The organism is Flavihumibacter stibioxidans (genome assembly GCF_014332695.1).
Lineage (GTDB): Bacteria > Bacteroidota > Bacteroidia > Chitinophagales > Chitinophagaceae > Flavihumibacter > Flavihumibacter stibioxidans.
In genome coordinates, this window is sequence record NZ_MBUA01000001.1 from 749,729 (window position 1) to 807,399 (window position 57,671).

A 57,671-nucleotide genomic window follows, 5' to 3' on the forward strand; every position below is an offset into this window, starting at 1 on the left:
CTGCATAATAATCAATCACAATCGTAAACCCTAGAATCAGAATATATACCGGCACGAAAGCCATGTAAAAATAACAACTGGCCGCCAGCAGCAGGAACCACCTGTATTTATGCTCCAACGCAAAATACAGAGAAGTTACTATTATAAAGAAAATTACGAATTCAATAGAATTAAACAGCATGGGGTTTCATTGTTTCACTTTACTTAAATCTTTTGGTAACCATGTGCATACTTTTTTCAATCGGTGCCAGTATTCTGCGTAAACCATCCACTAACACATACCCGTTTGAAAAATTAATGGTATGGATTCCAAAATCATATTTGGAGTCTTTTTTTGGTAAAACTTCCATGTAATCGGTTTCTGAATATTCCTGTTCATTTATACAGCCGATCTTTTTAATAACCATCGCACCACCATAATACCGGGAGCAATCCTGGGCAGGCCGGTATAAGTTACCATCCACTTCAAAAATATTTCCTGCCGGCCTTGAACCTTTTAAACCGGTGACAATCGGGTTGCCGGGATGTTCGGTATAAGGTCCTAGCAAATTATCCGCATAAAAAAGACATAACTGACTATTTGCATAGGGGGCGGCTTTTGTTGCGAACAACCAGTATTTTCCGTCTTTCCTGATAATGGTAGGATCAATATAAGGCTGCTCCAGCAGGTTTTGCACGAACCGTGTCTCCTGTCTCTCCATATCGAATAAGTAGCAGGGTACTGTTCCACCCGCACCAGATTCTGGAATCATATAGGTTTGCCCACCATCCTGTATCAAAAATGGATAGGAAAGATGGGTTCCTGTATCCAGGATAACCTTGATATCCGGATTCTTAAAATCCCGTTGAATCCTGATCTGCGACAACAATCCGTAATCAAATTCAGGCCTGAAATCTTCTGCGAGTATGGATATTGTTCCATCCTCACCAACAGCCGCAAAAAAAGGATCAGCCAGGAATCTCATTTCTTTTCCCAGGTCAAGCCATTGAATACCAAAATCGGATCTTTTTTCCCGGATAAATTCCTCCGGGGTAAGAGTTCCAATACCGATACTCCACTGCTTATAATAGAGCTTATCTAATAATTTCTCAATAAAATTCATAACCACATAAAAAATTACTCACTCGTTTCACTGGTTAACTTAAAAATGCGGGAAAGTTTTCTTAACAGCACATATCCATAACTGTAAAAATTATCGCAATCAACCACCTTGCCACCAAAACCAAGCTTAAAATCATTGATGCCCTTTAGTTCCGGATTGTCGCTATCCATTGCAATTCCGCCAAAATCATAAATTTCATAACCTTGACGCTTGAACTCCAGCATATCTTTATAATGCAGTAATTTATTTGCCTTGCCAACCCTGTTTCTCTCAACTGAATCCTCCAGTCTTCGGGTGGCTGAATGGAAAGCCCTGACGATTTTCAGATCATTATCTACAATATAACTATGAGCTGCCAGTACCACGCCATTATAAGATGCAAAGCTTAACCTGAGATGCCTTTTCATTTCTGTCAATCTCTCAGGGGTAACCGTATGTATTTTTTTGTTCCGGGCAAACTGGTTGAAAAATTCAGCAAAAAAGCCAATTTCATCATCTTTAAAATAGCAGGTTACACCTTCCTCTTCTGCCTGCCGAATCTGTTGTCGGTAGGATTTCAAAAAAGCAGCATGAAGAGTTTCCTCTGCTTGCGTCAAGTCAATTTCCAGTGTCCGCGAAATTTCTTTCTGACCGATGATTTGTTTTCCACCGGATTCCTTTACATGGTAATAAACATTTGGCAGTAGGTGGTCAATTGCCGACTGACTTGCTGAAAACCACGAAACCCCAACCGGGATTGCCATGTACTTCACTTTATAACTCGCCATAGATCTTTACTAATTTCTTATTTTGATGATTGGGTAAACTATTATAAATCTTATTCAATTCATTCTCTACTATGAAATAATTAAATCCCTGTTCAATACGATTCTTTCCCAATTTTGCCAGTTCCGTGCGTGCTGACTCATTCTCAAGCAGCCCGACGATAGCATCTGCCAATGGATCCACCTCACGTGCCGGAACAATAACACCTGCCGGTGGATTTCCAAGCAGGAATTCATTTCCACCAACCGAAGTGCAAATTACCGGAAGACCAGCCATCATACTTTCCAGTATGGAAATGGACTGCCCTTCTCCATAAGATGGTGACACCATAACTGTTGCTTCCCCCAGCAATTCAGTTTTTTCTTCCCCGCTGATCCACCCAAGGAATTGGAAATGGTCTTCCAGCCCCAATTGCCGGACCTCTGCCCGCATCAGATCTTCCTGGCCTGTTCCGGCTACCCAAACCATCACTCCCGGTATGGATTTCCTGACCAGCCCAATAGCCCTGACCAGTTCAAAAATCCCTTTTTCCCGGGTAATCCGGCCAATAAAAAGCAGCGTATTCTCTTTCCTTTTTGCCTGACCAACCGGCTTTGTGATAACAGGGTTCGGAAAAATACAACTCCGCTCCATCAAACCAAATTCAGTTACCAGTTCCATCATCGGAGCTGATAATACCAGAATTTTCGAAGCTTTCCTAAAAACATAACGTATAAATGCTTTAGAAAATATACCTGATCCAAAATAAAAACCAGGAAAAGAGGAACTGTGGAGGTGAATGATGACCGGAATCCGGAACAAAGCAGCCAAAACGATGAATACCGACTTTCGCCAGAAACTGGCCTGGGAACTCATATGAACATGGACCATTCTCCAGGATCGGATGTGGCGCAGGAAAAACATTAATGAAAGAAAAAACAGCCTGAATTTCCCCCATTTATTCCCGTCCTCCATGGATGCCAGGAAATGGATATTGGCCCGTGCAAAATAATCCATAGTGAAATATGTTTCAATTACACTGGCCACCCCCCCCTTACTTTTGAATGAGGGGCCGATCCACAAGCCTGTTCCTTTACTGATAGTTTTCATAACACTACGCCTCAATTTTCACGCTACATTATTTACCCAATCGGCCTTTCCCTGAAAAATAAATCCGGCAATTTTCTCACCAAGTACCAGGTTGTCAAAATTTTCTTTCCCGGTCAAATATGCTCTTTTACTGATCTCTTCAGTTAACTCCGGATGGTCGAAGGCCTCTTTCATCTTTTCGGCGAAGGCAGTGACCTCATACCTGTCTGCTATATATGCATTATATCCATTTTTAAAATATGACCTTACCTCACCAAAATCTGTCGTAACAATTGCCCTGGCAGCGGCACAATATTCGCCCAGTTTATGCGGAAATCTTGCTATATCCTGCTGGGTATTACGAAGTGGGATAAGCAATGCATAACTATTTCGGTACAGGTCAACAAGTTCCTGGTACGGTAAAGCAGAAAACAATTTGATCTGGCTGGAATTGGGAGAGTCCTTTATAATTTTCCTGAGTTTATTCATCTGTTGTTCAGGTCCATTGCAAACAAGGTAGAGTTCTGCCTGGTTTACTTGCGACTGTTCATATGACCTGATAACAAATTCAATTATTTCCAGGTAATTGGCACTGGCACAATAAAGGAAGTAGGGTGAACATGTCTTCAGCGGGCCTTCAAATTTGCTGAAATCAACAATAGCCGGAATTTTTAAAAGTTGCTTATGCAGATACCTTTTTCTCACCATGTCATGCAGGAAATCACTAATAACAATGACCCTGTTTGCCAACCCGGCAGAATACTTATCGTACAATCCTTCATCCAACTTTTTTAAGATTCCCTTTGGGATATCCATGGAAGCGTTGTACTCAACTGTATCTATTATGACAGGTAAACCAGCCAGGCTGCCCAAAATACGATACCAGAGCACCTCTGAAAACTTGAGGGTCGTAACCAATAAAGCATGGACATTAGCCTTTCTCTTTTGTCCGAAAATAAACCCTGCCTCCCGGAATAAGCCCAGCAGTTTTTCCCAGTTTCTTCGAAGGAATGAGTCAGGCCGGAAAGCAGAACCAGAAGTATAGACATAGTCAATATTTTCAAACTTCCCGGTCGCGGGCAGGTTTTGTTTTCCTGCCTCGTGAACACCCTTCCTGCAAATTACAGTTACATGGCAACCTGCATGAATCAGCCCGCGTGAAATCTGCTTCTGCCGTTCAACCTGGGCTAATCCGATTGGGAAGCCACTGTACCCGACGTAAAAAACACTGTTTCTGTTCATTTCCTTCAATATTAATTCAAGTTCACGCCAGCAAGGCAGGTGAAGGTGGTTCCTGTTCTGGTTCACTGTAATGTTTGTATGCAACCTGGAAAAGGAAAAAGCAAATAAAGAAAGCAAAGTTGAAAAACACTTCGCTGAATGATAAAATGATGAGACTAAAAAAGGCAACCCAGGAAAGGACCGGATTTATATTGTAAAACCCAGCCATTTTACCAAAGGATCGTTTTACCCCGAAAAAGAAAAACAGGAAAAAGGGTATACCCCACCTGGCTAACTGATCGGTAACCCCATTAATGCGAAAGACAGATTTATCCCAGGTAGCTACCCTGTTTTGGGAATGTGCCCCCCTTCCGAATAACAGGTAAAATGGTTTTTCGGGCAATTCCTTAATATCCAGGTAGGCACTGGACAACCTGGTATTACCAGACAGGAAAATTGCGTCAAATTCAACGTTCTTAACCTCCTTTTCAATTTTCTCGCCAAGAAAATCAAGTTCAGAATACCCATATAAAAACACGCCCATAAAAACTACCAGGGACATTACACGTAAAATGGGATCACGGTAAAGGAGAATATAATATGCGAATATGAAAAGGGAAGCAGCAAGATAAGTGGTGGTAGAAAAAGTGGTAACAATGGCCCCCAGATACAATAAGCCTCTTTTATTAAACACTGTTCCAGCCTGGAAAGAATTATGAATAAGGCCAATTAAAAGGAAAGCGCCATATACAGTGGGTTCCCAAAAGGGTCCGCTGTTTCTGCGCAATCCCTCAAAGGTGGAATTAAAGTTCATTACAATAATGTTCTGCGCTACCTGGTCAAAATCATATACCCTGTTTATCAATGTAAACTTTACAGGGGATACAGCCAATATAATATTCAGGAAAGAAGGAAAAAATAAAATCGGAACAAACAAAACCAGACTGATAATGGCAATCACTTTCAAAACCTTCTGATACACATGAAAAAAACCAGTAGACATTATGGCCACCGCCATGATAGCCTGGAAAAAGTTGAGGAATACATATACAGCGGTTCCCCCGTAATAGGAGCCGAAATATAAATATTGCATAACCAGAATGACCAGAAAGACTAAAGCATATTTAGAGAAATGCAGCAGGTTTATTTTAAGAAAACGGATTCCAAGTAATGCATAAAGGGTTAACCCGATAACAAATACAGAGGCATTGGCTATCAATAAAGGTGAGCCCGAAATTCCGATTAGCCAGATCATAAAAACAACCTGGTAAATCCGCTCAATAGGGGGTAATTTCTGAAATGCTATGGTTTCCGGGTGATTATTCATTTATTCCAGATGCCTGTGGCATTTTTATTAATAATTTTTTCAGTCTGAATATAAAACACGACCGACATCAGCAGATGGATCAGTATATTACTCATAACGACACCCTGAATGCCCCATATCCTGCCAAGAAAAATCGACAGTGGGATATTTACCACTATGCAAATGAGATACATAACCAATTGCAGCCTGATTTTTCCAACCCCATTCAGAAAATAACAATGCGACGCAACCCATGCGTTGCCCAGTACATTAAAAAAAACCACCATCGATAAACTAAATGGTATAGATACCGCATCACCAATCCATAGTTTGTACACAACCGGGGAGATCAGTAAAAGCATGGCTGCCCCCAAACTGACAATCATCCAGAACTTCCTTATTTTTTTAACTACACTTCTGATCCATACAAAATCATCTTTTGCGTAGGCATCGGTAAATGCACTCCAGAATGGGGTGATCGCAATAGTGAGCAAAATGGTTACAACTGAAAACAGTTTATACGCGATATTGAATGTTGTGACCTCTTCGGGTCCCATCAATTGTGTAATTATGATATTGCTGGTTTGGTACAATACAATAACACCCAGTTGAATAACGAAGAAAAAACCTCCCAGCCCGAGGAGTTGTCTGGCATTGGAAAGGTCAATATATTTAAAGGATGGCGCTATTGCCTTCAACCTGCCTGAATAGAGAAAGAAGCCTGCAATCAGAAGAACCAGAGGAGGGAGTCCTGTTAATACCAGGACAAGATAAAAGAGGGAACCTTCAGTGAACCTGGACAATAGAAAAATTGCCGTAGCAGAACCCATTTGTCCGAGAAATAAAATGAATGAAACGCTGGCAGATTCCTGCCGGGCGGTAAGTACCACATTGATTAACTGTACAATAAACTGAACACAGAACAGGTAAAACAGCCATTGAACAATAAAGCCAAGGTTCAGCCCAGGTTCATTCACATTCAAGACTTTATTCCAGTTAATATGGGGATTTATAAAACTAAAAATCAGCGCGGCAAGAACAGCAATTGCCATCACTAATACATACGTTGTGCTGACGTATTTTTTTGCGTTATCATAATCATCAAGGGCTATGGCAGTGGCGAGTTTATTTCTGAGCCCGTTCCCTAAACCAATATCCATAAAACTGAACCAACCGATTATTGAACTAAGCGTCAGCCACATGCCATATTGAACCTTATTGATATATCCGATGGTAATCGGAACGATTACAAATCCGACCAATACACTAAGTCCTTTGATAAGGAATGAGTAAAGTACATTTCTTTTTACGGTCAGTGAGCGCTCGCTGCCTTTGATAAAATAATTCCGTATGACCCCAGATAACTGCTTCATCATTTTGTGGTTTCAGTAATAACACATACGGCTACGCCGCCTCAGTCACATTTCAGGTACCAAGCACAATATCAAGTATGCGCACATGCACAACATATAGGGTGTACTTCAATACTAATCAGAATTAAGGTCATAGCCATATCCCAGACCGTCACCATACCCTTTCACCGCAAATCCACGTTTCCCGATGCCATTGAATACAATGGCAGGAGAATTCAGGCCATTCGCATCCTGCCGGTTCGCAAATGCGACCAGAGCTGTCTTAGGTGTAACACCATGACGGACTACCAACAGGCTCTTATCGCAATAAGTTGCAATTCTCCTGTCATTTGCGTTTCGGCTCAACGGCCCTGAACAGAAAATAACTCCATCAAAACTGTTCCTCAAATCAGCAAAAAGATTTTCTACAAACTGGTGATCAGGAAACAAATCAGAATTCTCAGATGATGTGCCAAATGGCATAATATATAGTTGTGCATTTTCAGCAGACCGGTAAACCGTATCCTGTACAGAAAGCCTGGAACTGATCAGGTCTGTATATCCCTTTTTTCCTTGCAGGGAAAAATGATTCGTAATAGTCTGTTTGTTGCTGTCAAGGTCAACGATGAGTACCTTTTTCCCCGCTAGCGCCATACTGCTTGCCAGGTTTAGCCCGACAAAGGCCTTACCTTCCTTTTTTACAAAGGAAGTGATAAATATAATTTTATCGTTTTGTGAGCCATTATTGTAAAACAACTGGTTTCGGATTGACCGGAACTGTTCAGCTACCTTGCCACTGGCACCTTTTTCAAACACCTGTAAATTTGATTTACGATTCTGGAAAACCTCACCAATAACGGGTATGCTTGTAATTGCTTCTATTTCCTTCCTGAAAAGCACATTCTTATTCATGCCTTCGCGATACTCTACGAAGAGCAAACCCAACAGAAAAGCCCCGATAAGGCTTCCCGCATAAATAAATAACTTTTTGGGGCTGACAGCCTTTACAGAAGCTTCAGCCAGGTCAATGATCCTTGAGTCGGGATTGGTTGTGGCATAAGACAATGCCGCTTCCTCACGTCTTTGAAGCAGGAAAGAATATATCTGGTTTTTGATGGATTGCTGGCGGCTGATTTCAATAAGCTGTTTTTCCTTGTGCGGAATAGTACTCAGCATAGACATGTAACGGTTGCCGGTACTTTCCAGTTTATTCCGGTTGATGGCCAAAGAAGTCCGCTGGTTCTGGATCATTTCGGAAATGGTAGGTCTGAGCGTGGCAATCTGTTCAGATAAGGAACTCAAAATAGGACTGTTTTCCCCGGTAGTTTTTTTCAGTTTGTCATACTGGAACTGGGCATCATTCAATCTGTCAAGCATCTGGCTAAGGCTTGGATCATCAACCCCCAATGCAGAAGGTATCATACCGCTTCCGATCTGCTTTGAACTGACATATTTTTCCACTTCATCCAGAACAGCCATTTTAATATTCACATCCTGGATCTGCCTGTCGTACTGGCCAACATTTTCAAGGTAGAGTTTACCCTGCGCACTGATATCGACTATACCTGCCGTTGACCGGTATCGCTCGATAGCATTTTCAACAGAATCCAGCTGACCAGATACATATTGAAGCCGGTTTTCAACAGATGCAAGAATATTCCCAGCAAGAAGGTTCTTCTCCTCGATTTCCGCCTGAACATATAACCTGATTAATTCATTTATGATCTGCTTTCCACGTTCCGGTTCGCTATCATTGAGACTTATTTCCACTACCGATGCAAGTCGGTTTACAGGATTTACATGGAGGCTTTTAGCCAATCCTTCTTCAACTTTCCTGATATCTATTAATGAAAAACTATAGGTATGTTGCCCGGGCTTGGAAACATAGCTGGTATTACTCAGAAAACTTAATTCACCCCAGGGTGTTTTTACAACCTGGTTCAACGGATAATTTTTACCCTGTATAGTCAATTGCCGGGTATTTTCATCAAACACGGCTGTAATATTATCCTGGTCAGTAATTTTTTCAGGCATTGCAGCCTGTATCCTGAAGGGTGCCGTTTGAAAAGCTGATACTTTCCTGGATTGCTCATGCCTGAAGATCGGCGCATACAGGTAAAGGTTCTTCACAACCTTTCTGATCAGCGTTCTGGATTGTATAACTTCAATTTCATTTTCCACAATAGTATTGGCCTTGAATACATCGAGGGCTTCTATCATTTTCGACTCATCAATCCCTTTCTGTTCATCCTTAATAAGGATCCTTGCTTTTACTTCATAGCTTTTTTCAGCCCATTGCCCATACATATAGGCCAATGCAAGACAAAGTGCACCAAGCAATATGAATACCGGCCAATACGGAGCGTATTTCTGGATAATAGCCTTCACAAATGCATCATCTTTGCGGGAATTGGGCATATTCTGTTTCTGATCTGTGACCATATAAATTGTTTTGTAATGGGGTAAATTATCGCAGGATCCTGTCCACAACTATTGCGGCGAAAGTCAGGCTGCTTATAAGAATAGGCAACAACTGGTCTCCCCTGCTGGTACTTTTAACCTTAGCCCGGTTTGATTCCACATATACCACATCATTTGATTTCAGATAATAAAACGGAGACCTGAAAATTTCATCGGAATTCAGATTGAGGTGCCTGATGATTTTTTTCCCTTCTTCTTCCCGTATCACCATTACGTTATCCCTTTTCGCATAAAGGGTAAGGTCACCAGCAAAGCCGACGGCTTCCAGAATAGAAATTTTTTCATTGGGCACAGTGACCACACCAGGCCTTCCGACTTCGCCCAAAACTGTAACCCTGAAATTCATAATTCGTGTAATTACGATGGGATCAACCAGTAATTTTTTTCGCAGTATTTCAGCCCGGATTGTATCAGTCACCTGTTTTTTGGTAAGTCCCAAAACATTAACATCACCAATAACCGGAAAGGTAATATTGCCCTCCTGGTTTACGAGATAACCGGATACCTGTTCAATACTGGCAACAATATTGGTACTGGGTACACTTGTAATGGGAGAATTGAAAATTGCACTGGCTTCGGGGTTCAGGCTGCTTACGGAAATACTCAGGACATCACCCTTTCTGATAACAGGATCAAAACTCATGGCCAGATTCCTGAACTCTGTGTCTGGCAATCCATTGAAATATCTTGCTTTTTCAGGGCTTGCACAGGATGCCAGCATAATACATGCATAAACACCACAGGTAAAAGCAATTAATTTTATTTTCATAATCAGTCATTGATGACCTTCGGGTGCCAGAATTCTGTAAAACGAATCAATAAGAATGGCAAAACAAAAGTGTACGAAAATTCAAATTTTCATAAGCACCTGATTGTCAAGGGTTAATGGTTTTTTTAATGAAGGGGCTGAAACAAAATCCCCAACGAACAAATATAATTATCAATTAATGAAATACGAAATCCCCGGTTAATTAAATAATCGTAAAGCTCCCAGCCCTACTCAGTTTTTTTACCAGGAAAAACAACATCAGAACGAAAGGATTCAAGAATTATTTTAATATGAAATGATAACCTGGTGAAGAATTTAAAAGTCCTATATATCAACTTGAACATTAATTACGTTTATGGATTGTTGAAAACCCTGTGGATTACCCTTGAAAACATTTTCCTGTTTTGGCATGGAACTTGTATGTTTTGATCCGTATTAAATCCAATGTTGTATGAACAAATCTGTACCCAACCCTGGGATAGGAATGTCAAATACTGTAAGAAGGCGATCTGCTATACAGTATATCAATTCCTCCCACTACCCTCCTCCTTCACGCATCCATTCGATGCATTTTCATTATCAGAATTTTGGTTTATCGGTCAGTAATGCTAACCGGAAATTATCAGGAGCCAGTAATGGCGGTAATGCCGTTTCAGCAAATAGCCTGGCGGGCAACAAACGCATGCATTGCGATATTATTATGCCCATAACCCCTTGATATATCAAATATTTCAAAAAATTCTGATATAAATAACCTAAAACTTCAGGCAGAAGCATGGTTTAATCCGAATCCGGTTACACCGGTTGATTTTTAACTGTTGAAGCAGGTCAATCCTGCAAAAATGAATTGAGGCGATTATTTAAAAATCCAAGCACCATGAAAACATTAGTAGCTGTATTAATGCTGATGCTCCCCTTTTTTGGAAACGCGCAGACCTGGCGGGCCTTTTCCATGAGCGACAGCAACCCGGAAACGGGATTCCAGGGCACCAAAGAATGTTGTTCCGTTAGTTTCCAGGCGGAAACATCAATCAAACGATTTGGCAAAACGGCTTTAAGGATTGAACTAAACAAAACAGACCCATCCCCCACAGACGGAAGCGGAAGCAAGCGAGCAGAAAAATATTATAATTACGGATCAACAAAAACAGCACAGAATGCTAATCTCAGGTGGTATGCATTCAGCATGTTCAGCCCAGCTGCCACCAATGCATCGGATCCGGCAGAAGAGATTCGCTTTCAATTACACAGCAATGTTGGCTCTCCCGTTTGTGCACTGGAATTAAAAAGCGGTACCTGGAGAATTGCCAGGAGGAATTCATCGGGAGTTACCTACACAAATATTGCACCCATCAACTATGATGTATGGGAAGATTGGGTTTTCTATTTTGATGAATCACAGGGAACAGACGGCTCCATCAAAGTATGGCGTAACGATGTTCTACTGTATACTTTTACCGGAACGACCAACTACAGTAATTCCACCGCCATCTATCCCTATCCCAATATTGGAATTTACAAGTGGCCATGGTCAGGCACCTGGAATCCTGCCAGTACTGCAACCAAAAGGGTATTTTATGTAGATTCTGTTTTTTACGGCACATCAGCGGCCACCTATGAAAATATGGATGTAACGCCCGCAGGTTCAACACCGCCCCCAACAGATGTCAACCAGGCACCCACATCAAATGCCGGAAGTGACCTGGTTATTACACTACCAACCAATTCAGCTACTCTTAATGGCAGTAAATCTGCTGACAGCGATGGAACCATCGCATCTTACAAATGGTCCCAGGTTTCAGGTCCTTCTGCTGCGGTTCTGACAAATGGCTCCAGTTCTACTGCCACGGCTTCAGGACTCCTGGCGGGGACTTATGTTTTCAGGCTGACTGTAACAGATAATAATGGCGCTACGGCCACTGATGATGTTTCCGTTACAGTTGTGCAAAACACTTCTGCGGGCAATCAGGCTCCAGTCGCCAATGCCGGTACCAACAAAACAGTAACGCTCCCAACCAACAGTACATCCCTAAGTGCATCAGGTTCAAATGACCCAGATGGCAGTATTACCGCATACCGCTGGACTCAAACTTCCGGGCCCAGCAGTTCGACATTGACAAATGCTTCCACGGTAAATCTGACAGTAGGTGGATTAATCCAGGGTACCTATACCTACCGGTTAACTGTAACCGATAATCTTGGTGCAACCGGTACAGCAACGGTTTCCGTTACCGTCAATGCTGCCACCACCACAAATCAGGCACCTTCGGCCGATGCAGGTAGTGCCAAAACTATTACACTTCCCACAAACAGTGTTTCATTAAGCGGAAGTGGCTCTACCGATTCGGATGGAACAATTGCATCCTACAGGTGGTCACAGGTATCCGGTCCCAATACGGCAACACTTACCAATGCCACTTCTGTAACGACTACCGCATCAAATCTTATTCAGGGAACCTATAGCTTTCGTCTTACGGTTACCGACAATAGCGGAGCCAGTTCATCAGCAACAGTTTCCGTGACTGTAAATGCCGACGCCACTGCTACCAACCAGGCACCTGTGGCCAATGCAGGCAGCGCAAAGACGATAACACTTCCATCGAACAGTGTCTCCTTGACAGGAAGTGCCTCAACCGATTCTGATGGAACAATTGCATCGTATAGGTGGACCCAGGTATCCGGTCCTAATACAGCAACACTTACCAATGCCACATATGCAACAGCTACAGCATCAAATCTCATCCAGGGAATCTACAGCTTTCGGCTCACTGTTACCGACAATGACGGCGCCAGTGGTTCTGCGACCGTTTCCATTACGGTAAATGCTGCCGCCACATCCACCACTAATAAAGCACCCGTTGCCAACGCGGGTTCAAATAAATCAATCAGGCTCCCAACTAGTTCAGTATCATTAAGCGGTGCTGCTTCTTTTGATCCTGATGGGAGCATCAAGTCCTATAAATGGACCCAAACCTGCGGCCCATCCACTGTTACTTTTTCCAGCACCATGTACCCCAACATAACAGTGTACAAGCTGAAGGAGGGAACGTACTGCTTTAAGCTCCAGGTTTGGGACAACAGCGGGGCAACTGCTTCAGCCACTGTATCTGTAATTGTTTATCCGGCACTGGCATCAGTTAAACAGGCTCCTATAGCCGTAACCAGTGGCAAACAAACGGTTGTTGAAGGCACCGCCGGTATCCTGACAGGAAAAGGATCATACGACCCTGATGGCGTGATTTCAACTTACAGCTGGATTCAGGAAAGCGGTCCGTCTGCTGCAACAATTGCTGATTCAACTGCTGATTCAACCACGGTATCCAACCTGAAACCAGGTACTTATAATTTCCAGTTGATAGTAACAGACAATGACGGATTAACTGGCACAGCCACTCATATCATTGAAGTAATTGCGGCTCCGGAACCACCGAACGCAGCGCCAATAATTGTTCTGCCCGACACCATCATGGTAGACGCGCAGTACGATACCGTGCGGCTTGATGCAAGTAACTCATATGATACAGATGGCCAGATCCTGAAATATCAGTGGAAACTGGTAAATGGTCCTGCCAACGCTGTCATAAGTAACCCCAATGCTGCTGCCACTACAGTTAGTAAACTGAAACCAGGCGCCGTTTATATTTACCAGGTAATTGCAGTTGACAATGATGGAGCAAGCAGTAAAAAACAATTGACGGTTACTGTTGCCTCCAGGAACAGTAATGATGCAGTTACAGTTATGAGCACCTATCCAAACCCGACCAGGTCCACCTTCACGCTAAGACTGGACGATAATGTTACTGGTCAGGGATCGGTGAATATTTATGATATGAGTGGTGTAGTGGTTTACCAGGACAAACTGGTGAAGAATTCCACCAGCCTGATAAAAAGTTATAACATTTCCGATTTAAAGGCAGGCACTTATATTGTATATGTGAAATTTGAAGACGCACCGATGGTTACCAGAAAGATTCAGAAACTCTGATCAACCGGATACTAATTATAAAAAAGAAAACGGCTGCCCCAAAAGGCAGCCGTTTTCTTTTTTATAAAAGCTCAGATTATTTTTTAATCACTTTGGACTGGTACACTTCATATCCTGTTTGAATTCTGACAAAATAGACACCGGGTTTTACATCAAGCAATTCTCCCGCAGAAAATGAATTAGCACCTTTTTGCAGTTGTAGTTTGCTTTGCGACACCACCCGTCCTGCAAGGTCAATAATCTGGATATTCGCCAAACCACCTTCTTTCAGGGTAACCTGCATATTGGCACTATTGGTAACAGGATTCGGGAAGATGTTCATTCCAGGCGTCTTACTTTGCCTGTTTAGAACCACAACGACATGGCTGGTAATTTCACGACTGTTATTGTCAATAGCCCTGATACGGTAAAAATTCTTTACCACATTCGGCTTGTTATCAATAAACTTATACGTAACTACTCCGGCATTCCCGTTTGAATAAATGGATTTAATATTCGAAAATGACCTGCCGTCATCACTGCGTTCTACTTCGAATTCATAAAATTCAGTGTTATTATCAACTTCAAAAGTGATTTCGTTTGCAGCACCGGTTTGGCGAACCCTTAACTTAAGCGGATCAACAGGTAAAGCGCCCAACCCGATTCCAACCTGGTCAAACAACATCATCCCAATGCCATTTCCATTTACAATTGCAGGGGATGCCGTAGAACCATAATGGTCATAATATGAAATGGAAGTTGGATTAGTTGTGGTACCAACAGCAGGAGTATAATCCAGAATAATTCTATTGTCAACGAGGGCCAGGTTGGTAATATTATAACCTCCACCGGATCCATGTAACTCAAAATTTGCCCTGTTTGCAGTTGAAGAACCAACCAGACTGTAAACATCCGTTGATTTGGAAAAATACAAAGTAACCTGATCGGCAAGTCCGGCTCCCGCACCACTGACCGCTATCCTTGTAAATTCAATATAATTTGGATCCGGTGCAGTAGTATTAGGCAGTTCAGGTTGCCCGTATAAATCCGTCCTGACAAGGTGGAAGGCTCTTTCTCCCAGCAGTTTATACCCATTATCATAACCAAAATGACAATAGCTGTATCCGGTACTACCAGGAGGTGGTGGGAATGAGAATTCCTCCAGCTGGGGCAAATTGGTTGTTGAAATCAGTCTTGCAAAACCGGGATTGGCTTTCACATATTCCAATTCTGCCTGCTCTATCATGGCGGCCATATATGGAGTGGCTGCACAACCGGAACGGATCTGGAACATGTAGAGATACTGAGCGGAAGGAAAGTCAGTTTTCCAGTCAGTCCACATTTTGTTTAGGTGTGAGAGGTATAATGATTTTGTCATACCAGGCTCAAATGCATCGTTTTCTCCCTGGTACCAGAATATTGCCTTAATCTGGTTGGTCAATCCTGCAGACTGAACCCTGTGCAATAATCTGCCGTAATTTGTATTCAGATTGGTCGGATTCTGGTCATCCCGCATGAAATAGGTGATATCCTCCGCATAATGCGAACCATTCAGTATACAAACAGGAACCCCATAAGTATCAACGATCTGGCCTGCCAGGCGCATGGCCCACTGGCCAACATTATACTGGATATTCCAGGCTGCATCGCCCTTTCCTTCTCCCCAGGAATAAACATAGCTTTCAGGAGTAGCCAGTTTATAGCGGTCGTAGGAGCGGATAAACTTTCTATTTTTTGCAGTATCAGAAGTACCGGGATTTTCAGGCCGCTTTTTGGCTTCGGCATTGGATTGCCCCTGGACGATAAAGATGTCCCCGGCCACTACATTTGTAATTGTTTTTAAATAATCAAATCCCTTTCTCAGAATAAATGCATAGCTGAATAATCCGGCATCGATGTTATAGGTAAAATCAAATGCTGAACCATTTGTAATTGGAGTCGTGTTAATTGCAATTGTTTCCAGTGTTTCCCCCGAATCATTATAATCACCATCGGCATTAAGGTCTTTGTAAACAATTAAACTTGGATTGCTAACAGTTGTGTTAAATGTCCCTTTGAATCTAACAGTGCCCTTGTTTGATGCATTTCTCGGATAGAGCTGGTTATTCATCGGCCATTGTTCCCAGGTTCCCCAGGTTTCAGTCACTTGTGCTGATGCAGCAGTAAATAGTAGGGATAGCCAACAGACCCATAGGCATCTCACTACATAGCGGTACGTAAAATTTGAATTCATTTCTCCCTTTCTTTTTGTGTTTCAATAGGCCAACCAGAGAGGAAATTCAGAAGGGATAATGGAGAATCAGGTGGAGGCTTTTAAGGGATAAAGGAAAAGGCTTAATATTTCACTGTGTATCTGAGTCAAAAATATATCTTTTCCTGAGAAATTAAAATACTGTGCATAAACAATTTTGTTTTCGCTAAAACCACCACAAAAAATATATTAAATACCTGCACAATTGCTTAGATATCAACATTATAAATAGTACATGATTCAGCGTTTTAACTTCGACTTTCCCACAAAGAAACGGCCTTCCCTGCTTTTGCAGAAAAGGCCGCTCTATATAATCCTCTTTTATATCAATATCCCATATCACCCATTCCGCCACCCGGCATAGCAGGCGCGTCTTCTTTCTTAGGCTTGTCGGCGATCACACATTCGGTGGTCAGCAACATTCCGGCAATAGAAGCTGCATGCTCAAGGGCAACACGACCTACTTTGGTAGGATCGATTACACCTGCCTTCAGGAGGTTCTCGAAATTCTCCGTGCGGGCATTGAAACCGAAGTCACCCTTGCCTTCGCGGATCCTGTTCACGATAACACTTCCTTCCAGTCCGGCATTCTCCACAATGGTGCGGATGGGGGCTTCCAACGCACGGCGTACAATCTGGGCACCCAGTTTCTCGTCTTCATTGCTGCTGCGGAAACCGTCCAGTGCACTGATCGCACGGATGAACGCAGTACCACCACCAGGAACGATACCTTCTTCTACTGCTGCACGTGTAGCATGCAGGGCATCGTCAACGCGGTCTTTCTTCTCCTTCATTTCCACTTCAGTAGCAGCACCAATATTGAGTACGGCCACACCACCACTCAATTTGGCCAAACGCTCCTGCAACTTCTCACGATCGTAATCGGAAGTAGTTGATTCAATCTGCGCTTTGATCTGGTTGATACGTGCAGTGATATCTTCTTTCTTACCCTTACCACCTACGATAACGGTATTGTCTTTGTCAATGGTGATGGAAGATGCCTGTCCGAGATAACTCAGGTCTGCATTCTCCAGTTTGAAACCCTGCTCTTCGGAGATCACCACACCCTTGGTCAGGATGGCAATGTCCTGCAGCATTTCCTTGCGACGGTCACCAAAGCCGGGAGCTTTTACAGCAGCCACTTTCAGCGTACCACGCAGTTTGTTTACCACCAGTGTTGCCAGTGCTTCTCCTTCGAGGTCTTCAGCAATGATTACCAGTGGACGGCCACCCTGGGCAACTTTCTCAAGGATATGCAGGATATCCTTCATGGCACTGATCTTCTTGTCGTAGATCAGGATAAACGGATTCTGCAGCTCAGCCTCCATTTTCTCGCTGTTGGTTACAAAGTAAGGAGAGATATAACCACGGTCAAACTGCATACCTTCTACCACTTCTACAGTTGTATCGGTACCTTTTGCCTCTTCCACAGTGATCACACCATCCTTGCCAACTTTCGCCATCGCTTCAGCGATCAACTTACCGATTGCCGGATCGTTGTTGGCAGAAATTGTAGCAACGGCCTCTATTTTCTTGGAATCGTTACCTACTGTCTGGCTCTGCTCTTTCAGTGCTGCGATTACTTTTTCAACAGCCTTGTCAATACCACGCTTCAGGTCCATCGGATTTGCACCTGCAGCTACGTTTTTCAGGCCTTCTGTGATAATGGCCTGGGCCAGAACGGTTGCAGTAGTGGTACCATCACCTGCTACGTCAGCAGTTTTGCTGGCAACTTCTTTTACCATCTGGGCACCCATGTTCTCAATGGGATCTTCCAGTTCAATCTCCTTAGCAACGGTCACACCGTCTTTGGTAACCTGGGGTGCACCGAATTTCTTTTCAATTACCACGTTACGACCCTTGGGTCCGAGGGTAACTTTCACCGCATTGGCGAGGGTATCAACACCCTTTTTCATCTTGTTTCTAGCATCAATATCGAAGAATATTTGCTTTGCCATGGTATAAGTCTTAATTGTTTTGATTAATTGTTAAACGATTGCCAGGATATCACTTTCGCGCATGATAAGGTAATCACCGCCTTCCACCTGCAATTCTGTACCTGCATATTTACCATACAGAACAGTATCGCCAACTTTTACTGTCATTGGCTCATCCTTTTTTCCGGTACCCGCGGCAACGATAGTGCCACGCTGGGGTTTTTCTTTGGCAGTGTCGGGGATAATGATCCCGCCTGCGGTCTTCTCTTCAGCAGGGGCTGGTTTAACAACCACCCTGTCATGCAAAGGAGTAATGTTCAACTTCTTAGCCATTTTATTTGGTTTTTATTAAGTGAGTAATGATTTTGGAGCAATCGCCCCCAAAGGCGAGCAAAACTAAACGAATTATATGCCAATTCAGCATTTGACCTGTTTTAAGGTCAATTTTGCAGTTTGCCGGCTGATTTCCTGCTCTACTGCAGAAAATTCCACTGACGATCCCGTCAATTCCGTGTCAATTTTTCAGCCCTATTGCATCTTCGGCAGTCGTTTTGTATGTTTGAGGCCTATCCGATCCATACCATGAAATACATACTTACGGCAATGACTGCCATTTTGCTGTTATCCTGCAGCAAATCAAATGAAGTTCCCCTCCAGGTTACGGAGGAAAAAACCGCCAGTATCCAGACATGGCGTTATGCCTGCGGCCCTGCATGCGACGCGGCTGCATGGGTTCTGGTGCTTACCGATGGCAGCAGCTTTGAAGCTGCAAACCTTCCTGAACCCTTTCATAGCCAAAACCAGGATGTACTGGTCAGGTTCAATAAAACAGGAAAGAGAAATACGGGCTATTCCGGAACAGGCCTGGAACTGGTTACCATCCTGGGCATCAGGAAAAAATAAACTCCCTGCCCCACACCTGCCAATACCTTCTTAATTATAACAGGCAGAGTTTGGTCACTGCCCCTAAATCCTGTAGATTTGCCGGCTCAACAAAGCTCTTGCAGGTATGATCAGCAGACGAATTATCCGGGTTAAAGTAATGCAAACCCTTTATGCTCTGGACGCATTGGAACAGTCCACCCCACCCGGAGAACCCGTAAAACTTTTACAGAAACAATTTGACCTTACCCGCCAGCTGCTGGTTTCTGTCATCCATTTCCTGACAGAAATTTTGCGATATGCTGAAACAGATTCCCGCAACCGTGCCAATAAACACCTGCCTTCAGCAGAAGACCTGGAAGTAAATACCAAGATTGCCGGCAACAACCTGCTCTGGAAAATCATGGAAGACCTTTCCCTCCAGAAAGCTATCAGGGAAGACAATATAGACAGGTACTCAGATAAGGAACTGGTCCGTAAAATATATCACCAACTGGTTGATACCAGCGAATACAAAACCTATATCACTGAACAAAGCAGGGATTCGAAAGCGGAGAAAGCTATCATTGACTTCATCTACTCCAACCTGATGATCACCAATGAGGCATTCACCAGTCACATGGAGGAAAACTTCAACAACTGGGACGATGATTGCGAAATGATCAACCTGCTGGTACAGAATTATCTGAACAAACCCGGCACCTACAATTTCCAGGAGATCCTGAGCCCCGAAAAATGGGAATTCGCCAAAGGCTTGCTGAAAACTGTTCTGGAGAAAAAAGAAATCACCCTTGACATGATCAAGCCCAAATTAAAGAACTGGGATCCGGACAGGATCGCAACCCTGGATATGATACTCATGCAAATGGGTGTTTGTGAATTCCTGTATTTTGAGACCATCCCGCCCAAGGTTACCATCAACGAATATATAGACCTGGCGAAGGAATACAGCACGCCACAAAGCGGACAGTTTGTAAATGGTATCCTCGATAATATTCATAAGGATCTTGCCCAGGGCAACCAATTGCATAAAATCAGTTTCAAAAAATAAAATCCGGAAAATGCGCAAATTATTTTTTCTTGTGCTGGCTGCAGCCATCGTATCCTGTCAAAATAGTGAGAATAAGGAAAACACCGGCGGCCAGGAAAGCACTGCTGTCCCGGGGCCTGTGCCCGACCAGTCTGACATGGTGGACAGCAGCCAGTTTACCAGTATTGAATGGCTGGATTCTGACAAAGATTACGGAAAGGTAAATGAAGGCCAGAAAGTTGAAGTTGCTTTCCGGTTCAGGAACAGTGGTGATAAACCCCTGGTCATTTTTTCGGTTACACCTACCTGTGGCTGCACTGCGGCCGAACCTCCCAAGGAACCCATACTGCCGGGCCAGGAAGGAGTGATTAAAGGTGCGTTCGACAGCAACGGCAGGATCGGCACAAACAACAAAACAATCCATGTAAGGGCCAACACTAAAAACAGCATGGACCATAACCTTAATTTTAAGGTAGAAGTGGAGAAGAAGAAGTAAACCAGTTTATCAATTATTTTAGCATATCAAATAACAAACAATGACCAATTTATTTTTCCTGCAGGCAGCCGGTGGTTCGGGTGCTACGTTTCAATTAGTTCTCCTGGGTGGTATGATCCTCGTATTCTGGTTGTTCATGATCCGTCCCCAGGCCAAAAAAGCCAAAATGGCCAAGCAGTTCCAGGAAAACATGCAAAAAGGAGATAAGATCGTTACCATCGCCGGTATCCATGGTATCGTAAACAAGGTTAATGAAGATGGTACCATCAACCTGGAAACCAGTCCGGGCAGCTACATGAAAATTGAAAAATCTGCTATCTCCCTCGAGTGGACACAGAACATCAACAAATCTGCAGCAGCTGTTGCTGACAAAAAATAAATGCTCAGAGTAGGCATTACAGGCGGTATCGGTAGTGGTAAATCTATTGTTGCCAGGGTTTTCGCAAACCTTGGCATCCCTGTTTATAACGCTGATACCGCCGCTAAACGACTGATGGAGTCCGACCCCGGACTCATTGATTCCATCAAAAAAACATTTGGCAATGAAGCCTACTCCGGGAATAAACTTAACCGGTCTTTTATTGCCGGTATTGTTTTCAGGGACAAACAGAAACTCCGGGAACTTAACGAGCTCGTCCATCCGGTTACCATCCTCGATGGCGAAACCTGGATGAAGCAACAATCCTCTCCTTACGCGTTAAAAGAAGCTGCCCTGATTTTTGAATCAGGAGCACAGGCACAACTTGATCTTGTAATCGGCGTTAGCGCTCCCCTGCACCTGCGTATTCACCGGGTGATGCAAAGGGACAATATCAGCAGGGAAGAAGTTTTGAAAAGAATGGATAACCAGATCAGTGATACGATCAAAATGCGGTTATGCGACTACGTTATTACCAATGATGATATCCAGCTGGTACTGCCGCAGGTGCTCAAAGTTCATGAAACGATCCTCGCCAAAGCGGAAGAAAAAATATGAAGATGTGAAGCATTTCTGCCCCACATCCCCACATCAGTAATTATTTCAGTTTTGCCAACGCTTCTTTGATCCTTTTCATCCCCTCTTCAATCTTAGGCAGACTGTTGGTATAGGCGATCCTGATGCATTTGTCTTCACCAAATGCCTTACCTGTAACTGTTGTGACATGGGCATTTTCCAGGATGTAAAAACAAAGCTCATCTGAATTATTCACCGTAGTTGTTCCGTCGGATTTTCCGAAATAGCAGGATACATCCGGAAATACGTAGAATGCACCGTCGGGCTCAATGCAGGTTACTCCGGGTAATTCCGCCAGTAATTTCATCATTACTTTTTTACGCTGCTCAAACTCCTTCACCATCGCCTTGCTGGGTGCCAGGTCGGTGGTCAGTGCAGTAATGGCAGCACGCTGTGTAACCGCATTCGCACCACTGGTTATCTGTCCCTGGATCTTTTCACAGGCCTTCACGATTTCAGGTGCTCCCGCGATATAACCCAAACGGTAACCCGTCATAGCAAAACCTTTGCTGAGACCGTTGATGATGATCACCCTGTCTTTGATATCCTCAAACTGGGCGATGCTTTCATGCTTACCGCTATAATTGATGTATTCATAGATTTCATCACTCATGATATACACCTGCGGATGCTTGCGGAAAACTTCAGCCAGTGCGGCCAATTCGTCCCTGCTGTATACCGCGCCTGTAGGATTACAGGGAGATGAAAACATGAACAGTTTTGTATTCGGCGTGATGGCAGCTTCCACTTCCGCGGCACTTACCTTGTAGCCGGCTTCAGCTTTGGTCCTGATCATTACGGGCACACCTTCAGACATCTTTACAATCTCGGAATAGGAAACCCAGTATGGAGTCGGAATGATTACCTCATCCCCATTATCAATAAGCGCCATGATGAGGTTGGCGATACTCTGCTTGGCACCGGTTGAAACCAGAATATTCTCCGGTTTATAATCCAGGTTATTATCTCTTTTTAATTTGGTACAAACTGCTTCCCTCAGTTCTGGATAACCGGCTACTGGTGCATAATGGCTCCAGTTTTCATCAACAGCAACTTTGGCAGCGACCTTGATGTGTTCCGGCGTATCGAAGTCGGGTTCTCCAAGGCTCAGGTCGATGACATCAAATCCTTTTGCACGCAGTTCACGGCCCATCTTGGCCATCCGGAGCGTTTCCGGTTCGCTGAAACGCTGTAATCGCGATGATAATGACATTTCGTGTTTAAAATTGGTTGGTTCTATAATCGAATGCTTGACAATCTGTAAAATTAACGAAATGAGGTTTTCCGGCCAGCATCAATTTTTATTTTACCTGGTGTGCCAGGAATAATATGCCAGGTGCCTTCACTCCCACTCCCCCGGTTTCCCCGGTGGCTATGAAGGAGTATAAGCCCCTGCCGGTTAAATCAAGATTCCCCTCCGCCAGCAAGCTGCCATTTGCGGAAAACATCTCATAGCGCCAGTTTCCCGGATTTACCTTCACGCCAAAAGATTCACTCGCCGAACCGGTTCTCCCAATGTAGGGCTGCCGCTGGGCCAGCTGAACGGTATCTTCAGGGTTAACCAGCCAGATACTGATTGAATCCATCCCTGCCACGCAATTGATGAACCGGGCTTTGGCAATGGTATCAACCGGTTCAGGCTTGTCTTCAACAATCATCCAGGGCGACTGGCCATTCAATGCTGTATCAAAATGTATCAGCGTATAATAGCCTCCGGCCTTCCAGTGTAAGAATTTTTGTTCAGCAGGTATTACTGAGCCGCTTTGCCAGGCAGTGGCCCTTACTCCAGGTCTGGCAGCCAGGTAAGCATCGGCTGGAGTACCGCCGGCAGCACCAAAAACGATTCCCTGTTCATTCAGTCCTTGCCCATCCAGCAAAAGCGTTAATGGTTCACTGTCCAGGGCCGCATTGATGATGGCGATTCCTGTCTTTGGGCCATCACCTGTTTCATCCTTTTGTTTCAGGCAGGACGAAAGCATAATTGCGCCAAGTAATAATGCCATCCCCCCGTTAAAATATTTCTTCATATCATATTATCATTTTTACCACTGGATACAGAATTCAGCTGGATTTGACTTCGGGTGCCGCCAGGGCCCGGTTCGAATTTATAAACTGCCCAGGCCATACCGGTCAGGAAATACCAGGCATTTCCAATTTTATTGATACTGGGGAAATTGTCGGGTGCAATTTCTGACTTTTTATCGCTGCCATAACAGATAAACTTCACATAATTATCCCAAAAAGCGGTGATTTTATGGTCCAATAATCTTTTACAGTGAGGTTAGGGGTGCTTGCCGGGCATTTTGGTTACCGGATATGTCCGCCTATGCCCTGGGCTCCCCTTTTTAGCCGCCCCGGGAATCATTGGCTGATTCTATTCCGATGGTGGCACTGCCGGTTCATTAAACTTATCCAGCCTGATTATGGCCATCGTCAGCCCGACTGTGGATGCCGGGAGAACAAAAAAGCTAATTACCATTAAAATCCGTTCAATTCCAGCATCCGGGATGGTTTTCCGGTCAATGTCAGCTAATTTTCGGCTGGTGCGCCTGCAGAAAACTCACACCCTGTCAATATATCAGCCGAAATCCTATATTTGCCACTCTTTAAAAAATAACATAAAACGAAACAAGTATTGCAATGAGAAGTCTGGTAAGCATTTTTGCTGCTATCCTAATTCTGATTTCCTTGTACCAGCTTTCCTTCACCTGGTTTGTGAACAAACACGAAAAGGGTATTGAAGAAAAGGCAATGCGGTATGTGAAAAACTACCCTACCCCTGAACAAAAGTATCCCGGTAGCAAAGACCTACAGGTTGCCTATCAGGATAGCCTGGACGAAATCAAGAAGAGCCGTGTAAGAAGACTGCAGGACAGCACACGTGATCAGAAGATCACCTGGTGGGGACATTCCTACCAGAAAGCAAAGGAGAGCGAGTTATTGCTCGGTCTCGATCTGCAGGGTGGTATCAACGTTACCATGGATGTGGCCCTGGATGGCCTGATCAAAGGATTGAGCAACAACCCCAATGATCCCAACCTGAAAAAAGCCATCGAAGAAGCCACTAAACGCAAGGTTAAATCTGATGCTGATTTTATTACCCTGTTTGCGCAGTCTTTCAAGGACCTGAATGCAGGAACCAAAATGGCTCCACTCTTTGCAAACAGTACCCGCAATAAACTGAAGGTGGATGCAAGCGATGAGTCGGTGGTGAATTATATCCGTGAGCAGGCCACTGCTGCCATGAAACAGACTTACGATGTATTGACCAAGCGTATTGATAAATTCGGTGTGGCACAACCGAATATCAGCCTTGATGAAAACAAGGGTATCATCACTGTTGAACTGGCAGGGGCCAGCGATCCTGAAAGGGTTCGTAAGTACCTGCAGTCTACTGCCAACCTGCAGTTTTATGAGGTGTACAATATTGCAGAACTCGACAGGAGCCTGGAAGCCGCTGACAAGGCGCTTGCTATTACCCTGAAAGGTGACTCTGCGCCGGTTACCCCCGCTGTGGATACTACTGCAAAAGCAGCCACAGCTGCCGCTGCAGACACTGCAAATAAATCATTGGCAGACGTACTGAAAGGTGGCGACACTTCCAAAGCGGCTGCACAGACACCATCGGCAGCTGCAAACGCCAACCCGCTGTTGAGTGTTATTCAGTTCAGTCTGCCCCAGGATGCCAATAAGGATGGCCGTCCGGAATATGCACCTTACCTCGGTTTTGTTGCCACAAAAGACACATCGCTGGTATCCAGCTATCTTGCCAATCCTGCCGTTGCAGGCAATATGCCGGGTGATGTGAAATTCCTGTATGGTATGGCAGAGAAAGACAAGGATGGAAAAATTCTTGATTTCGTTCCCATTTATGGCATCAAGACCGTACCTGGTTCTGAAAAAGCCAAACTGGAAGGTGAAAATATCACTGATGCATACCAGGACTTCAACCCCGTTACCAACCAGGTTACGGTGAATATGACCATGAGCAAGCAGGGTGAAAAAATCTGGGCAAAAATGACCGGTGACAACGTCGGCCGTGCCATTGCTATCGTTCTGGATGACATCGTTTATTCTGCACCGAATGTGAACGAAGCGATCACAGGCGGTAACTCCCAGATTTCAGGTTCCTTCACTGTTCAGGAAGGACAGGATCTTTCCAATATCCTGAAGAGCGGTAAACTGGATGCACCTGCTAAGATTGTTCAGGAGCAGGTTGTAGGACCAACACTGGGAAAGGAAGCCATCAAGGGTGGTACCATGTCATTCGCCATTTCATTTGCATTGATCTTCATCCTGATGTTGTTGTATTATAATACAGCGGGATGGATTGCCAATATTGCACTGGTCCTCAACCTGCTGTTTACTGTAGGTGTATTGAGCGCACTGAATGCAACCCTTACTGCGCCGGGTATTGCCGGCCTGGTACTGACCATCGGCATGGCCGTTGACAGTAATGTGGTGATCTTTGAAAGGATCAAGGATGAATTGAACCGCGGCAAATCTTACCAGCAGGCTGTTCAGGATGGCTATTCAAGGTCACTGGCACCCGTACTGGATGGTCACCTGACCTCTTTGCTCACCGCAATCATCTTGTTCTACTTTGGATTGGGCCCTGTATTAGGTTTTGCAACCACCCAGATTCTTGGTCTGTTGCTCTCCCTGTTCTGTGGTATTCTGGTGTCAAGGATGATCACCGATTTCTGGACCAAAAAGAACCGTCATTTCAATTACTTCACTTCTGTTAGCCGCAACCTCTTCAAGAACGTGAAGTTCGATTACGTGAAATACCGTAAGATAACTTACATGATTTCAGCAGTTGTTGTGTTACTTGGAATCGGCACTTTCTTCAACGGTTACAACCAGGGTGTTGAATTCAGCGGTGGCCGCAGTTACATCGTTAAGTTTGATCAGCCTGCAAATATTGAAGGCATCAGGGATGCACTTGATAAGACTTTCGGAAAAGCCCCGATCATTAAAACCTATGGTGGAGCCAACCAGTTGGATATCACTACAGATTACCTGATCGAGCAATCAGGCCAGGAAGTTGACCTGCAGGTTCAGAATAAACTGTTCGAAGGACTGAAAGGATTCCTGCCGGCAAATACTTCTGCAGCAGATTTCGATACCAGGTTTGTACAGGGTTCTAAAAGGGTTGATGCCACCATTTCAGATGACCTGAAAATTGGTGCAACATGGGCCACTGTATGGTCACTGCTTGGAATATTCCTGTATATCTTCATCCGCTTCCGCGACTGGAGGTTCTCACTGGGAACCATTGTGGCTCTATTCCATGATGTATTGGTAACATTGATCGTGTTCTCATTCTTCAAGAATATCGTTCCTTTCTCCCTGGAAATCGACCAGCACTTCATTGCGGCGATCCTGACGGTGATTGGTTTCTCTACAAACGATACGGTGATTGTGTTTGACCGGATCAGGGAGAATAGTCATATGATGAAAGGTGCTACCCGTACACAGATCATCAATAAGTCCATCAATGATACACTGAGCAGAACCGTCATGACATCTGTAACAGTATTCCTTACCGTTCTCACTCTTTTCATCGTTGGCGGAGAAGTGACCAAGGGATTTGCTTTTGCAATGCTGATCGGTGTAATTACCGGTGTATATTCTTCCGTGTTCGTTGCGGCGCCGATCCTGGTGGATTTCGCCAAAAACAAACCTTTACACGGTTCAGAAGAAGTTTTGGAAAAAACAGAAACAACGCCGGCTCCGGCAACTGTGAAAGGATAAAAACAAAAAACCCCGCGATTGCGGGGTTTTTTGTTTCTGGTTTGAAGCTGACATTCCGCTTTCCGGGATTACAACAATGCGGAATAACAACTTATAATTTACACTGCGAAAGAAGTTCCGCATCCGCAAGTCTTGCTTGCATTGGGGTTGGTAAATGTAAATCCCCGGGCATTGAGTCCGTCCTGCCAGTCTATTTCCATACCAGCCAGGTAAATTCCATGGGATTTATTCATGATGCAGGGAATACCTTCAATTTCAAAATATTCGTCGGTTTCCGCGGTCTCATCAAAGCCAAGTACGTAGGACAGGCCTGAACATCCGCCACCCTTCACTCCAACCCTCAGGAACTTGCCGGCATCAAAGCCGGGCTCCATCCTGAGCCTGCTGATCTCTCTTATGGCACCGGCCGTAAAACTTACCGGCGGCTGTATTAATGTTTCCATGAATGCTGATTTTGTGCAAAAATAACATTTAGGCATCAAAAGGGTTCACCAGAACCGCCCTCACCCGTCGGGTGGCACCCGACGGGTGAATTAAAGGCATGAAATCGCCGAGAAAAAATTTGTTAAGAATGTGCAGCCTTTAAATTTGCTGCTCAATCAGTACAGTAATGGATACTTCAACCATGATCTTTATCGCAGTCGGGCTTATTGCAGTAATAGCCGGATTGTATATCTATTTTTACAACAAAGACAAAAAGACCCTGCCCGAAGCACCTGCTGCCCCCGGTTCGCAGGAACTGGCCCACTCAAAGCAATTAAGGTTGCAGGCTTATGAAAGGTTGGTAATACTGGCCGAAAGGATAGCGCTTCCCAACCTCATCAGCAGGAGCAATGAACCCGGACTTGATAAAAGGTCTATGCAGCAGCTGCTCACCCAAACCATCCGGCAGGAATTCGACTATAACCTGTCGCAACAGATTTATGTCAGCAATGAAGCATGGGAAGCCATCCGGAACCTGAAGGAACAGAATATCCATATCATCAACCAGATTGCATCCATACTGCCCGAAGATATCAGCGGTGTGGAATTAAATAAAAAAGTCATCGAGTTCATCATGAACCAGCCGCAGGGCTCCATGCATACAATGGTGCAGGAAGCGCTGAGTTACGAAGCAAGGAAACTGATGGCCTGACAAAATGATCCTTATGCCAGAAAAAAAGATCCAGACAGACAGTGGTATTGAAATCAAGACAGTTTACCATTCAACCGATCTCCCTGCGGATCTTAGTGGCAATGAATCACCCGGACAATTCCCCTTTACCCGGGGAGTACAGCCGGATATGTACAGGGGTAAACCCTGGACCATGCGCCAGTATGCAGGGTTCAGTACTGCCGAAGAAAGCAATAAAAGATACCATTACCTCCTGTCGCAGGGCGTGATGGGACTCAGTGTGGCATTTGACCTTCCCACCCAGATCGGTTATGACAGTGACCACCCGCTGGCAGAAGGTGAAGTGGGTAAAGTTGGTGTTGCCATCGACAGCATCGAGGACATGGAAACCCTCTTCAAGGGAATCAAACTTGAAGATGTCAGCACTTCCATGACCATCAATGCAACAGGCTTTATCCTGCTGGCTTTCTATACTGCGCTGGCCAAACAACAGGGTGCCGACCTTAAAAAAATCAGCGGCACCATCCAGAATGACATTCTAAAGGAATATGCTGCGAGGGGCACCTATATATACCCTCCAAAGCCATCCATGCGCATCATCACTGATATTTTCGAGTGGTGCAGTGGTTCATTGCCGAAATGGAACACTATCTCAATTTCGGGTTACCATATCCGTGAGGCAGGATCAACTGCAGTGCAGGAAGTAGCTTTCACACTCAGTAACGGTAAAGCTTATGTGCAGGCGGCCCTTGAACGGGGACTCGACATCAACGTATTCGGAAAAAGATTGTCTTTTTTCTTCAACGCCCACAACAATCTATTTGAGGAAATTGCAAAATTCAGGGCTGCCAGAAGAATGTGGGCAAGCATCATGAAATCATTGGGAGCAACAGATCCAAAAGCAATGATGCTCCGCTTTCACACCCAAACAGGAGGAAGCACATTAACAGCTCAGCAACCATTGAATAATATCAGCAGGGTGACCATCCAGACCCTTGCTGCCGTACTCGGAGGAACACAATCACTCCATACGAACGGATACGATGAAGCGCTTAGCCTTCCGACGGAAGAAGCGGCACGCATCGCCCTCCGAACACAACAGATTGTTGCATTTGAAAGCGGGGTAACCGATACGGTTGATCCGCTTGCAGGTTCCTATTTCATCGAAGCCCTGACTTCGGAACTGGAACAGCATGCCTGGGAACTGATAGCCAAAACAGATGCCATGGGCGGAAGTGTAAGTGCATTGGAGGAAGGATTCATGCAGGAAGAAATCGCCCGAAGTGCCTACCAATACCAGCGCCAGATCGAAACGGAAGAAAAGATTATTGTTGGTGTTAACAGGTTCCAGGTAAACAGTGCAGATAAAATTCCTGTCTTCCGCATAGATGATTCCATTCGCCAGGTACAAAGCCAGAAACTGGCATCACTGAAGAGCAGGCGCGATCCGGCGATTATTGACCGGGTACTACAGGATCTTAACGACAAAGCCGCCAGCGGTGAAAACATCATGCCCAGTGTAATTGAAGCTGTCGAACAGAAATGTACCCTGGGCGAAATTGCCGATGAATTAAGAAGCGTTTTCGGGGAACACAAATAATTTAGTTAAATTGACTGGATAATTTTAAGCAAATGAAACTTCGACTACCCCTGCTATTTACCTTGCTGGTATCGGGGCCGCTTATAAGCCTGGCACAGAGCCCACTTACAGCAGCCATCGAGGCCAAGGCCAAAGCCGTACTACCAAAAGTCATCGAATGGCGAAGGCATATCCACCAGAATCCTGAACTGGGCAACCGCGAAACCAAAACCATGGAATACATCGCAGCACACCTGCGCTCCCTGGGAATTGAGGTGCAGGAAAAAGTTGCCTTAACAGGGGTCGTTGGTCTGTTGAAAGGCGGAAAACCCGGTCCGGTGGTGGCTTTGCGTGCCGACATGGACGGATTGCCTGTTGAAGAAAGGGTAAATGTACCATTCAAATCAACCGTGAAAGCTGAATACCTCGGGCAAACAGTTCCGGTTATGCATGCCTGTGGTCACGACAGTCATGTGGCCATTCTGATGGGCACTGCAGAAGTGCTGGCTGCCATGAAAAAGGATCTCCAGGGAACTGTAAAATTCATTTTCCAGCCTGCAGAAGAGGGGCCTCCCGGTGAGGAAGAAGGCGGTGCTCCGCTGATGGTAAAAGAGGGTGTTATGGAAAACCCTAAAGTAGATGCCGTTTTTGGTTTACATATTTCTTCCCAGACAGAGTCCGGTACCATCAAATACAAAGCCGGTCCCTTCATGGCATCATCCGATTGGTTCACGATTAAAATAAAGGGGAAGCAGGCCCACGGTTCAGCACCCTGGGGAAGTATTGACCCCATCGTTGTGGGCACCCAGATCATCAACGGCCTGCAGACAATCGTAAGCCGCCAGGAAAACATCGTTAAAGCGCCCGTAGTGATTACAGTGGGTAAATTCCATAGTGGAGTAAGAAGCAATATCATTCCGGAAGAAGCGATGCTGGAAGGCACTATCCGGACCCTTGACGCTAATATGCAGAAAGATGTTCATGACCGTGTCCGTAAGACCGCACAAAAAATCGCGGAAGCATCCGGAGCCGTTGCGGAGGTGGAGATAGATACCAAAACCCTGGTAACCTACAATGACTCCTCCCTAACCGCTATGATGGCACCTTCGCTGGAAAAAGCGGCCGGGAAACAAAATGTAAGTACGACCACGTGGACTACCGGCGCGGAAGATTTTTCCTTCTTCGGGGAGAAAGCTCCTGCCCTGTTCTTTAACCTGGGCGGTATGCCGAAAGGCACCGATCCGGCAAAAGCGCCCGGCCATCATACTCCCGACTTTTACATCGATGACAGCCAGCTGGATGTCGGCGTAAAAGCATTCTGCAACCTGGTGTTTGATTATGGAACCCTGCACCAGAAAATGAAATCCGTTGGCGGAGCAAAAAAAGGATTCTGACCATAAATGCCAGCACGTAAAAAGACCAGCACTATTCGGCTGGTCTTTTTATTATAGTTATTAACTTCTTCCTGTTTAATTTTTCTTCTGCTCTTTTGCCCACGCATCCTTCAGGGTTACCGTACGATTAAAGACCAGATTATTGGCGCTGCTGTCCTTATCCAGGCAGAAATACCCCTTACGCAGGAACTGGTACCGATCGCCGGATCCCGACTGCAATAAAGCCGGTTCGGCATATACCCTGCTAATTACATGCAAGGAATCGGGGTTGATATAATCCTTGAAATCCCCTTCTTCGTTTGATGGGTCCTCCACCCTGAACAAGCGATCATAAAGCCGCACTTCAGCACTTACCGCATGTTTGATACTAACCCAGTGCAGGGTGCCCTTCACGTTGATGCCGGAAGTATCAGAACCACTTTTGCTTTCAGGGATATAGGTACAATGAAGCGCTGTTATTTTTCCATCGGCATCTTTAACCACCTCATCACACCGGATGATATAGGCGCTCTTCAGGCGGACCATCTGGCCGGGCGCCAGGCGGAAAAACTTCTTCGGCGGGTTTTCCATGAAATCATCCGCTTCGATATACAACTCCCTGCTGAATGGCACTTCACGGTATTGAACCGGATCTGCTTCAGGATTATCCTCACTTTTCAGCATTTCCTCCTGCCCTTCCGGGTAATTGGTCAGTACAATTTTAAGGGGATCAAATACCACCATTCGGCGGGATGCAACCTTATTAAGGTCCTCGCGAACGCAGAATTCCAGGAGGGAAACATCGATCAGATTTTCCCTTTTGGCAATGCCTATACGTTCACAGAAATCCCGGATGCTGGCCGGTGTATATCCCCTGCGCCGTAATCCGCTGATGGTAGGCATACGAGGATCGTCCCAACCCACAACGTGCTGCTCATTTACGAGTTGCAGTAATTTTCGTTTACTCGTCACCGTATAATTGAGGTTACGGCGGGCGAATTCATATTGATGGGAGGGAAATATCTCCAGCTGTTTTATGAGCCAGTCATAGAGTTCCCGGTGCGGAACAAACTCCATCGTGCAAAGTGAGTGGGTAATGTTTTCAATGGAATCACTTTGCCCATGCGCGAAATCATACATGGGATAAATGCACCATTCATTACCAGTGCGGTGATGATGGGCATGTTTGATCCGGTAGAGGATCGGGTCCCGCATGATCATATTCGGGCTTGCCATATCCACTTTCGCGCGCAGTGTGCGGCTGCCATCCGGAAACTCGCCTTCCTTCATTCGCCGGAAAAGGTCCAGGTTTTCCTCTGCACTGCGATCGCGGAAAGGACTGTTTGAACCAGGATGTGTAGGTGTACCTTTCATGGCTGCGATCTCTTCTGATGTGGAATCATCCACATAAGCCAGTCCTTTTTTAATGAGGATGATGGCAAACTCATAGAGTTTTCCAAAATAATCAGATGCAAACAATTCATTTTTCCAGGTAAACCCAAGCCAGCGGATATCATCCTTAATACTGTCCACATATTCCGTTTCTTCCGTAACCGGGTTGGTATCGTCAAAACGGAGATTGGTATATCCCGGATATTTCTGTGTTAATCCGAAATTTAATACTATGCTGGATGCATGACCGATGTGCAGGTAACCGTTAGGCTCAGGCGGAAACCTGGTAACGATCTGCTGGTATTTACCTGCTGCCAGGTCTGCTTCAATGATTTCTTCTATAAAATTGAGGCTTTTCTCTTCTTCCTGCTTGTGTTCACTCATAACGTTCTTCCTTTGAAAAGGCGAATTTACTACCTTTTGAAAACTTTTCCCTGGCCATCAGCTGCGTGTGCCAAATAAGAGGCTTCCGACACGGATAAGATTACTTCCTTCTTCCAGTGCAACATGGTAATCACTGCTCATCCCGCAACTTAAAATATGAAAACTGATGTTTGAAGTTTGAGGCTGGGTATGCCGGTCAAAAAGGGATTTCAGGTACCTGAATTCTGAGCGCACCAGGTTCATGTCTTCACTGAAGGATGCCATGCCCATAAGGCCACAGATCGAGACTCCGCTAAAGTTTTCCGGGTGTTCCAGTACAGACCGGATCGCCTGGTCAAGTTCGGACTCATCCATCCCGAATTTGGTTTCCTCACGGGCAATATGAACCTGCAGCAGGCAATTGATCACCCGGTTGTTTTTGATGGCCTGCTTATTAATCTCCTGCAGGAGCCTGAGGCTGTCCACCCCATGAACCAGGTGAACAAACGGCGCTATGTATTTTACCTTGTTTGACTGCAGGTGTCCTATAAAATGCCAGCGGATATCTGCCGGAAGCAGCGCCTGTTTATCTACCAGTTCCTGCACATAGTTCTCGCCAAAATCACGTTGCCCTGCCTGGTATAAAGCAAGGATATCCTCCACCGGCTTGGTTTTACTGACAGCCACAAGGGTAATTCCCCTGTCGCTGCAGAGTTTATTCAACTCAGTGTATTTTTCCAGATCAATCGCCATAAGGCAATTTACATCCATTCACCACTCACCATTCACCATTCACAAAAAAAAAGCGCCCTTCTTTCGAAGAGGCGCTCAAGCAAGCAAAACCAAACCTACTTTAGAATAGAGCGGCTTATCACAACACGCTGGATCTCAGAAGTACCTTCGTAAATCTGGGTGATCTTGGCATCACGCATCAGCCTTTCTACATGATATTCTTTTACATAACCGTAACCTCCATGAACCTGAACTGCTTCAGTGGCTATCCACATGGCGGCTTCCGAGGCATATACCTTGGCCATTGACCCACTAATGGTATAGTCCATGTGGTTATCCTTTTCCCAGGCAGATTTCAGGCACAATAACCTGGCAGCTTCCACCTTTGTAGCCATATCAGCCAGTTTAAACTGAATGGCCTGGTGGTGCATGATCTCTTTACCAAAAGCCTTACGCTGTTTGGAATAGGCAAGCGCCAGTTCATATGCCCCGCTGGCAATGCCCAATGCCTGTGATGCAATACCAATCCGGCCACCCGCAAGGGTTTTCATCGCAAATTTGAAACCGAAGCCATCTTCACCGATCCGGTTTGCTTTCGGCACTTTCACATCAGTGAAAGAGATACTGTGGGTATCACTTCCGCGGATGCCCATCTTATTTTCCTTTGCTCCCACTGTAATACCAGGAGTATTCTTTTCGACAATAAATGCGTTGATGCCATGTGAACCTTTGGCAACATCCGTTTGTGCTATCACCAGGTAAACAGAAGCTGAAGAACCGTTGGTAATCCAGTTTTTGGTACCGTTCAGTAGATAGTAATCCCCTTTATCCTCAGCTGTGGTGCTTTGTGAAGTGGCGTCACTGCCCGCTTCAGGCTCACTCAGCAAAAATGCTCCGATATAAAGTTCACCATCCTTCTTTCCCTGTGCCAGTGGCACCAGGTATTGTTGCTTCTGCTCTTCTGTACCATAGGTTTCCAGTCCCCAGCAAACAAGGCTGTTATTCACACTCATGCACACACTCACGCTTGCATCAACTTTACTGATCTCTTCCATGGCTAGTACATAACTGATGGTATCCATCCCAGCACCTCCGTATTTGGGATCAACCATCATTCCCATAAAGCCCAGTTCTGCCAGTTGGGTGATTTGTTCACGTGGAAAAATCTGCTTTTCATCACGTTCAATCACTCCCGGCAAACATTGGTTCTGGGCGAAATCCCTCGCCGCCTTTTGGATCATTAAATGCTCTTCACTAAGTTGGAAATGCATATGCCTTTCTTGTTCTTTCTTTGAGTAGGGACAAAAATAACCGAAAACAGTAATCAACTAACGTTTGTTAGCAGATTTTTTTTTGTTTTTAGTTCGGATCGCAACCATATCACCGCCAACTATTCCTGATGGGGGTCATACGGTAACATCACAGAGCATTGAGCCAATCGGACAGGCGGAAATGATCCGAACAATGGGACCGCTTGTTTCCCGGGTTGCGGACAATAGGTTATATATGATCATCCTAACTTCGCATTATGGAAAACAGGCTTGACGCAAAATACTGGGATGACCGGTACCGTGAGCAGCAAACAGGCTGGGATATTGGCAGCCCCTCCACCCCGCTGAAGGAATATATTGACCATTTGACTGATGTAAACCAGGCCATTCTGGTACCGGGATGCGGTAATGGATACGAAGTGGAATACCTGCTGCAGAAAGGTTTCACCAATGTCACCGTAATCGACCTGGCACCAACGCTGACCTGCAAACTGACGGAAAAACTGGCGCGGTGGAATGGCAAGGAACTGACCATCCTTACCGGAAATTTCTTTGACCATTCCGGCAGTTATGACCTCATACTGGAACAGACTTTTTTCTGCGCACTTGATCCCTCCCTGCGTATAGATTATGTGGAAACAATGTTCCGGTTACTGAAACCAGGAGGCAGGCTGGCAGGTGTACTATTCAACCGCGAATTTCCCGGAGGTCCACCGTTCGGTGGCTCCCTGCAGGAATATGAGACTCTATTCTCCCCTTTTGCCAAAAAATCAATAGAGCCCTGTAATAACTCCATCCCTTCAAGAATGGGAACAGAACTTTTTATCAGGCTGGAGAAGCAGGCCGGATAGTATTGTATTGCCGGATAATTACAAAGCCGCTGTAAAAAAGCGGCTATGCAAAAGCATTAAACAGAAGGTTCCTGCTGGCTTAAACAATGAAAACTTCCCAGCCCCCAGATGATCTCGGTTGAATCTATGCCGATCACCTCCCTGCCTGGAAAGCAGGACTGGATAATAGCAAGTGCCTTTTCATCACGCGATGAACGGAAGGTAGGAACGATCACCGATCTATTGGCGATATAGAAATTGGCATAGGAAGCAGGAAGCCTCTGTTCATCATAAATAACAGTTTCCGGCATAGGCAGTTCAACTATGTTCAGTTGTTTCCCATTGAGCAGGCGCATCTTCTTCAGTTGCCCGAGGTTGTCCTGCAGGAGTTCATAGTTTTCATCTGACCTGTCCTCTTCTATTACAGTGAGTACGGTATCCTCATTAACGAATCTAACGGTATCGTCTATGTGCCCATCGGTATCATCACCTATGATACCCTCATCCACCCAGAGTATCTGCTGAACACCATAATAATCCCGCAGGTATTCCTCAATCTGCCCCTGGTTCAGGTGCGGATTCCTGTTAGGGTTCAGCAGACAGGCAGTGGAAGTCAGCAGTGTACCGGTACCGTTGAATTCAACGGATCCGCCTTCCATGATTATACCGGGATAATAGACAGGTATATTGAAATGCTTTCCAATGAGTGTGGGTATAACATCATCCAGGTCATAAGGCGGGTACTTCCCACCCCATGCATTGTAGTTCCAGTCAACAATTACCTTTTTCTGTTCAGCGGCCGGATTGACCAGGAATGCGGGGCCATGATCACGGCACCATGCATCATTGGTAGGATGGAAATAAAACTCAACCCGGTCAATGTTTACACCTTCCTTTAACAGGTGCCCTTCTGCAAAGGCCTTCATCTTAGCATCACCAACGTTGATGCATACGCGCTCACTTTCAGCCAGTGCTTTTATGAACTTCGCATAATAAGGAAATATGGCATGGATCTTTCCCGGCCATGAAGCTTCCTTGTGCGGCCAGCTTAGCCAGGTAGCATCATGGGGGGCAAATTCAGCAGGAAAATAATATCCTTTGGAAGCAGGAGTCTCAGTCTTCATCAATATATCTTTTGGTAATAGGCTGGTAGGAATCAATTCTTCTGTCGCGCATGAATGGCCAGTGCGTGCGGTAACGGTCGGATTTTGAAAGGTCCAGTTCCATTACATGCACTTCCTCTGCGTCATGGGAAGCCCTGTACAATATGCTGCCGAATGGATTGGAGACAAAAGATCCGCCCCAGAATTTCATAGCTCCATCCTGTTCAAATCCAACGCGGTTCACACTTACCACATGTACACCATTGGCTACGGCATGGCTGCGCTGGATGGTCTGCCAGGCGTTGTACTGTTCTTCATTAGTGGCCTCATCCTGCGAAGTGGCCCAGCCTATTGCGGTAGGGTAAAACAGTATTTCCGCGCCCATCAGGGCTGTAATACGTGCCGCTTCAGGATACCACTGGTCCCAGCAAATGAGAACTCCAAATGTTGCGAACCGGGTTTTGAATACCTTATAGCCGAGGTCCCCGGGGGTGAAGTAAAATTTCTCGTAATAGGCCGGGTCATCGGGGATATGCATCTTACGGTATTTGCCCAGGTAGGTTCCGTCTGCATCCAGCACTGCGGTGGTATTGTGATAGAGTCCCTGGGCCCGTTTTTCAAACAGGGAGGCGATGATCACCACACCCAGTTCTTTAGCCACGCCACTTAAAGTTTCGGTGGAAGGACCGGGAATCGGTTCAGCCAGTTTGAAGTTTTCATAATCTTCCACATCGCAAAAATAAAGCGAAGTGAATAGTTCCTGTAAACATACGATCTGCGCGCCTTTGGATGCAGCATCACGCACGCCGGAGATGGCTTTACGGAGGTTTTCTTCTTTGCCGGCGGTGCAACTCATCTGCACCAGTCCTACTTTAACTGTCGACATGTCTTACACTTGATTTGAGGGTCAAATGTAAGACATGTCCAGCAGTATCATGCGCGTCCCATCTGTTTCAGGAAAGTAACGTGGGAGACAATGGCATACCTTGTTTTCGGGTATACTATGTAGGGAATATTATATTCTTCGCAGGCCTTCCGGATGATCTTGCTGATCTCGGGGTAATGCACATGCGAAATTTTCGGGAACAGGTGGTGTTCAATCTGGAAATTCAATCCGCCCACCAGCCAGCTAACAAGTTTGTTATCTGTAGCGAAATTGGCTGTAGTCTTAAGCTGGTGAACAGCCCACTCATCTTCCAGGCGACCGGTGTTCACATCGGGTACGGGGAAAGCAGTATGCTCAACTGTATGGGCCAGTTGGAAAACAATGCTGATCAAAAGTCCGGCAAAAGTGGCAAATACGAGGAAGCCTACCAGCCAGGGTATGAAACCCAGCACATAAACGGGCAATGCCACATAAAGGGCAAGGTTGAATACTTTGAATGCCCAGAAGGTCACATGATCCGCAAAACTCATTTTTTTCAACGGAACAGTTCCGATCTTACTCCGGAAATATTTATTGTAATCCAGGATAAAGATCCAGAGAATATAGAGCAGTGAATACAGTAGCCAGAAATAAAGATGCTGGTACTTATGCATTTTATATTTGGGTTGTGTAGAGCTCATCCGCATCCAGGGCTGGATGTCAATATCGTCATCCATACCGTCAACATTGGTATAGGCATGATGTATGACGTTGTGTTTAACATTCCACATAAAGCTGCTGCCACCCAGGATGTTCAGGGAAAAAGCCGCCAGCTGGTTCACCCATTTGTACTTGCTGAAACTTCCATGTGCACCATCGTGCATGACATTGAAGCCAATGCCTGCAACAATACCGCCCATAACCAAACATTCCAGGATAGCGACCCAGGTTGGCGGTGTAAAGAATACCAGGTGAACATATACCAACACAAAGGCGACCAATAAAATGATGGCCTTGGTATAAAGTGTCATGTTTCCGGTGGTGGATTTTCCTTTTTCCTCAAAATAATTGTTGATGCGCCTTTTGAGTTCTGCGTGAAAACTTGGAGTAGCTGGAGTAAACTTTGGTGTAACCATGTGTTCGAAAATGTCTTTTTTGAAATACTGATGCAAAAATATACGCATTCCCGGGTAAAAACGCCATTTTCCAAAAATTATGACAGAATTATGCCAATTCGGGGCAATCCGGCGATCTTTCCCGCTGCCTTGTCTTCACCCGTCGGGTGGCACCCGACGGGTGAAGACAACCGATTATCAGGTTTCGTTTTGTATCAGGGCATCCAAATCCCTGATACCCAATGCTTTCTGGGTAGTGAACCCTTCTGCATACCGCACTCCGATCCTCTTACCCAGCATCCTGGCCCGGGCCACCACACTGTCCCTGAAATCGGGTGTGGAAATATAGGTCTGGGGGCCTTCATTCTCCATATCGGGGTTGTAGAACTGCGTGGTATAGGCTTCGATGGACTGCATGCGCTGTTCAAAGACGTCTGAGATATCTACCAGGAAATCTGGTTCCTGCAGGCGGTCCTGGATATAATGGAATACATTTTTCGGCCTCCAGCGGTCCTGGATCTGACCGGCATCATTGTAAGTTTCAATCTTTATGAGACCGGCAAGGAAACAGGCATCTGCAATCAGCTTGCCAGCCCTGCCATGGTCGGGGTGCCTGTCATCAAGGGCGTTTGCCAACACGATTTCGGGCTGGTACTCACGGATGGCGCGGATCAATTGCAACCGGTGTGCTTCGTCATTAACAAAAAAGCCATCCCGCATTTTCAGGTTCCCGCGAACATGGATTCCCATAATACGGCCGGCTTCCGCCGCCTCCGCGTACCTCGTTTCGATGGTCCCCCGGGTACCCAGTTCTCCCTGTGTAAGGTCTATGATGCCTACTTTTTTGCCTTTTTTTACCTCATTGATAATGGTTCCGGAACATCCCAGTTCTACGTCATCGGGATGCACCCCAATAGCTAAAATGTCGAGTTTCATAAGTTGCAAATGTACTGCGTTTATTATCCTACCTTTGCGCAAATTTTGATATATGATTACATTTGAAGAGCTTGGACTTGATGAGAGACTGGTAAAGGCGACGACAGCACTTGGTTTTGTGAACCCAACTCCCATTCAGGAAAAAGCCATTCCTATTTTGCTCAGCGGCACCACCGATATGGTTGGCCTTGCCCAGACCGGAACAGGAAAGACGGCAGCATTCGGACTCCCCCTTTTACAACTGATTCAATCAACAGATAAGTTTCCGCAGGCACTGATCGTTTGTCCAACCCGTGAACTCTGCATGCAGATCGTTCACGAGATGGAAGTTTTCAAGAAGTTCATGACCGGAATCAACCTGGTAGCCGTTTACGGAGGTACGCCCATCGGTGGGCAGATCCGTGAAATCAAGAGAGGTGTTCAGATTGTTGTGGCCACCCCCGGGCGCCTGATCGACCTCATTGAAAGAAAGGCCATCAACCTGGAACAGATTAAGTACGTGGTTCTGGATGAAGCTGATGAGATGCTGAATATGGGCTTCCAGGATGATATTGAGTTTATCCTGAAAAACACCCCGCAGAGGGAAAGCACCTGGCTTTTCAGTGCCACCATGCCGCCCGAGATCAAGAAAGTGAGCAAGCGCTACATGAAAGATCCCAAGGAAGTTCAGGTTGGAAAGGTAAACACCGGCAACAAAAACATCGACCATCAGTACTTTGTTACGTCTGCCCAACACCGTTATGAAGCACTGAAAAGACTGATCGACTTTAACCCGGGTATGTATGGCATCATCTTCACCCGTACAAAAATGGACGCACAGGAAATCGCTGAGAAACTTACCCGCGAAGGTTATGATATTGATGCCCTGCATGGCGACCTTACCCAGGCACAACGCGATAAAGTTATGGGGCAATTCCGCGACAAGAGCCTGCAATTGCTGATCGCCACCGACGTGGCGGCAAGGGGTATCGACGTGAAGGAGATCACACACGTGATCAATTTTGAACTGCCGGATGACATCGAAGTATACACGCACCGAAGCGGCCGTACCGGACGGGCAGGAAAAACAGGTGTTTGTATGTCGATCATCCATAGCCGTGAGACTTTCCGCCTGCGCCAGATCGAAAAGATCGTTCAGGCCCCGTTCCATAAACTGGAGATCCCGACCGGGAAAGATGTGTGCCGGAAGCAGTTCTTCTATTTCATGGACAAGCTCCTGCAAACAGATATCAGCCATGGCAATTATGAATCCTATGTTCCGATGCTGGAAGAAAAGTTCGCGGACATGAGCAAGGAAGATATCCTGAAACGCGTGGCGGCCATGGAATTTGACCGCTTCCTGAAATATTATGAAAATGCGGAAGACCTGAATATACGTGATGAGAAAAGGGCAAGACAGGCCGGGCCGCGCGAATTCGGCGCACGTGACCAGGCAAGGGGCCGCGAACCCCGCAGCAGGGAATATGCGGGTAGTGGAAATTTCACCAAACTGTTCGTCAATCTTGGCACGAAAGATGGTTTCTATAAGGCAAGTTTCCTGCAGTACATTCTCGACCTGAGTGACCTGCGTAAAGAAGTGCTGGGTCGTGTGGACATGAAGGAAATGAACAGCTGGATCGAAATAGACAAGACCTCGGCCCAGAAAATGATTAAAGCCATTGACGGGAAAACATACAAAGGCCGCAAGATCCGTATGAACGATGCCAACCGCTAAGTGGTTTGGCCGTTTGAACAGGGTAAATTAGTTTCGCAACTTGTAATCAATCAATCAACCTCTTTAAAAATACAATTTATGGCATACGATGTTCTTGTCATTGGTAGTGGACCCGGTGGATATGTGGCTGCTATCCGTGCATCCCAGCTTGGATTTAAAACAGCCATTGTGGAAAAGGAATCACTGGGTGGAGTTTGTCTGAACTGGGGTTGTATTCCTACCAAGGCGTTGCTGAAAAGCGCACAGGTGATGGAATACATCAAGCATGCAAGTAACTATGGTATTGAAGCAACCGGCACACATAATTTCGAGGCTGTGGTGAAACGCAGCCGTGGTGTTGCCGACAAGATGAGCAAGGGCGTCCAGTTCCTGATGAAGAAGAACAAGATCGATGTGATCATGGGCTTCGGAAAGGTTAAGGCAAAAGGTCAGGTGGAAGTGAGCAAGGCAGACGGAACGAAAGAAGTGGTGGAAGCCAGGAATATCATTATTGCTACCGGTGGCCGCAGCCGTGAGTTACCCAACCTGAAGCAGGATGGAAAAAAAGTAATCGGATACCGTGAAGCCATGGTGCTTCCGCAACAACCGAAAAGCATGATCATTGTGGGAAGCGGAGCCATCGGCGTTGAGTTCGCTTATTTCTATAACAGCATGGGAACAAAAGTTACCATCGTTGAATTCATGCCCCGTATTGTTCCGGTAGAAGACGAAGATGTTTCCAAAGAACTGGAAAAATCATACAAGAAGCAGGGCATCGATATCATGACCAATGCAAATGTTGAGAGCCTCGATACAAGCGGTAATGGAGTAAAAGCAAAAGTTAAAACCGCAACCGGTGAAATTACGCTGGAAGCTGACATCGTACTAAGCGCTGTGGGTGTTGCTGCTAATATCGAAGGAATCGGACTGGAAGAGAACGGCATCAAAACCGATAAGGGCCGTATTGTAGTGGATAAATTCTACCAGACCAGTGTTCCGGGCATTTTTGCCATCGGCGACTGTGTTCCCGGCCAGGCACTGGCGCACGTTGCTTCCAAAGAAGGTATTATCTGTGTGGAGCACATCGGTTATACTGAAAAGAAATATCATCACCAGCCTGAAGCCCTGGATTATGGAAATGTTCCGGGATGTACCTATTGCACTCCGGAGATCGCATCCGTTGGCTTCACAGAAAAAGCAGCCAAAGAAGCAGGATATGAAATCAAGGTGGGCAAGTTCCCGCTGAGCGCATCCGGAAAGGCCAGCGCCGCCGGAGCTACAGAAGGTTTCGTAAAAGTGATCTTTGACGCCAAGTACGGCGAATGGCTGGGAACCCACATGATCGGTTACAACGTTACCGAAATGATTGCAGAAACCGTTGTGGCCCGCAAACTGGAAACTACTTACCATGAAGTGCTGAACAGCATCCACCCACACCCCACTGTCAGTGAAAGCATCAAGGATGCTATTGAAGTGGCCTATGGTGAAGCCATCCACCTCTAAGCGATACCTGCAATTTTATAATAAAGGGTCCTATTTTTACATGGGACCCTTTTTTTTAAAATCATCTATATGCAAAAACCACTGGTTTTTCTGCTGTCCCTGATGGCAGCCATCCCTTCCCTGGCCCAGCAAAGAGGCGATATCCTGCAAAAAAACATCCTGGTAAAATTTGCCCCGGCAGCCATCGCCACCGGCAAAATCAGTTTGGGCGGAGAGTACTATTTCGACCAGCGCAAATCCTTCACATTTTATGCCGGTATTCCGGTCAGCAAATCACATACCCTCAGCTATGATGGCGATAAAAGCGATGTTCAGGTTAAAAGCTTATCCGTTATGGCCGGGTACAGGTATTACCTGTCAGGAAGGAACTCATCAGGACTCTACCTGGAGCCTTTCCTGAAGTATACGGACCACCAGGGTGAAGGGATACTCAATGGAAGCCTGGGAACCAAGACCACCCGGCTTGATTCCAGGGAATCCTACAGTGGTTTCGGCCTGGGCGCACAATTCGGGGTACAGTTCATGATCGGCAACCGGATTGCGATCGACTGGTTCCTCCTGGGCCCTGAGATCAGCCTGGCCAGTTTTGACAGCCGGTTTCAGGACATCACCTCGTCCGACTGGTCACAGCAGGATGCAGTGGAAATTGAAACCGACATCAGGGATATACTGGATGATATTCCATTGGTCGGCAAGAAAATTGACCTGGAAGTAAATGCAGCCCAAAAAACCGTAATCGGCAAATACAAAGGCTTTATACCTGGTATCCGTACAGGAATTTCATTGGGTATCCGCTTATAACTTCACAAACTTAACCGCTTTGGAAGCCGGCTGATCAGTTTTAATGAGGAATTGACCGGTTTGGAATGTTGAGATATTCATTACTACCAGCCTGCCATTAACCGGAACGGTCATAACCAGCTGTCCCATCATATTATAAACCTTCAGGCTTTTTACCATTCCTGCCGCTGCTGCTTCCAGTTCTACCCTTACCTCTGTAGTTGAAGGAATGGGATAGACCCTGGCAATATCGACACCAACAGTGGTACCCACCGGCTTATTCCAGTCAGGATCAATAGCAGCACCGGGATTATTCAAGCCGCCGGATACCAGCAATGCGTTCCTGGCACCCCCCTGTTCAAATGCTGCCCTCATTTTCTTCATTTGTCCGCGCGTGAACATAAACATACAGGCATCATCGGTGAGATCCATAAAATTCATATACATATCACCGTTAGTATCAGTTCCGCAGCTCGTAATGATACCGGAGGGGCAACCCCGGTTATAACTTTTTTGTTTCGGAGTATCATCAATTCCATCGTCGCCACAATAATCATCCCCCCAGATATGTTTCAATCCGAGCCAGTGTCCGACTTCGTGAACAGCAATCCTTCCCATATTAAAACGGAGCCCTTTATTAATGGTTCCGAAAACGGTATGGCTCAACACAATGCCATCCAATTCCGCCGGTGCTCCGGGCAGGCTGGAATAGCCCTGTATCCCATTAACCAGGGAACCCACCCATATATTAAGGTAATGATCCCTTGGCCAGGCATCATCACCGCCTTTTGAACTGAATTTGATACGGTCGTCCATGCGGAAACTCTCCAGGCTGCTTTCCTTCCGCACGATACCGTTACTTGCTTTTCCCGAGGGGTCAACCCTGGCCAGTTCAAAGCGGATGGAAGTTTTAGCCACCAGTTGAAGGAATCTTTCAGGCACATTGGCCAGGTCGGCATTCTTTCCGTTAAAATCGCGATTAAGCGCATCAATCTGGGAAAAGACCTGGTCGTTTGTAATTCCCAGTTTTTCGCCATTGATAAGATGTACAACTACAGGGATAACAATCACGTCCGGCACTTTAATCATTGTGGCAGAAACAACAGAAGCTACCGGCCTTACAGCATTGATGTAAGGGATATTAAAATTGTTTGTGGAGGACTCTTGTGTGTATAAGGATTGACTACATTCCTTCTGGGAATACAGCAATACAGGTACAGTCAACATAAAGAGTACTGAAATGATCCGTCTCATTAAAATTTAATTTTTGTGGACGGCCATTCATAGCGTGGATCAATAGAAATTCATGGGATTGATTTTCCCGCTTTGCAAAGGATATTGCGATAGATGAGGTAAAACAACACATTTTTTCCAGTATTTCAAAGCGTTCTAACATTTTTTTTAACCTCCATCGTAAAACTCCCCGTAGTCTCATTGTACATTTGCTACAACTGATGAATATGAAATATCTGATACCTGGAATCTTACTGCTGGCAGCCACGACCATTGCCGGTTGTAACAATATGGAACAATCTGCCACGCAAACGCCTGTAACTACAGCAGGAACCATTCCCGCACCCGCTCCCCTGCGGATCAATATACTGAATGTATACCCGCATGATAATGAGTCCTATACCCAGGGATTACTGGTGTACAAAGGGCAACTGTATGAAAGCACAGGCGGCCAGGCAGAATCCAACAAATGGAAATCCTGGGTGGGTAAAACAGACCTGAAAACAGGTAAGCATCTATCCAGGGCCATGCTGGATAAAGCATATTTCGGCGAGGGCGTTACGATCCTGGGCGATAAATTGTACCAGTTAACCTGGACCAGCAATATTGGTTTCATTTACGATCCGGTTACCCTTAGGAGAACTGGAGAATTTCCACTTAAAACAGAAGGCTGGGGTATCACCAATGACAGTACCAGCCTGATTGTATCGGATGGCACCAGCAACCTGTATTACCTGAACCCGGCTGATTTTTCAACCCGGAAAATTCTTGGGGTTTCGGATAATAATGGTCCGGTCAATAACCTGAATGAGCTCGAATTCATTAACGGCTACATATATGCGAACAGGTGGCAGACAAATTATATCCTTAAAATAGACCCGTCTAACGGCCAGGTGGTAGGAATGGCTGATCTCAGCAATTTATTGAAACAGTACAACCGTCCTGATTTCAACGAGAACATCTATAACAATGGTGATGCTGTGTTAAATGGCATTGCATATGACCCTGATACAAAAAAGGTTTACATCACCGGCAAACTCTGGCCGGTAATGTTTGAAACAACCATTGAGTAGGCTGCGCTACTTACCGGCAATATAAATAACAGAACTCGCGTTCTCTGGTGCGGAGAACGCTTTTTTATTGGAGCGAAGACCGTTGAGAACCGCTGCAATATAACCTGGTTTACCGTTTTTGTATTGCTCGCTCAGTAAGCTGATATAGAAGCTGTCGAACCACATGGGCAGCAGTGACTTCACAGACATTCCATGAAGAGACAGCAGTTTTTTAACCGAAGCAGGTGAAAAATGATACAAGTGCCTCGGCACATCGTAGGCAGCCCAGTTTTCAGCATATATGTACGCATCCGCCGATTGGTAGTTGGGCAGACCCAATATCAGTGCGCCACCAGGCGCCAGCAATTCCCTGATTCTTTCCATGTATTGATGCAGGTCATGTACATGTTCCAGCACATGCCACAATGTAATAGCGTCATAGGCCCCTGCTTCCAGGCTGGAAAGTGCAGCTGGCTCCTTCAGTTGCAGCCCGTATTTTTCAGTGGCAACAGACCGCGCACCAGCATCCGGCTCCAGACCAGTTACCTTCCAGCCTGCCTTGTTCAGCTGGTCCAAAAAAGCCCCGGTGCCGGCACCGATATCAAGTATCCGGCCGCTTCTTTTACCGGTGACCCGCCTGATCAGTTTCACTTTTTCTTTAAGCGTATAACTGCGTACCAAATGATAGGCAGTATTGACCATTCCTTTTTTGGTATCCGAATGTGAAATATAGGTCTCGGATTGGTAAAACGGTCCAATAGAATCCTGATCCGGCACATCCTGTGTAAAACGCAAAGTGCAATCAGCGCATTCCCAGATACTGAAAACCTGTTGGGAAACAGTAAAATCCCTGGCACTGAGTACGGGCTTTATATTGGCCCCGCCGCAAACGGGGCAATGCTGGTAATGTATAACGGGCATGGTCAGTTGTAAAATTAACGGCTGGTCGCAGGCATGGTCCTGGCCGGAATGGATTGATGGTTACCGGTTGAGCCAAAGGATGTGCCATTACGGTAAAAATGGTAGAAGCAAATGCTCAGCGCCAGGGCGGCAATTATGATGACATATATCCACCATGATGCTTTCTCAACAAAAACCCCGGTCAGGATCTCCGGCATCTCTGTATTGGTCCTCTCCACATCACCCACCAGGAGATGATGTTCCGCATTCTCCCTAAGGATTCGAACGGCATCAACTGCAGGTAATACGGGGAAGTTTTCATACTTCGCCTCAAAGAATATTTCTCCATTTTCATCGGCCTGGAAGTATCCCAGTTCAGGCCATTCGGCTTTTTCCTTGTTCCTGATTTTGGTCCTCAGGTCAAAAGCAAATTCATTATACCATTTAATGGCTTCAAAATCCGGTATTTGCTTTTTGGCCGCGATGTAACCGAAAAAATCCTTTCCGGGGGCGTCAAAATATTTATCAAACCGGAAGTTAAAACCCGGTGGCAATAATCTCCTGTTCACAAAATCGGTCCGGGCAGGCATGCGTTCCATATGCAGGGTACCCAGGCCGGGTATACTGATACTTTTCTGCTGATAAAGGTAACTGTTCAGGATTTCCATGTAAAAATGCGGGCTGAGCCCGGGCAAAAAAACCGATTTTACCGGTACCGGCAAAATAAAGCCCTCTATTTTTGGTTGAACCGGTAAATAACACCACCCAGCACATTAAATCCAAAGTTCTGGTACTGGTTCCAGCGCTCATATTTGTTATTAAAAATATTATTCATTTGTAACCAGAGATCAAATTTTGGCAACACTTTGAATTCCAGTCCCGCATTCAGGTCGACGGCTTTGTCGCCTTTCCTGTCTTCCCCTGTTTTTGACCGGTAAGCCGGACCATCCCAGCCAAAAAAGTCGGCTTTCAGGTACAGGTCATCGATGACCTTAACCCTCAGGGAAGCATTCAACTCCAGGGGAAACAAGCCCCAGGCTGCGGCCTGGCCTTCGATCTTGGTGAAGTTACTGTAGGTGATACCGGTTTTAAAATTGAAGTTTTCACCCTTTAGGTAACCAATCTCGCCATGCAACTGAAGAACATCCATCGAAGGGGAATAAACCGTTTGGAAAGTTTTGCCATCCTGCTGGTCATTTACGAAAAGGTTCACATTGTGTTGCTTTGAAAAAGCAGCTTTGGCGCTATAGGTAAAATGGCTTGCCAGCGTGCCTTTGAAACCACCATAAATTTCTGCCACCCTGTGGTTCAGCAACTGTGCCGGCTGGGCCAGCCAGGGATTCACAGTAGAAAATCGCTGGAAGGACCCTTTATTATAATACCCGATCCATCCTGCCTGGAAGGTGAATTGCTGGTCATTTGTGGTTATTTCAGCCATGATATTGGGAAGCATGTTGAAAACCTTGTTATCCCAGGAAGGAAGGATTCCGGCCTGGATAAACAGGTTGGGAGTCTTCAGGGTCAGAGCCGGAGACAGATAATACAGGTTGTTTTTGATGACTGATTTGCCTTCTGGTTTCAACCGGGTCATATCTGCCGTAAAACCCAGGTTGAAACCAAAACTCTTGCCGAAGGTTTTCTGCAGGGGCAGGTTAAAGACCAGGTTTTCCTCGCGGGCACTGCTGTCGGCATTCTGGTGGCGGAAAGAAACAATTTTCAGGCTGGGTGAATAGATCAGGCCAAATGCCGAGGGATCAGTATTGCGCAAACCGATAACTCCTTCCACTGTCTGGAACCTTTGCCGCAGGTCTGTTTTGGAAAAAACCAGGGATTCTGGCTGGTAACCGTACAGGAAAAAATCTTCTCCTCTGAAGGCGGCTTTTGCAGACAACTCATGGTCCTCGGCTATTTTATAGCTGCCCCTTAACTGGAAGTCCGCCAGGTTATGCTTCTGGAAGGGAAGTTTTCCTTTTGCAGAAAAAAGCTCGCCATAGGCGGATAGCATTCCTGTGTTTGAATTACCCAGGCTGACAGCTCCCTGCAGGTAAGGCAGGTGGTTATTACCCACCCCAACTTTCAGGTACTGGCTGTTCTTCCAGGCCAGAAGCGAGTCTGCCTGCAGTGCAACCGGGTTTAATGATCCGGGTTGGAATGCAAGCTTTACCTCCTGTACCGGAATGTTATAAGACAAAACCGGACGGATGGTATCAGTCTTAGGCAGAGCTGCTGAAAAGTTCAGCTTAACCGCATCTCTCAGAACCGGTTTGAACGTGGAGGTAATATCAATTGTTTTCCTGCGGGTGCTGTCCTGTGCATTGACTTTCTGAAAACCACACAGCAGGGCCACCAAACAGGTGGAATAACTTATAAAACGGACGCTTTTCATGGATTCCATTTCTTTTGATTGATCAATTTTGGGCTGATACATTATTCTGCTTTTTCTCAGCCTCAGCTGCCTCATTGAGTTTTCGCTGCGCCTCTTCCTTAAGGTCAGGGATGGATGCATTTTCCACCACACTCTGGAAAGTAGCTTTGGCATTAAAGTAGTCCTGCTGCTTCATGTAAATATCACCCAGCAGTATATACGCTTTTGTTACCCAGCGTTCATAGGACCCGCTTTTGTTGATAACATCGAATGCACTTTTCTCAGCTTCCTTCAGTTTTGACTGCTCAAACTGGCACCATGCAATTTCATACCTGGCTTCCGCACTCATTTCACCCTTGCTGCCTGCTGCCACCGATTTGTAATAGGAAATGGCCAGGTCGTACTGATTGTCCTGGCGCGCAGCCCTAGCCAGCACCATGTTTGACAATAATTTATCATCGGCACTGGCGCCTTTGAACTGTAAAAGTTCCTTTGCATTTTCCGTTGCTTCCGGCCACTGCGCCAACTGGTACTGGCTTCTCAGCAGACCGCGCATGGCTTCCAGCTTATTTTCTTCTGAACCAGCAAATTCCTTGAGCCTGGCATACCAACCGGCAGCTTTTTCATAATTTTTCAGGTCGAAAAAATTCAGTCGGGCAGCCTGCAGCAGAGATTTCTCACCGAACCTGTTGGGTACCCTGTCAGCTACCTCGCCATAACAGGCAGCCGCATCAGCCCATTCTTTCCTGCTCTGGTGAATTTCCGCCTTATAATAGTTTGATTCGATCACATAACGACCTTCCGGATATTTAGTAAGGTAGGCATTGAAACGCTGAAGGGCATTGGTGAAATTGCCATTGCTCAGCTGCACTTCAGCCTCAGCATAGGCAAGAGAATCCTGTTGGGAGGTGGATACATCCCGGCCCATTTTCTTTGCAAAACCAACATATTCACCGGTCCGGCCTTCCTCAACATAAATACTCCTGGCATTATCGAGCGCCTCTTCAGCTTCCGGTGAATTGGGATATTGCTGTAGCAGGGTATTATATTGCTTTAATGACTCATCATTATTGTTCAGATTGTACCATGCAATACCGGCCTGAAGGTAGGCTCTTGGCTTCAGTGCTTCACTCCTGTTGTCTTTCACAACAGCATTCAGGAAAGGAATGGCCTCCCTGAACTGTTCTCCCGACAAATAGGAATTTGCAATTTCCAGATTGGCATCCGGTACAAGTGATGAGTTTGCATATTTCTTTTGCATCTGCTGAAGTTGCCGGATCTTTTCACCGGTGCTGCTGATACCTGCGATCATGGCCTTCTGGAAACTGGCATAGTCACTCGAGGGCCAGCCAAATTTTATAACCTGGTCGTACATGCCGCCGGCCTTATTATAATCCCGCTGCATGTAAAGGGCATCCGCTGACCTGATAAAAGCATCCTGCTCTACCGCAGTTGTCTTTGAAGAAACCGTCCTGGCAACCTGATCGAAATTGGTTTGGGCCTGCCTGTACATTTCTTTTTTCAGGTATGCATAACCGAGATTATAGCGTGCATTCTGCGGATTCACTTCACTGTTGACAACCGGAGTGGCCAGGTATTCGGTAAAATACAACACAGCATCATCCCAGTTGCCCGCCCTGAATGCCAGCTCCCCCTTCCAGTAGGTGGCCAATGGTAATACCTGCTGGTTAAACGGAGCTTTGATCGCCCGGTCAAGCAAATCCTCTGCGTTGGACAATAACCCATCGTTAATAAGCTCTGTTGCCCTGCCATACAAAATGGCCGGGAAATATTGTTTCACCTGGTCAGAAGGGGCTTTCATTCCATCTATAAGAGCGAGGGCATCGCGGTAATTACTGGTTCTGGCCATTACTCCAACCAGCACTTCCTGTGCTTCCTTGTAATAAACAGAATTAGGGTATGACGCAAGGAACTGTTGCAGTTCCGTCAGTGCTATATCATGGTAACCCAGTTCATAGGACAGCTTCCCATAATTGAATTTTGAAATCTCCTGCTGCGAAGGATTGCTGCTGTTCATAGCACAAAAAAGAAAAGCATTCCGGGCATTGGCTTTCTGGCTGGTTTTCAGGTAGGCATCACCAAGAAGATACATGGAATTCTGGGCAAGAGAATCTTCCTTGCCCCCCAATTGTTTGAAGCCACTGATTGCCTTTTCATATTGTCTTGCATAATAGTAACTGTAAGACAACTCGTAAAGGTCCTGCCGGCCAAGCGGTTTTGTCTTAGCCGCATATGCTTCGAGGTATGGTAAAGCCTTAGTGAATTCACCCTTCTCGAAAAAACCATGCCCTACCAGTTTCCGTAATTCAAGGTCATAATAATTGTTGCCCTGGTTGAGTTTTCCGGTAGCGTACGACAATGCTTTCTCCTTGTCGCCGGTTATATAATGTATCGTTGCGATATAGTATGGAACAACATCCTGGTAGTCGGGGTCTTTTTCAACAACAGTAAAAGACTGCAGGGCATCACGGTATTGCTTATCCCGGAAGGCTATGAACCCATAGTAATAATTCGCATCATTGTAGTTTTCATTGCCGGTCATCTGCCTTACGGCATCGAGCAGTGGTTTTGCTTCTGAAAAGCGTTGAAGGTTGAAATAACTATACCCCTGGTGAAATTTCAGGTTGGCCAGTTCATCATTTTCAAAGTGATCAACTGATGCTTTTTCGTAATGGGTCACCGCCTTGTAATAATCCTTCTGCCGGAAATAATATTCACCAAGCTGGTAATTCATCAGCTCAACCCGTCCCTTATTTTCATCGAGTTCTGCAAATTCGATGGCCTGATCCAGCGCACCTTTTTCATTTTGCATCAGGCCGCAAACGATGGCATAATAGCGCACTTCCTGGTAATTCAGTGACTGTCCGCTTCTGTCGGGCTCCCGCAATTGCTGGCTCAGTTCCCTGAAAAGCGGATATGCTAGACTGTATTGTCCGCGCTGGTAAAATTCTTTTGCCTGTTTGAAACCCGATTGGGGATCAGTGAAAAAAGCTGTTTCCTGTGCCTGTACCGTTTGAAGTACGGAACAACAGATAATCGTAGCGACGATCCTTCTCACTTGTATATATTTTATTTTCAAAGGTCAATTGGAGACCTGGTAAAGGTTTTAAATATTTTATATGTAACCAAATAACGTTCCAAACAACTGTGGATAATTGAAATGATTAACAATTCTTTGCATCCAACCATTAATTTTGGCGAAAACAGCATTCATGAAAAAACTACTGTCGACCAGTTACCAGGAATGGGCATTTGATACCATGATGTTTTTGACCAGGATTACCTGCGGAGGTTTAATGCTGGTGAACCACGGCTTCCAGAAACTGGTTAAATATCCAAGCCTCCAATATAAGTTCAGTGACCCGTTTCATATCGGCTCACAATGGTCCCTGCTGCTGGTCATCTTTGCAGAAGTATTTTGTTCGCTGCTGATCATCGCCGGACTTTTCACCAGGCTGGCTGCTATACCGGTGATAATTGCAATGAGTGTGGCTTTCTTCATGGCACATAACCACAATATCAATGAAGGAGAAAAATCTGCACTCTTCCTTGCTGGTTTTCTCAGCATCCTTCTTTGCGGTCCCGGTCGAGCCAGTATTGATAAAATGATGGGCAAGTAAGACATTGAGTCAATTAGTCTGAAACGGAAAAGATGACCTGGTCCCGGACCAAACAACAAACCACAAATAATTTTTTTTATGTACGTTTCCGAAACCCAGGTACGCGTTCGTTATGCAGAAACCGACCAGATGAATGTGGTATACCATGGCAATTACGCGCAATATTTTGAAGTGGCCCGGGCTGAAAGCATCCGCCACCTGGGATTTACCTACAAGGATATGGAAGCGATGGGTATCATCATGCCACTGGTGGAATTGCATACAAAATTCCTGCGCCCTGCTCATTACGATGACCTCCTGACCATCCGTACCACCCTCAAAGAACTTCCCGTTGATCACCGCATCGAATTCCATTACGAGGTTTACAATGAGAGCGGGAAGTTGCTCACCATTGGCAGGACAGTTCTGTATTTCATCAAAGCCGGCACTAAAGAAAAGACAACCATGCCACCAGCACTATCTGATAAACTGGCAGGTTATTTCAGATAATCCAGCACAAGGAACATTTTTCTCACCATGCCGGATGCAGAACCTGTATAGTTGTTCACCATAATGGCAACCGTATAGGTTTTGCCATTGGCAGCTGTATGGTATCCGGCGAATGCCCGGGAACCATTGATCGAACCACTTTTCAGTTTCATCCCATTATACACCGGCAGTCCTTCGTAAAAAGACCGGAACCAGGGTCTTTTCCTGGCATATTGAAGGGATTGCACCAGCGCCATGGCTGTGATCCGGTTCTGGGGTGACAACCCACTGCCATCCATCAGTTGAAGGGCTCCGGGTTCAATTCCGTAGTTCTTCCAGAATTCAAGCACAGCCTCCACCCCGTTTTTCGTGGAGGCATTACCGTATTGCTTCAGCCCCATTGTCCTGATCAGCGACTCTCCATACAGGTTGATGCTTTTGCGAAGAAACCAGTAGACCAGTGAATCTAATGTTGGGGATTTATGACTGAACAGAAGTTGAAAATTATCACCGGAAACAGCGGCAACCGGATACTCATTCAATTTGATATTCCCGGCGACTGTGATTTTATCTTCGGCCAATACTTCCTTTAATTGCGATGCAAATTGTTTTGGTGGATCAGGCAGTGAACCGGAAATGGAAAAACTTTCCTTTGCGGGCGGGATCGTACCCCTGATAACACCTTCCCTGGCAAAAGGCGGCAAATAAATATAAGCATTGTCGCCACTCCCATCCGGACCTGCAGTAAGTGCTGACCTCAATGTAACGCCGGCCAGCACAGGTTTGGTTGAAACGATTTCAACAACTGATCCCGGCTGCCTGCCTGATTTCAGGATTACGTCATACTGGTTTTCATTCCAGTTGAACTTCCATGAGCCCGCACCGTAATAATTGCCCATATCCTGCCATATCCAGCCGTCTGGTATGGGTTCGTTGTTCCATCCTGCCGTATCCGCAATAATATCACCATGAACATATCGGATTCCCCTGGCCACCATGGCATTTCCCATTTGCCCTAGCAGGTCTTCAGAACCTGTGCCGGCATACCGCCAGCTCCCCAGGGAAGGATCGCCACTTCCCTGCAATATCATATCACCCTCCAGGGTTCCGTCACTCAGCCGCCCCCTGTATCCCAGCCTGGTTTCATACCTGAAATCAATGCCCAATAATTCAAACGCTGTAATACTGGTGATCACTTTCAGTGTACTGGCAGGGGCCAGTGCCGCCTGACCGTTGTGGTCAAATAAAATTGCGCCGGTAACCGCATCTGCCACTACCAATGACCAGGTGGCATGTTTCATCTGCGGATCAGCTCCCAGACTTTGAACCGCATTTTTTAAACGGACCGCCAATGGTTGCGCAGCAGATTCGCTGAAAAAACAGGTCATCAACACCCAAAAAAATAAAACAAATGTTCCGATTCTTTTCATGGCCGAAAATTACACCATCTGCCGATGGCTGCATCCTATTTAATTTGCTGCTAACTTTGGTAACCGATTTTACAACCATGCAAATCACAAAAGCCAGTATCATAACGATAGGAGACGAACTACTGATTGGTCAGGTAATAGATACTAACAGTGCCTGGATGGCACAAGTGTTAAATAAGGCAGGCATCACCGTTAGCAGAAGGGTGGCTGTCGGAGATGAATGGAATGCCATCTGGGAGGCACTGGACCAGGAAATGGAATCTGCAGACATCATATTATTGACCGGTGGACTCGGGCCAACAGCGGACGATATCACCAAACCCTTGCTCTGCGAATATTTTGGGGGGAAACTGGTGCTCAACCAGGGCGTACTGAACCATGTCACTTACCTTTTTGAGAAGGTCTACAACCGGCCCATGATCGAAAGGAATATCAAACAGGCCGAAGTGCCCGATGTGTGTACAGTGTTGCACAATGCCAATGGAACGGCCCCGGGAATGTGGTTTGAAAAAGACAGGAAGATCCTGGTTTCTCTGCCAGGTGTTCCTTTTGAAATGAAGGGGCTGATGACGGCAGAAGTAATTCCCGCGCTCCTGAAAAAATTTTCACTGCCGGTAATTCTTCACCGCACCCTGATTACTGCCGGGATTGGTGAATCTTTTCTTGCCGAACGGATAAAAGAATTTGAAAACAGCCTGCCCGCTTCTATCAGGCTGGCCTACCTCCCCAATTATGGAATGGTGCGCCTGAGGTTAAGCGCAACAGGATTCGAAAGAGAAGAATTAACAGCTGCCATTGAGAGTAAATTCACTGAACTGCAGGATATGCTGGCCGATGTCCTGATCACCAACCAGGACCAGTCTATGGAAGAGGTGATCGCTGACCTGCTGAGATCAGGCCATAAAACCCTTGCTACAGCTGAAAGTTGCACCGGCGGATATATCGCCCACCTGCTTACTGCCATGCCCGGTTCCAGCAAATATTTTCTGGGTGGTATTGTCAGCTATGACAACCAGGTAAAGCAGGATTTACTGGAAGTTACCCCCGAAACCTTATATACGGAAGGCGCGGTCAGCGAAGCAACAGTAAGGCAAATGGTTCAGGGGGCATTGAAAAGCATCAAAACAGATTATGCATTGGCAGTATCAGGAATTATGGGGCCAGACGGAGGTTCTGATGAAAAACCTGTCGGAACAGTCTGGGTGGCGGTAGGAAACAGCCGCGAGATCATCACACAAAGGTTCCGCTTCCGGTTTGAACGCCGCAGGAATATTGAACTGACTGCGGTGAATGCCCTGAATTTATTACGGAAATTCATCATTGATAACACTGTATCCACAATAAACTAACAGTCATTAACATAAGGACTGAATCCTTACCTTTGGCCATAAATCATCTATTCAATATGGCAGTTGTTGACCTGGTAATGCCTAAAATGGGAGAAAGTATCATGGAAGCCACCATTCTCAAGTGGCTTAAGAACCCCGGCGATACTGTAAAACAGGATGAAACCGTACTCGAAATCGCAACGGATAAAGTTGACAGTGAAGTGCCCAGCACCACAGAGGGCGTGCTCGAAGAAGTCCTTTTCAATGTAAATGATGTTGTTCCGGTTGGTACCGTGATCGCCCGTATTCGAAGCGGTGCGGCAGAACCGGTTTCTGCACCCGCACCTTTGACCAGCCAGGAGGCAATACCTGAACCCGTTCGGGCCGCCCCTGTTGTTATGGCTGAATCTATTGCTGCCACCCATACTATTCCAGGTAATGGCAACCGTTTTTATTCTCCGCTGGTGTTGAATATAGCTGCCAGCGAGGGAGTTTCCATGGTTGAACTGGAAACCATTCCGGGCACCGGCAATGAGGGAAGAGTTACAAAAAAAGATATCCTGCAATTTGTTGAAGATAAAAAAAATGGTATAATCACTGCCCGCCCTGCTGCCAGTCCGATTGTGCCGGCCACACCAGTGGTTGCGGCGCCACCAACCATTCCGGTTCAGCCTGCGGCCCCCGCACCCGCACCTGCAGTTTCACCCGCTTCCTCTGCTCCTGCCGCAGCCCCAGCCATGGCAGCCGAAACCGAAGCCAGGATTGCCGCTTATGGCAATAATGTGGAGATCATCGAAATGGATCGGATGCGCAAACTTATTGCCGACCATATGGTGAAGAGCAAGGCCACCAGCCCCCATGTAACAAGTTTCACGGAAGCTGATGTCACCAACCTGGTATTATGGCGCGACAAGGTAAAAAACCAGTTCCTGAAACAGGAAGGCACTAAAATCACCTTCACGCCCCTTTTCATTGAAGCCATTGTAAAGTGTATTAAAAAATACCCGCTCATCAACAGCAGTGTAGTAGGCGATAAGATCATCATAAAAAAAGATATCAATATTGGAATGGCAACCGCCCTTCCTTCCGGTAACCTGATCGTTCCGGTTATCAGGAATGCAGACCAGCTAAACCTGGTGGGACTGGCAAAACAGGTAAACGGAATGGCTGACAATGCCCGCCTTGGAAAACTGAAACCCGAAGACACCCAGAACGGAACTTTTACGCTT

General features: G+C 45.9%; 47 protein-coding genes (2 of these 47 running past the window's edge). 19 read left to right on the forward strand and 28 right to left on the reverse strand.

Annotation, left to right across the window (positions count from 1 at the left end; all coding sequences use genetic code 11):
• The 9 genes from BC349_RS03145 to BC349_RS03185 form a co-directional block, all read right to left on the reverse strand.
• Positions 1–181, reverse strand: the 5' portion of a protein-coding gene (locus BC349_RS03145) for an MBOAT family O-acyltransferase (protein ID WP_187255280.1). The gene continues 1,244 nt to the left of window position 1, outside the view; 181 of the gene's 1,425 nt are visible here — the first part of the coding sequence; the start codon lies at positions 179–181; the stop codon falls past the left edge of the window.
• 19 nt (positions 182–200) lie between these two features.
• On the reverse strand, positions 201–1,103 hold the full coding sequence (locus BC349_RS03150; RefSeq protein ID WP_187255281.1) for a glucosamine inositolphosphorylceramide transferase family protein: 903 nt from the start codon (positions 1,101–1,103) through the stop codon (positions 201–203).
• 14 nt (positions 1,104–1,117) lie between these two features.
• Positions 1,118–1,870, reverse strand: a complete 753-nt coding sequence (locus BC349_RS03155; RefSeq protein WP_187255282.1) for a peptidoglycan bridge formation glycyltransferase FemA/FemB family protein — start codon at positions 1,868–1,870, stop codon at positions 1,118–1,120.
• Positions 1,857–2,957, reverse strand: a complete 1,101-nt coding sequence (locus tag BC349_RS03160; RefSeq protein WP_187255283.1) for a glycosyltransferase family 4 protein — start codon at positions 2,955–2,957, stop codon at positions 1,857–1,859. Before BC349_RS03160 ends, BC349_RS03155 begins: the two co-directional genes overlap by 14 nt.
• 18 nt (positions 2,958–2,975) lie before the next feature.
• Positions 2,976–4,178, reverse strand: a complete 1,203-nt coding sequence (locus BC349_RS03165; protein ID WP_187255284.1) for a glycosyltransferase family 4 protein — start codon at positions 4,176–4,178, stop codon at positions 2,976–2,978.
• Between the two features lie 22 nt (positions 4,179–4,200).
• Positions 4,201–5,484: a hypothetical protein gene (locus BC349_RS03170; protein ID WP_187255285.1), complete on the reverse strand. Its 1,284-nt coding sequence runs from the start codon at positions 5,482–5,484 to the stop codon at positions 4,201–4,203.
• Complete coding sequence (locus tag BC349_RS03175) at positions 5,481–6,836, reverse strand: lipopolysaccharide biosynthesis protein (protein WP_187255286.1); 1,356 nt, start codon at positions 6,834–6,836, stop codon at positions 5,481–5,483. Before BC349_RS03175 ends, BC349_RS03170 begins: the two co-directional genes overlap by 4 nt.
• A 114-nt stretch (positions 6,837–6,950) precedes the next feature.
• On the reverse strand, positions 6,951–9,257 hold the full coding sequence (locus BC349_RS03180) for a GumC family protein (RefSeq protein ID WP_187255287.1): 2,307 nt from the start codon (positions 9,255–9,257) through the stop codon (positions 6,951–6,953).
• Between the two features lie 25 nt (positions 9,258–9,282).
• The gene (locus BC349_RS03185) at positions 9,283–10,065 is read right to left on the reverse strand and encodes a polysaccharide biosynthesis/export family protein (protein WP_222840057.1); all 783 of its coding nucleotides are present in this window, start codon (positions 10,063–10,065) and stop codon (positions 9,283–9,285) included.
• 877 nt (positions 10,066–10,942) lie between these two features.
• Between BC349_RS03185 and BC349_RS03190 the strand changes: the two genes are divergently transcribed.
• A complete protein-coding gene (locus tag BC349_RS03190) occupies positions 10,943–14,050 on the forward strand; it encodes a PKD domain-containing protein (protein WP_187255288.1) in 3,108 nt (1,035 codons plus the stop codon).
• A gap of 76 nt (positions 14,051–14,126) precedes the next feature.
• Here the strand turns inward: BC349_RS03190 and BC349_RS03195 are convergent, their stop codons facing one another.
• The 3 genes from BC349_RS03195 to BC349_RS03205 form a co-directional block, all read right to left on the reverse strand.
• Positions 14,127–16,175, reverse strand: coding sequence for a T9SS type A sorting domain-containing protein (locus tag BC349_RS03195; protein WP_187255289.1), 2,049 nt, complete (start codon positions 16,173–16,175; stop codon positions 14,127–14,129).
• A 431-nt stretch (positions 16,176–16,606) separates the two neighbouring features.
• Entirely contained in the window at positions 16,607–18,238 is a 1,632-nt protein-coding gene (groL, locus tag BC349_RS03200; RefSeq protein ID WP_187255290.1) for a chaperonin GroEL, read from the reverse strand.
• Between the two features lie 30 nt (positions 18,239–18,268).
• Entirely contained in the window at positions 18,269–18,550 is a 282-nt protein-coding gene (locus tag BC349_RS03205) for a co-chaperone GroES (protein ID WP_187255291.1), read from the reverse strand.
• A gap of 222 nt (positions 18,551–18,772) precedes the next feature.
• Here BC349_RS03205 and BC349_RS03210 point away from each other — a divergent pair, with 222 nt between their 5' ends.
• From BC349_RS03210 to coaE, 5 genes are all read left to right on the forward strand, one after another.
• Positions 18,773–19,120 (forward strand): hypothetical protein, encoded by a 348-nt coding sequence (locus BC349_RS03210; RefSeq protein WP_187255292.1) that lies wholly within the window; start codon positions 18,773–18,775, stop codon positions 19,118–19,120.
• A 106-nt stretch (positions 19,121–19,226) separates the two neighbouring features.
• Entirely contained in the window at positions 19,227–20,150 is a 924-nt protein-coding gene (gene nusB / locus BC349_RS03215) for a transcription antitermination factor NusB (protein WP_187255293.1), read from the forward strand.
• Positions 20,151–20,160: 10 nt separating this feature from the next.
• Positions 20,161–20,625, forward strand: a complete 465-nt coding sequence (locus tag BC349_RS03220; RefSeq protein WP_187255294.1) for a DUF1573 domain-containing protein — start codon at positions 20,161–20,163, stop codon at positions 20,623–20,625.
• Between the two features lie 40 nt (positions 20,626–20,665).
• Complete coding sequence (gene yajC, locus BC349_RS03225; RefSeq protein ID WP_187255295.1) at positions 20,666–21,004, forward strand: preprotein translocase subunit YajC; 339 nt, start codon at positions 20,666–20,668, stop codon at positions 21,002–21,004.
• Positions 21,005–21,601 carry a dephospho-CoA kinase gene (coaE, locus tag BC349_RS03230; RefSeq protein ID WP_187255296.1) on the forward strand — a complete coding sequence of 199 codons (597 nt, stop codon included), beginning with the start codon at positions 21,005–21,007 and terminating at the stop codon, positions 21,599–21,601.
• A gap of 40 nt (positions 21,602–21,641) precedes the next feature.
• On the opposite strand, the gene BC349_RS03235 is transcribed toward coaE, so the two are convergent.
• The gene (locus BC349_RS03235; RefSeq protein ID WP_187255297.1) at positions 21,642–22,832 is read right to left on the reverse strand and encodes a pyridoxal phosphate-dependent aminotransferase; all 1,191 of its coding nucleotides are present in this window, start codon (positions 22,830–22,832) and stop codon (positions 21,642–21,644) included.
• Between the two features lie 88 nt (positions 22,833–22,920).
• Positions 22,921–23,646: a DUF4397 domain-containing protein gene (locus BC349_RS03240; protein WP_187255298.1), complete on the reverse strand. Its 726-nt coding sequence runs from the start codon at positions 23,644–23,646 to the stop codon at positions 22,921–22,923.
• Between the two features lie 613 nt (positions 23,647–24,259).
• On the opposite strand from BC349_RS03240, the gene secDF reads away from it, so the two are divergent.
• A complete protein-coding gene (gene secDF, locus BC349_RS03245; protein WP_187255299.1) occupies positions 24,260–27,376 on the forward strand; it encodes a protein translocase subunit SecDF in 3,117 nt (1,038 codons plus the stop codon).
• Between the two features lie 98 nt (positions 27,377–27,474).
• Here secDF and BC349_RS03250 read toward each other — a convergent pair whose 3' ends face one another.
• Complete coding sequence (locus tag BC349_RS03250) at positions 27,475–27,819, reverse strand: HesB/IscA family protein (protein WP_187255300.1); 345 nt, start codon at positions 27,817–27,819, stop codon at positions 27,475–27,477.
• A 167-nt stretch (positions 27,820–27,986) separates the two neighbouring features.
• Here BC349_RS03250 and BC349_RS03255 point away from each other — a divergent pair, with 167 nt between their 5' ends.
• From BC349_RS03255 to BC349_RS03265, 3 genes are read left to right on the forward strand one after another with little or no spacing between them, the layout of a single operon-like run.
• Complete coding sequence (locus tag BC349_RS03255; RefSeq protein ID WP_187255301.1) at positions 27,987–28,511, forward strand: DUF7935 family protein; 525 nt, start codon at positions 27,987–27,989, stop codon at positions 28,509–28,511.
• Between the two features lie 13 nt (positions 28,512–28,524).
• Positions 28,525–30,090 (forward strand): acyl-CoA mutase large subunit family protein, encoded by a 1,566-nt coding sequence (locus BC349_RS03260; protein WP_187255302.1) that lies wholly within the window; start codon positions 28,525–28,527, stop codon positions 30,088–30,090.
• A 32-nt stretch (positions 30,091–30,122) separates the two neighbouring features.
• Entirely contained in the window at positions 30,123–31,463 is a 1,341-nt protein-coding gene (locus tag BC349_RS03265) for an amidohydrolase (protein WP_187255303.1), read from the forward strand.
• A gap of 75 nt (positions 31,464–31,538) precedes the next feature.
• On the opposite strand, the gene BC349_RS03270 is transcribed toward BC349_RS03265, so the two are convergent.
• From BC349_RS03270 to BC349_RS03280, 3 genes are all read right to left on the reverse strand, one after another.
• On the reverse strand, positions 31,539–33,218 hold the full coding sequence (locus tag BC349_RS03270; RefSeq protein WP_187255304.1) for a glutamine--tRNA ligase/YqeY domain fusion protein: 1,680 nt from the start codon (positions 33,216–33,218) through the stop codon (positions 31,539–31,541).
• Positions 33,219–33,275: 57 nt separating this feature from the next.
• Entirely contained in the window at positions 33,276–33,950 is a 675-nt protein-coding gene (locus BC349_RS03275; RefSeq protein WP_187255305.1) for a YggS family pyridoxal phosphate-dependent enzyme, read from the reverse strand.
• Between the two features lie 95 nt (positions 33,951–34,045).
• Entirely contained in the window at positions 34,046–35,200 is a 1,155-nt protein-coding gene (locus BC349_RS03280) for an acyl-CoA dehydrogenase (protein WP_187255306.1), read from the reverse strand.
• Between the two features lie 257 nt (positions 35,201–35,457).
• On the opposite strand from BC349_RS03280, the gene BC349_RS03285 reads away from it, so the two are divergent.
• The gene (locus BC349_RS03285) at positions 35,458–36,051 is read left to right on the forward strand and encodes a methyltransferase (protein WP_187255307.1); all 594 of its coding nucleotides are present in this window, start codon (positions 35,458–35,460) and stop codon (positions 36,049–36,051) included.
• Between the two features lie 56 nt (positions 36,052–36,107).
• Here BC349_RS03285 and BC349_RS03290 read toward each other — a convergent pair whose 3' ends face one another.
• The 4 genes from BC349_RS03290 to bshB1 form a co-directional block, all read right to left on the reverse strand.
• Entirely contained in the window at positions 36,108–37,154 is a 1,047-nt protein-coding gene (locus BC349_RS03290; protein ID WP_187255308.1) for an agmatine deiminase family protein, read from the reverse strand.
• Positions 37,144–38,019 carry a carbon-nitrogen hydrolase gene (locus BC349_RS03295; protein WP_187255309.1) on the reverse strand — a complete coding sequence of 292 codons (876 nt, stop codon included), beginning with the start codon at positions 38,017–38,019 and terminating at the stop codon, positions 37,144–37,146. The genes BC349_RS03290 and BC349_RS03295 overlap by 11 nt, the downstream gene beginning before the upstream one ends.
• Before the next feature lie 47 nt (positions 38,020–38,066).
• The gene (locus BC349_RS03300) at positions 38,067–39,134 is read right to left on the reverse strand and encodes a fatty acid desaturase family protein (RefSeq protein ID WP_187255310.1); all 1,068 of its coding nucleotides are present in this window, start codon (positions 39,132–39,134) and stop codon (positions 38,067–38,069) included.
• Positions 39,135–39,311: 177 nt separating this feature from the next.
• Positions 39,312–40,049, reverse strand: coding sequence for a bacillithiol biosynthesis deacetylase BshB1 (bshB1, locus tag BC349_RS03305; RefSeq protein ID WP_187255311.1), 738 nt, complete (start codon positions 40,047–40,049; stop codon positions 39,312–39,314).
• A gap of 52 nt (positions 40,050–40,101) precedes the next feature.
• Here bshB1 and BC349_RS03310 point away from each other — a divergent pair, with 52 nt between their 5' ends.
• The 3 genes from BC349_RS03310 (at position 40,102) to BC349_RS03320 (ending at position 44,046) form a co-directional block, all read left to right on the forward strand.
• Positions 40,102–41,763, forward strand: coding sequence for a DEAD/DEAH box helicase (locus tag BC349_RS03310; RefSeq protein ID WP_187255312.1), 1,662 nt, complete (start codon positions 40,102–40,104; stop codon positions 41,761–41,763).
• A 78-nt stretch (positions 41,764–41,841) separates the two neighbouring features.
• Entirely contained in the window at positions 41,842–43,245 is a 1,404-nt protein-coding gene (gene lpdA, locus BC349_RS03315) for a dihydrolipoyl dehydrogenase (protein ID WP_187255313.1), read from the forward strand.
• Positions 43,246–43,314: 69 nt separating this feature from the next.
• On the forward strand, positions 43,315–44,046 hold the full coding sequence (locus BC349_RS03320; protein WP_187255314.1) for an outer membrane beta-barrel protein: 732 nt from the start codon (positions 43,315–43,317) through the stop codon (positions 44,044–44,046).
• On the opposite strand, the gene BC349_RS03325 is transcribed toward BC349_RS03320, so the two are convergent.
• Positions 44,041–45,279 carry a M43 family zinc metalloprotease gene (locus tag BC349_RS03325; RefSeq protein ID WP_187255315.1) on the reverse strand — a complete coding sequence of 413 codons (1,239 nt, stop codon included), beginning with the start codon at positions 45,277–45,279 and terminating at the stop codon, positions 44,041–44,043. The genes BC349_RS03320 and BC349_RS03325 overlap by 6 nt on opposite strands.
• A 206-nt stretch (positions 45,280–45,485) precedes the next feature.
• Here BC349_RS03325 and BC349_RS03330 point away from each other — a divergent pair, with 206 nt between their 5' ends.
• On the forward strand, positions 45,486–46,331 hold the full coding sequence (locus tag BC349_RS03330; protein ID WP_187255316.1) for a glutaminyl-peptide cyclotransferase: 846 nt from the start codon (positions 45,486–45,488) through the stop codon (positions 46,329–46,331).
• A 6-nt stretch (positions 46,332–46,337) separates the two neighbouring features.
• Here BC349_RS03330 and BC349_RS03335 read toward each other — a convergent pair whose 3' ends face one another.
• Genes BC349_RS03335 through BC349_RS03350 form a run of 4 tightly spaced genes read right to left on the reverse strand, consistent with a single transcriptional unit; the run spans position 46,338 to position 52,654 of the window.
• A complete protein-coding gene (locus BC349_RS03335; RefSeq protein ID WP_187255317.1) occupies positions 46,338–47,231 on the reverse strand; it encodes a class I SAM-dependent methyltransferase in 894 nt (297 codons plus the stop codon).
• Between the two features lie 14 nt (positions 47,232–47,245).
• On the reverse strand, positions 47,246–47,905 hold the full coding sequence (locus tag BC349_RS03340) for a hypothetical protein (RefSeq protein ID WP_187255318.1): 660 nt from the start codon (positions 47,903–47,905) through the stop codon (positions 47,246–47,248).
• Between the two features lie 38 nt (positions 47,906–47,943).
• Positions 47,944–49,605, reverse strand: coding sequence for a TonB-dependent receptor (locus BC349_RS03345; protein ID WP_187255319.1), 1,662 nt, complete (start codon positions 49,603–49,605; stop codon positions 47,944–47,946).
• A 13-nt stretch (positions 49,606–49,618) separates the two neighbouring features.
• Complete coding sequence (locus BC349_RS03350) at positions 49,619–52,654, reverse strand: tetratricopeptide repeat protein (RefSeq protein WP_187255320.1); 3,036 nt, start codon at positions 52,652–52,654, stop codon at positions 49,619–49,621.
• A gap of 154 nt (positions 52,655–52,808) precedes the next feature.
• Between BC349_RS03350 and BC349_RS03355 the strand changes: the two genes are divergently transcribed.
• Positions 52,809–53,216, forward strand: a complete 408-nt coding sequence (locus BC349_RS03355; protein ID WP_187255321.1) for a DoxX family protein — start codon at positions 52,809–52,811, stop codon at positions 53,214–53,216.
• A 78-nt stretch (positions 53,217–53,294) separates the two neighbouring features.
• Positions 53,295–53,705 (forward strand): acyl-CoA thioesterase, encoded by a 411-nt coding sequence (locus tag BC349_RS03360; RefSeq protein ID WP_187255322.1) that lies wholly within the window; start codon positions 53,295–53,297, stop codon positions 53,703–53,705.
• On the opposite strand, the gene dacB is transcribed toward BC349_RS03360, so the two are convergent.
• A complete protein-coding gene (gene dacB, locus BC349_RS03365) occupies positions 53,693–55,114 on the reverse strand; it encodes a D-alanyl-D-alanine carboxypeptidase/D-alanyl-D-alanine endopeptidase (protein ID WP_187255323.1) in 1,422 nt (473 codons plus the stop codon). The genes BC349_RS03360 and dacB overlap by 13 nt on opposite strands.
• A 77-nt stretch (positions 55,115–55,191) precedes the next feature.
• On the opposite strand from dacB, the gene BC349_RS03370 reads away from it, so the two are divergent.
• Positions 55,192–56,463: a competence/damage-inducible protein A gene (locus tag BC349_RS03370; protein ID WP_187255324.1), complete on the forward strand. Its 1,272-nt coding sequence runs from the start codon at positions 55,192–55,194 to the stop codon at positions 56,461–56,463.
• Between the two features lie 56 nt (positions 56,464–56,519).
• Positions 56,520–57,671: the 5' portion of a dihydrolipoamide acetyltransferase family protein gene (locus BC349_RS03375; RefSeq protein ID WP_187255325.1), read on the forward strand. 258 nt of this gene lie beyond the right edge of the window; the window shows 1,152 of its 1,410 coding nt (coding positions 1–1,152); it begins with the start codon at positions 56,520–56,522; the stop codon falls past the right edge of the window.

Bases quoted from the DNA above. Each gene is read 5' to 3' on its own strand.
- BC349_RS03275 (WP_187255305.1), bottom strand. From the start codon at position 33,950: ATGGCGATTGATCTGGAAAAATACACTGAGTTGAATAAACTCTGCAGC.
- BC349_RS03355 (WP_187255321.1), top strand. From the start codon at position 52,809: ATGAAAAAACTACTGTCGACCAGTTACCAGGAATGGGCATTTGATACC.
- BC349_RS03205 (WP_187255291.1), bottom strand. From the start codon at position 18,550: ATGGCTAAGAAGTTGAACATTACTCCTTTGCATGACAGGGTGGTTGTT.
- BC349_RS03150 (WP_187255281.1), bottom strand. From the start codon at position 1,103: ATGAATTTTATTGAGAAATTATTAGATAAGCTCTATTATAAGCAGTGG.
- BC349_RS03250 (WP_187255300.1), bottom strand. From the start codon at position 27,819: ATGGAAACATTAATACAGCCGCCGGTAAGTTTTACGGCCGGTGCCATA.
- BC349_RS03330 (WP_187255316.1), top strand. From the start codon at position 45,486: ATGAAATATCTGATACCTGGAATCTTACTGCTGGCAGCCACGACCATT.
- BC349_RS03335 (WP_187255317.1), bottom strand. From the start codon at position 47,231: ATGCCCGTTATACATTACCAGCATTGCCCCGTTTGCGGCGGGGCCAAT.
- BC349_RS03255 (WP_187255301.1), top strand. From the start codon at position 27,987: ATGGATACTTCAACCATGATCTTTATCGCAGTCGGGCTTATTGCAGTA.
- BC349_RS03175 (WP_187255286.1), bottom strand. From the start codon at position 6,836: ATGAAGCAGTTATCTGGGGTCATACGGAATTATTTTATCAAAGGCAGC.
- BC349_RS03300 (WP_187255310.1), bottom strand. From the start codon at position 39,134: ATGGTTACACCAAAGTTTACTCCAGCTACTCCAAGTTTTCACGCAGAA.
- coaE (WP_187255296.1), top strand. From the start codon at position 21,005: ATGCTCAGAGTAGGCATTACAGGCGGTATCGGTAGTGGTAAATCTATT.
- BC349_RS03155 (WP_187255282.1), bottom strand. From the start codon at position 1,870: ATGGCGAGTTATAAAGTGAAGTACATGGCAATCCCGGTTGGGGTTTCG.
- BC349_RS03240 (WP_187255298.1), bottom strand. From the start codon at position 23,646: ATGAAGAAATATTTTAACGGGGGGATGGCATTATTACTTGGCGCAATT.
- BC349_RS03190 (WP_187255288.1), top strand. From the start codon at position 10,943: ATGAAAACATTAGTAGCTGTATTAATGCTGATGCTCCCCTTTTTTGGA.
- BC349_RS03265 (WP_187255303.1), top strand. From the start codon at position 30,123: ATGAAACTTCGACTACCCCTGCTATTTACCTTGCTGGTATCGGGGCCG.
- BC349_RS03370 (WP_187255324.1), top strand. From the start codon at position 55,192: ATGCAAATCACAAAAGCCAGTATCATAACGATAGGAGACGAACTACTG.
- yajC (WP_187255295.1), top strand. From the start codon at position 20,666: ATGACCAATTTATTTTTCCTGCAGGCAGCCGGTGGTTCGGGTGCTACG.
- BC349_RS03270 (WP_187255304.1), bottom strand. From the start codon at position 33,218: ATGAGTGAACACAAGCAGGAAGAAGAGAAAAGCCTCAATTTTATAGAA.
- BC349_RS03235 (WP_187255297.1), bottom strand. From the start codon at position 22,832: ATGTCATTATCATCGCGATTACAGCGTTTCAGCGAACCGGAAACGCTC.
- BC349_RS03310 (WP_187255312.1), top strand. From the start codon at position 40,102: ATGATTACATTTGAAGAGCTTGGACTTGATGAGAGACTGGTAAAGGCG.
- BC349_RS03180 (WP_187255287.1), bottom strand. From the start codon at position 9,257: ATGGTCACAGATCAGAAACAGAATATGCCCAATTCCCGCAAAGATGAT.
- BC349_RS03345 (WP_187255319.1), bottom strand. From the start codon at position 49,605: ATGGAATCCATGAAAAGCGTCCGTTTTATAAGTTATTCCACCTGTTTG.
- BC349_RS03295 (WP_187255309.1), bottom strand. From the start codon at position 38,019: ATGTCGACAGTTAAAGTAGGACTGGTGCAGATGAGTTGCACCGCCGGC.
- BC349_RS03280 (WP_187255306.1), bottom strand. From the start codon at position 35,200: ATGCATTTCCAACTTAGTGAAGAGCATTTAATGATCCAAAAGGCGGCG.
- lpdA (WP_187255313.1), top strand. From the start codon at position 41,842: ATGGCATACGATGTTCTTGTCATTGGTAGTGGACCCGGTGGATATGTG.
- BC349_RS03285 (WP_187255307.1), top strand. From the start codon at position 35,458: ATGGAAAACAGGCTTGACGCAAAATACTGGGATGACCGGTACCGTGAG.
- nusB (WP_187255293.1), top strand. From the start codon at position 19,227: ATGATCAGCAGACGAATTATCCGGGTTAAAGTAATGCAAACCCTTTAT.
- bshB1 (WP_187255311.1), bottom strand. From the start codon at position 40,049: ATGAAACTCGACATTTTAGCTATTGGGGTGCATCCCGATGACGTAGAA.
- BC349_RS03210 (WP_187255292.1), top strand. From the start codon at position 18,773: ATGTTTGAGGCCTATCCGATCCATACCATGAAATACATACTTACGGCA.
- BC349_RS03165 (WP_187255284.1), bottom strand. From the start codon at position 4,178: ATGAACAGAAACAGTGTTTTTTACGTCGGGTACAGTGGCTTCCCAATC.
- secDF (WP_187255299.1), top strand. From the start codon at position 24,260: ATGAGAAGTCTGGTAAGCATTTTTGCTGCTATCCTAATTCTGATTTCC.
- BC349_RS03290 (WP_187255308.1), bottom strand. From the start codon at position 37,154: ATGAAGACTGAGACTCCTGCTTCCAAAGGATATTATTTTCCTGCTGAA.
- BC349_RS03185 (WP_222840057.1), bottom strand. From the start codon at position 10,065: ATGAAAATAAAATTAATTGCTTTTACCTGTGGTGTTTATGCATGTATT.
- BC349_RS03170 (WP_187255285.1), bottom strand. From the start codon at position 5,484: ATGAATAATCACCCGGAAACCATAGCATTTCAGAAATTACCCCCTATT.
- BC349_RS03325 (WP_187255315.1), bottom strand. From the start codon at position 45,279: ATGAGACGGATCATTTCAGTACTCTTTATGTTGACTGTACCTGTATTG.
- BC349_RS03220 (WP_187255294.1), top strand. From the start codon at position 20,161: ATGCGCAAATTATTTTTTCTTGTGCTGGCTGCAGCCATCGTATCCTGT.
- BC349_RS03160 (WP_187255283.1), bottom strand. From the start codon at position 2,957: ATGAAAACTATCAGTAAAGGAACAGGCTTGTGGATCGGCCCCTCATTC.
- BC349_RS03260 (WP_187255302.1), top strand. From the start codon at position 28,525: ATGCCAGAAAAAAAGATCCAGACAGACAGTGGTATTGAAATCAAGACA.
- BC349_RS03320 (WP_187255314.1), top strand. From the start codon at position 43,315: ATGCAAAAACCACTGGTTTTTCTGCTGTCCCTGATGGCAGCCATCCCT.
- dacB (WP_187255323.1), bottom strand. From the start codon at position 55,114: ATGAAAAGAATCGGAACATTTGTTTTATTTTTTTGGGTGTTGATGACC.
- BC349_RS03360 (WP_187255322.1), top strand. From the start codon at position 53,295: ATGTACGTTTCCGAAACCCAGGTACGCGTTCGTTATGCAGAAACCGAC.
- groL (WP_187255290.1), bottom strand. From the start codon at position 18,238: ATGGCAAAGCAAATATTCTTCGATATTGATGCTAGAAACAAGATGAAA.